The sequence below is a fragment of the Sphingobacterium sp. IITKGP-BTPF85 genome, assembly GCF_001006065.1.
GTDB lineage: Bacteria > Bacteroidota > Bacteroidia > Sphingobacteriales > Sphingobacteriaceae > Sphingobacterium > Sphingobacterium anhuiense.
In genome coordinates this window covers 1-47,639 of the sequence record NZ_ASZT02000029.1, presented here as the reverse complement: position 1 = coordinate 47,639, position 47,639 = coordinate 1, and the positions used below count along the sequence as shown (strand labels likewise).

47 protein-coding genes and 5 pseudogenes are annotated in these 47,639 nt (G+C 36.1%); 21 read left to right on the top strand and 31 right to left on the bottom strand.

The window, feature by feature from the left end; translation table 11 throughout:
• A pseudogene (locus L950_RS08205) lies at nt 1–387 on the top strand (hydroxymethylglutaryl-CoA lyase); the annotation flags it as partial.
• Between the two features lie 12 nt (nt 388–399).
• Nucleotides 400–1,194: an enoyl-CoA hydratase/isomerase family protein gene (locus L950_RS08200; protein ID WP_231576986.1), complete on the top strand. Its 795-nt coding sequence runs from the start codon at nt 400–402 to the stop codon at nt 1,192–1,194.
• Between the two features lie 109 nt (nt 1,195–1,303).
• Here L950_RS08200 and L950_RS08195 read toward each other — a convergent pair whose 3' ends face one another.
• The 11 genes and pseudogenes from L950_RS08195 to L950_RS08160 all read right to left on the bottom strand — a co-directional run bounded on the left by L950_RS08195 (nt 1,304) and on the right by L950_RS08160 (nt 9,261).
• Nucleotides 1,304–1,546: a hypothetical protein gene (locus L950_RS08195; protein ID WP_156169604.1), complete on the bottom strand. Its 243-nt coding sequence runs from the start codon at nt 1,544–1,546 to the stop codon at nt 1,304–1,306.
• Between the two features lie 117 nt (nt 1,547–1,663).
• Nucleotides 1,664–2,206: pseudogene (locus tag L950_RS36355) on the bottom strand (CocE/NonD family hydrolase); the annotation flags it as partial.
• Nucleotides 2,207–2,271: 65 nt separating this feature from the next.
• The gene (locus L950_RS36350) at nt 2,272–2,802 is read right to left on the bottom strand and encodes a CocE/NonD family hydrolase (protein ID WP_316930575.1); all 531 of its coding nucleotides are present in this window, start codon (nt 2,800–2,802) and stop codon (nt 2,272–2,274) included.
• Nucleotides 2,799–3,521 carry a CocE/NonD family hydrolase gene (locus L950_RS36345; protein ID WP_316930574.1) on the bottom strand — a complete coding sequence of 241 codons (723 nt, stop codon included), beginning with the start codon at nt 3,519–3,521 and terminating at the stop codon, nt 2,799–2,801. Before L950_RS36345 ends, L950_RS36350 begins: the two co-directional genes overlap by 4 nt.
• Nucleotides 3,522–3,662: 141 nt before the next feature.
• Nucleotides 3,663–4,010 carry a DbpA RNA binding domain-containing protein gene (locus tag L950_RS32455; protein ID WP_231576985.1) on the bottom strand — a complete coding sequence of 116 codons (348 nt, stop codon included), beginning with the start codon at nt 4,008–4,010 and terminating at the stop codon, nt 3,663–3,665.
• Nucleotides 3,977–4,966 carry a DEAD/DEAH box helicase gene (locus tag L950_RS08185; protein WP_231576984.1) on the bottom strand — a complete coding sequence of 330 codons (990 nt, stop codon included), beginning with the start codon at nt 4,964–4,966 and terminating at the stop codon, nt 3,977–3,979. The genes L950_RS32455 and L950_RS08185 overlap by 34 nt, the downstream gene beginning before the upstream one ends.
• 71 nt (nt 4,967–5,037) lie before the next feature.
• On the bottom strand, nt 5,038–6,045 hold the full coding sequence (gene asnA, locus L950_RS08180) for an aspartate--ammonia ligase (RefSeq protein ID WP_021189142.1): 1,008 nt from the start codon (nt 6,043–6,045) through the stop codon (nt 5,038–5,040).
• 282 nt (nt 6,046–6,327) lie between these two features.
• Nucleotides 6,328–6,654, bottom strand: coding sequence for a HesB/IscA family protein (locus L950_RS08175; RefSeq protein WP_021189141.1), 327 nt, complete (start codon nt 6,652–6,654; stop codon nt 6,328–6,330).
• A 90-nt stretch (nt 6,655–6,744) separates the two neighbouring features.
• Nucleotides 6,745–7,929, bottom strand: a complete 1,185-nt coding sequence (locus L950_RS08170) for a cysteine desulfurase family protein (RefSeq protein WP_021189140.1) — start codon at nt 7,927–7,929, stop codon at nt 6,745–6,747.
• A 25-nt stretch (nt 7,930–7,954) separates the two neighbouring features.
• Nucleotides 7,955–8,389: a DUF983 domain-containing protein gene (locus L950_RS08165; RefSeq protein ID WP_021189139.1), complete on the bottom strand. Its 435-nt coding sequence runs from the start codon at nt 8,387–8,389 to the stop codon at nt 7,955–7,957.
• 2 nt (nt 8,390–8,391) lie between these two features.
• Nucleotides 8,392–9,261, bottom strand: coding sequence for an AraC family transcriptional regulator (locus L950_RS08160; RefSeq protein WP_021189138.1), 870 nt, complete (start codon nt 9,259–9,261; stop codon nt 8,392–8,394).
• A 136-nt stretch (nt 9,262–9,397) separates the two neighbouring features.
• Here L950_RS08160 and L950_RS08155 point away from each other — a divergent pair, with 136 nt between their 5' ends.
• Nucleotides 9,398–10,249, top strand: coding sequence for a mechanosensitive ion channel family protein (locus L950_RS08155; RefSeq protein ID WP_021189137.1), 852 nt, complete (start codon nt 9,398–9,400; stop codon nt 10,247–10,249).
• Between the two features lie 123 nt (nt 10,250–10,372).
• Here L950_RS08155 and L950_RS08150 read toward each other — a convergent pair whose 3' ends face one another.
• From L950_RS08150 to L950_RS37185, 7 genes and pseudogenes are all read right to left on the bottom strand, one after another.
• Nucleotides 10,373–11,185, bottom strand: a complete 813-nt coding sequence (locus tag L950_RS08150) for a 2-hydroxyacid dehydrogenase (protein ID WP_021189135.1) — start codon at nt 11,183–11,185, stop codon at nt 10,373–10,375.
• Nucleotides 11,154–11,354 carry a hypothetical protein gene (locus tag L950_RS32450; RefSeq protein ID WP_021189134.1) on the bottom strand — a complete coding sequence of 67 codons (201 nt, stop codon included), beginning with the start codon at nt 11,352–11,354 and terminating at the stop codon, nt 11,154–11,156. The genes L950_RS08150 and L950_RS32450 overlap by 32 nt, the downstream gene beginning before the upstream one ends.
• Nucleotides 11,355–11,533: 179 nt before the next feature.
• Nucleotides 11,534–12,964 (bottom strand): serine hydrolase, encoded by a 1,431-nt coding sequence (locus tag L950_RS08145; protein WP_021189133.1) that lies wholly within the window; start codon nt 12,962–12,964, stop codon nt 11,534–11,536.
• Nucleotides 12,965–13,000: 36 nt separating this feature from the next.
• On the bottom strand, nt 13,001–13,741 hold the full coding sequence (locus L950_RS08140) for a LytR/AlgR family response regulator transcription factor (RefSeq protein ID WP_021189132.1): 741 nt from the start codon (nt 13,739–13,741) through the stop codon (nt 13,001–13,003).
• Nucleotides 13,734–14,777: a sensor histidine kinase gene (locus L950_RS08135; protein ID WP_021189131.1), complete on the bottom strand. Its 1,044-nt coding sequence runs from the start codon at nt 14,775–14,777 to the stop codon at nt 13,734–13,736. The genes L950_RS08140 and L950_RS08135 overlap by 8 nt, the downstream gene beginning before the upstream one ends.
• A 2-nt stretch (nt 14,778–14,779) precedes the next feature.
• The gene (locus tag L950_RS32445) at nt 14,780–15,070 is read right to left on the bottom strand and encodes a LiaF domain-containing protein (RefSeq protein WP_410528110.1); all 291 of its coding nucleotides are present in this window, start codon (nt 15,068–15,070) and stop codon (nt 14,780–14,782) included.
• A 221-nt stretch (nt 15,071–15,291) separates the two neighbouring features.
• Nucleotides 15,292–15,680: pseudogene (locus tag L950_RS37185) on the bottom strand (LiaF transmembrane domain-containing protein).
• A gap of 284 nt (nt 15,681–15,964) precedes the next feature.
• On the opposite strand from L950_RS37185, the pseudogene L950_RS08125 reads away from it, so the two are divergent.
• Nucleotides 15,965–16,292: pseudogene (locus L950_RS08125) on the top strand (DUF3276 family protein).
• Nucleotides 16,293–16,344: 52 nt separating this feature from the next.
• Here the strand turns inward: L950_RS08125 and L950_RS08120 are convergent.
• Both L950_RS08120 and L950_RS08115 read right to left on the bottom strand, forming a co-directional pair.
• On the bottom strand, nt 16,345–17,205 hold the full coding sequence (locus L950_RS08120) for a DMT family transporter (protein ID WP_262507024.1): 861 nt from the start codon (nt 17,203–17,205) through the stop codon (nt 16,345–16,347).
• A 217-nt stretch (nt 17,206–17,422) separates the two neighbouring features.
• On the bottom strand, nt 17,423–18,154 hold the full coding sequence (locus L950_RS08115) for a FadR/GntR family transcriptional regulator (protein WP_021189128.1): 732 nt from the start codon (nt 18,152–18,154) through the stop codon (nt 17,423–17,425).
• A 138-nt stretch (nt 18,155–18,292) separates the two neighbouring features.
• On the opposite strand from L950_RS08115, the gene L950_RS29700 reads away from it, so the two are divergent.
• The 4 genes from L950_RS29700 (at nt 18,293) to L950_RS08100 (ending at nt 24,136) form a co-directional block, all read left to right on the top strand.
• Nucleotides 18,293–18,658 carry a carboxypeptidase-like regulatory domain-containing protein gene (locus L950_RS29700; RefSeq protein ID WP_021189127.1) on the top strand — a complete coding sequence of 122 codons (366 nt, stop codon included), beginning with the start codon at nt 18,293–18,295 and terminating at the stop codon, nt 18,656–18,658.
• Nucleotides 18,655–21,579, top strand: a complete 2,925-nt coding sequence (locus L950_RS08110) for a SusC/RagA family TonB-linked outer membrane protein (protein ID WP_197086311.1) — start codon at nt 18,655–18,657, stop codon at nt 21,577–21,579. Before L950_RS29700 ends, L950_RS08110 begins: the two co-directional genes overlap by 4 nt.
• A 69-nt stretch (nt 21,580–21,648) precedes the next feature.
• Complete coding sequence (locus L950_RS08105; RefSeq protein WP_021189125.1) at nt 21,649–23,154, top strand: RagB/SusD family nutrient uptake outer membrane protein; 1,506 nt, start codon at nt 21,649–21,651, stop codon at nt 23,152–23,154.
• Between the two features lie 52 nt (nt 23,155–23,206).
• Nucleotides 23,207–24,136 (top strand): dihydrodipicolinate synthase family protein, encoded by a 930-nt coding sequence (locus L950_RS08100; protein WP_316930576.1) that lies wholly within the window; start codon nt 23,207–23,209, stop codon nt 24,134–24,136.
• A gap of 137 nt (nt 24,137–24,273) precedes the next feature.
• Here L950_RS08100 and L950_RS35160 read toward each other — a convergent pair whose 3' ends face one another.
• The 3 genes and pseudogenes from L950_RS35160 to L950_RS08085 all read right to left on the bottom strand — a co-directional run bounded on the left by L950_RS35160 (nt 24,274) and on the right by L950_RS08085 (nt 27,166).
• On the bottom strand, nt 24,274–25,323 hold the full coding sequence (locus L950_RS35160) for an alpha-L-fucosidase (protein WP_410528109.1): 1,050 nt from the start codon (nt 25,321–25,323) through the stop codon (nt 24,274–24,276).
• 17 nt (nt 25,324–25,340) lie between these two features.
• A pseudogene (locus tag L950_RS35155) lies at nt 25,341–25,972 on the bottom strand (alpha-L-fucosidase).
• A 285-nt stretch (nt 25,973–26,257) separates the two neighbouring features.
• Nucleotides 26,258–27,166: an AraC family transcriptional regulator gene (locus tag L950_RS08085; protein WP_021189121.1), complete on the bottom strand. Its 909-nt coding sequence runs from the start codon at nt 27,164–27,166 to the stop codon at nt 26,258–26,260.
• A gap of 584 nt (nt 27,167–27,750) precedes the next feature.
• Between L950_RS08085 and L950_RS08080 the strand changes: the two genes are divergently transcribed.
• From L950_RS08080 to L950_RS08065, 5 genes are read left to right on the top strand one after another with little or no spacing between them, the layout of a single operon-like run.
• A complete protein-coding gene (locus L950_RS08080) occupies nt 27,751–30,507 on the top strand; it encodes a DUF1553 domain-containing protein (RefSeq protein WP_021189119.1) in 2,757 nt (918 codons plus the stop codon).
• A gap of 5 nt (nt 30,508–30,512) precedes the next feature.
• A complete protein-coding gene (locus L950_RS08075) occupies nt 30,513–32,006 on the top strand; it encodes a DUF1501 domain-containing protein (protein ID WP_021189118.1) in 1,494 nt (497 codons plus the stop codon).
• A gap of 12 nt (nt 32,007–32,018) precedes the next feature.
• Nucleotides 32,019–32,900: a sugar phosphate isomerase/epimerase family protein gene (locus L950_RS08070; RefSeq protein WP_031287740.1), complete on the top strand. Its 882-nt coding sequence runs from the start codon at nt 32,019–32,021 to the stop codon at nt 32,898–32,900.
• Nucleotides 32,897–33,268: a DUF2231 domain-containing protein gene (locus L950_RS32430; protein ID WP_231576990.1), complete on the top strand. Its 372-nt coding sequence runs from the start codon at nt 32,897–32,899 to the stop codon at nt 33,266–33,268. The genes L950_RS08070 and L950_RS32430 overlap by 4 nt, the downstream gene beginning before the upstream one ends.
• Nucleotides 33,268–34,329 carry a c-type cytochrome domain-containing protein gene (locus tag L950_RS08065; protein WP_231576988.1) on the top strand — a complete coding sequence of 354 codons (1,062 nt, stop codon included), beginning with the start codon at nt 33,268–33,270 and terminating at the stop codon, nt 34,327–34,329. Before L950_RS32430 ends, L950_RS08065 begins: the two co-directional genes overlap by 1 nt.
• Nucleotides 34,330–34,498: 169 nt before the next feature.
• Here L950_RS08065 and L950_RS08060 read toward each other — a convergent pair whose 3' ends face one another.
• The 7 genes from L950_RS08060 to L950_RS37180 all read right to left on the bottom strand — a co-directional run bounded on the left by L950_RS08060 (nt 34,499) and on the right by L950_RS37180 (nt 41,937).
• On the bottom strand, nt 34,499–35,659 hold the full coding sequence (locus L950_RS08060) for an efflux RND transporter periplasmic adaptor subunit (RefSeq protein ID WP_021189116.1): 1,161 nt from the start codon (nt 35,657–35,659) through the stop codon (nt 34,499–34,501).
• Nucleotides 35,660–35,667: 8 nt separating this feature from the next.
• Nucleotides 35,668–36,525, bottom strand: a complete 858-nt coding sequence (locus tag L950_RS32425) for a TolC family protein (RefSeq protein ID WP_231576983.1) — start codon at nt 36,523–36,525, stop codon at nt 35,668–35,670.
• Complete coding sequence (locus L950_RS08055; RefSeq protein WP_231576982.1) at nt 36,503–39,979, bottom strand: efflux RND transporter permease subunit; 3,477 nt, start codon at nt 39,977–39,979, stop codon at nt 36,503–36,505. Before L950_RS08055 ends, L950_RS32425 begins: the two co-directional genes overlap by 23 nt.
• A gap of 258 nt (nt 39,980–40,237) precedes the next feature.
• Nucleotides 40,238–40,420 (bottom strand): hypothetical protein, encoded by a 183-nt coding sequence (locus tag L950_RS08050; RefSeq protein WP_021189115.1) that lies wholly within the window; start codon nt 40,418–40,420, stop codon nt 40,238–40,240.
• A gap of 191 nt (nt 40,421–40,611) precedes the next feature.
• Entirely contained in the window at nt 40,612–41,103 is a 492-nt protein-coding gene (locus tag L950_RS08045; RefSeq protein WP_021189114.1) for a GNAT family N-acetyltransferase, read from the bottom strand.
• A gap of 69 nt (nt 41,104–41,172) precedes the next feature.
• Nucleotides 41,173–41,295, bottom strand: coding sequence for a hypothetical protein (locus L950_RS35150; RefSeq protein WP_262507022.1), 123 nt, complete (start codon nt 41,293–41,295; stop codon nt 41,173–41,175).
• A 366-nt stretch (nt 41,296–41,661) separates the two neighbouring features.
• Nucleotides 41,662–41,937 carry a DUF2809 domain-containing protein gene (locus L950_RS37180; RefSeq protein WP_410528108.1) on the bottom strand — a complete coding sequence of 92 codons (276 nt, stop codon included), beginning with the start codon at nt 41,935–41,937 and terminating at the stop codon, nt 41,662–41,664.
• Here L950_RS37180 and L950_RS32420 point away from each other — a divergent pair.
• The 5 genes from L950_RS32420 (at nt 41,852) to L950_RS08020 (ending at nt 44,600) form a co-directional block, all read left to right on the top strand.
• Nucleotides 41,852–42,034: a hypothetical protein gene (locus tag L950_RS32420; protein ID WP_231576981.1), complete on the top strand. Its 183-nt coding sequence runs from the start codon at nt 41,852–41,854 to the stop codon at nt 42,032–42,034. The two genes, L950_RS37180 and L950_RS32420, sit on opposite strands and share 86 nt — an antisense overlap.
• A gap of 239 nt (nt 42,035–42,273) precedes the next feature.
• Nucleotides 42,274–42,846, top strand: coding sequence for a Crp/Fnr family transcriptional regulator (locus tag L950_RS08030; RefSeq protein ID WP_021189111.1), 573 nt, complete (start codon nt 42,274–42,276; stop codon nt 42,844–42,846).
• A 159-nt stretch (nt 42,847–43,005) separates the two neighbouring features.
• Nucleotides 43,006–43,734, top strand: coding sequence for an alpha/beta hydrolase (locus L950_RS08025; RefSeq protein WP_021189110.1), 729 nt, complete (start codon nt 43,006–43,008; stop codon nt 43,732–43,734).
• Nucleotides 43,721–43,882 carry a hypothetical protein gene (locus L950_RS28520; protein ID WP_021189109.1) on the top strand — a complete coding sequence of 54 codons (162 nt, stop codon included), beginning with the start codon at nt 43,721–43,723 and terminating at the stop codon, nt 43,880–43,882. Before L950_RS08025 ends, L950_RS28520 begins: the two co-directional genes overlap by 14 nt.
• Nucleotides 43,836–44,600 (top strand): DMT family transporter, encoded by a 765-nt coding sequence (locus L950_RS08020; protein WP_197086308.1) that lies wholly within the window; start codon nt 43,836–43,838, stop codon nt 44,598–44,600. The genes L950_RS28520 and L950_RS08020 overlap by 47 nt, the downstream gene beginning before the upstream one ends.
• A gap of 68 nt (nt 44,601–44,668) precedes the next feature.
• Here L950_RS08020 and L950_RS08015 read toward each other — a convergent pair whose 3' ends face one another.
• Complete coding sequence (locus tag L950_RS08015; RefSeq protein ID WP_021189107.1) at nt 44,669–45,145, bottom strand: hypothetical protein; 477 nt, start codon at nt 45,143–45,145, stop codon at nt 44,669–44,671.
• A gap of 164 nt (nt 45,146–45,309) precedes the next feature.
• Between L950_RS08015 and L950_RS08010 the strand changes: the two genes are divergently transcribed.
• The 3 genes from L950_RS08010 to L950_RS08005 all read left to right on the top strand — a co-directional run.
• Complete coding sequence (locus tag L950_RS08010; protein WP_197086307.1) at nt 45,310–47,052, top strand: histidine kinase; 1,743 nt, start codon at nt 45,310–45,312, stop codon at nt 47,050–47,052.
• The gene (locus L950_RS29695; protein WP_197086313.1) at nt 47,049–47,285 is read left to right on the top strand and encodes a sensor histidine kinase; all 237 of its coding nucleotides are present in this window, start codon (nt 47,049–47,051) and stop codon (nt 47,283–47,285) included. Before L950_RS08010 ends, L950_RS29695 begins: the two co-directional genes overlap by 4 nt.
• Nucleotides 47,278–47,639, top strand: a 362-nt coding sequence (locus L950_RS08005; protein ID WP_021189106.1) for a response regulator transcription factor, incomplete at its 3' end; no start/stop codon positions are given. The genes L950_RS29695 and L950_RS08005, both read left to right, overlap by 8 nt.

Below are 47,639 nucleotides of genomic sequence, written 5' to 3'. Positions count from 1 at the left end.
TTTTGGAGTAATGAGCTCGTGCTTGATTGGATGGACAAGATTGCTGCCCTAGGGGTGGTGGAATTCTCTTTGGCAGACACAACCTCTGAGGCAACATTGCCACAGATAACACAACTTTTTGAACAGGCATTACAACGGTTTCCAACCTTAAATATCGGTGCACATTTTCATTCTCCTAAGGCAAGTAGTCTAGATAAAATCAATGCCGCTTACCTTGCTGGATGTCGAAAATTTGATGGTGCTATTTTAGGATATGGAGGCTGTCCGTTTGCCGAAGATGAGTTGGTAGGGAATATTCCAACGGAAGATTTAATATATTATTTTGAGCGAAAAGGGCAGGATAAAATATTGACCTTTGGTGGTGAATTTATTAATTTAATAGCATAAAGTCAGAAGTTTATGAGTGGTCATTTGAATTATAAGTTTATTAAGGTGAAACAGGCCGATCATGTTTTTTATTTGACCTTGGCCCGTCCTGAAAAACGAAATGCTTTTACACCGTTGATGATCGATGAGATCTATCATGCCATACAAATCGCAGATTCAGATCCGGATGTTAGGGTGCTTATTCTCGACGCGGAAGGTCCTGTATTTTGTGCTGGTATGGATTTGAAAGCTTTTGAAAATCCAGATGTTTCCGAGCTGGCAAAGACGGTTCCACATGTTGATTTGTCTTTGGGAGAAGTCATGTCACAATTGAATAAACCTTCGATCGCAGTGCTCGAAGGAAATGTGATTGCGGGAGGTTTTTTAATGATTCTTGAATGCACCTATGTTATTGCGAAGTCGACAGTTCAGTTCTCTTTACCAGAGGTGCAACTTGGATTGTTTCCTTTTCAGGTTTTGGCGGGTCTGCTGAAGCATTTGCCCCATAACAAAGCAATGGATCTATGCATTCGTCCAGAGGTGATTTCAGCTCAAGAAATGAAAAATATGGGTTTAGTTTTTGAACTGATGGATCAGAAACCCGATATGTTGCCAGATTTGATCAATAAGCTGACGTCTATTGCGCCATTAGCGGTTAAGATGGGCTTTGAGTCAGCGAAACAATTAGAAGGGCTTAGAAAGGCTGATCAGTATGCTTTTCTTCTTGAGCAGTTGCAAAGGCTGAGAACAAGCATGATTTTAAAGAGGGAATGGCCGCGCGTATGGAAAAAAGACCTCCAAATTGGAAAGGCGAGTAATTGTTATTAAAACATTCTGAAGCTAGGTCTACTCGTTAAAGGTGAAAATTCCCACGGGATAGAGGTGAAGATAATGCATATAGCCCAAGCAGTGTAGATAAATATCGTTTTGAATTTAGCTACACTGCTTTGTTTTTACGGGCCTTTATATATCCAATGGTAAACACTAAAATGCCAATAGTCATCATGGTGATGTGTTCCATTCCAAAAAAACGTACCTGACGCAGTTTGATGGCTTCATTAAAATTTTTGATAAAATAATGTACGATCGGACTTTCAAAATAGAGTGTTAATCCTACTATAAACTGTATGTAAAGTAAGATTAACGTTACTATCTGTAGTATATAATCATACGGTTTCATGTGATACTTTTTTTCCAGCCCATATAGGCACGTACTAATAATGCGATAAGACAAACGACGATCATCCATCTGCTAGCCGAATGTAGGGCAAGAAAGAAATGGTAAAGCATGCTTTTTCTATTTTAAGATCGAAAATTCAATATATGACGAATTGTTGTGATCATGAAAAATACGATGTGTTGCTTTCCTGTAGTCACTCGATTTGGCTTCATAACCTTCAAAAAACTGCTGTGGATTACGTTCTGCAATTGGAAACCACGTATTTTGTACCTGAATCATGATGCGGTGTCCTTTTTTGAACGTATGCGCTACATCAGGCATGCTGTAGTTAACCGCAGTAACAAAATCCGGTTGCATAGGTTCTGCCTTCTCAAATCCATTCCGATATTTTCCAGCCATAATTTCACCGCGAACCAGCATTTGGTAGCCATCCATTACTTTATTGTTGGAGGATGGGCTGTTTGCAGGGTAGACATCAATAAGTTTTACGACATAATCTGCGTCTGTTCCAGAGGTTGATACTTTTAGGAAGTTTTTAATGGGGCCAACTATTGTGATATCTTCGTTTAAAGGTTCTGTTTGATAAACCATAACATCGGGTCTAGATGAGGCGAAACGCTGGTCGTCGATCATGTACTCACGTGTCCTGCTCTCCATAACACCACCTTGATAAGGTACAGGTTTGTTAGGATCACTAACATATTCATCCCAAGAATCTGTACGTCCTACTTTTCAAACCCTAGTTTGCCTTGAGGTTGTAGGTAGAGTTTTTTGTCCTCTACATCTTTTGGAGGCCATTTATCAAATGATTTCCATTGGTTGCTTCCTGTTACAAAGATATTCGCTTCTGCCCCCTTAAAATCACCCTTCCCTTTCAGATAATAATTGAAAAAGGGTAGTTCAAATTTTTCCTGATACGTCACACTTGTTTTCTGGTCAAATTGAATAACACCAAAAGAGCTACCGTCACCACGTACCCAGCCTCCGTGAAACCAGGGGCCAGCCACGAGGATCGAATTATTCTTTGGGTTTTGTTTTTCGATTGCTTTGTAAGTTTCAAATGTTCCGTAGGCATCTTCGGCATCAAAAAAGCCTCCAACTACCATAACGGCTGGTTTAACATCGGTTAAGTGCGGTAATATCTCTCTATCTTTCCAAAACTGATCATAATGTGGGTGGTCAAAGACATCATTCCAAAATTTGATAGAATCGGCAAAGTAGTTGTCTTTCAGGTCTTTCGCTGTCCCGGCATTCATGTAGACTGATAAACATCTTTTGAAGGATATTGAAAAGTCTTGGGTGCCTGATCTGGCGTAATGGGTTTAGGTCTAGGAATACCGAAGCTGGACATGAATTTAAATGCATCTCCTGTGAAAAGTACGCCATTATGATGAAAGTCATCGCCCAGGTACCAGTTTGTTACGGGAGCTTGAGGTGATACTGCTTTTAATGATGGATGTGTTTTCGTAAGACTTACTGTGGAGTAAAATCCTGGATAAGAAATGCCGTACATGCCTGCTTTACCATTGTAGTTCTTTAGGTTTTTGCTGAGCCATTCTAGTAAGTCATAGGTATCCGTACTTTCATCAATATCTTTTTTTCCTTTTTTTAAGTTTGTCGGTCTTATATCTTCAAAGGTTCCTTCGCTCATCCATTTGCCACGTACATCTTGGTAAACAAAGATGTAACCTTCTAAAGTCATTGCCGGGAAATTCCCTAATGTCTCTTTGTATTTATCTTCACCATAAGGGCCTACGGTATAAGGGGTGCGGTTTAATAAAACAGGATATTGCTGACTTTTGTCTTTTGGTGTGTAGATGGTGGTAAATAATTTGACCCCATCACGCATCGGAACTGAAATTTCCTTTTTATCATAATTCTTTTTAACATAGTCTGTTTCGAGGATTGACTGAGCCTTTACTTGAAATGAAAAGGTTGTTGCAAGCACTGAAAAAGCTAAAAATACTTTGTTCATGGTATTAGATTAATTTTACGATAGGACAAGATAAGAAAAATGAATAAAGACTGGATTAAAAAAAAGCCAGATTAAATATCATGATTTAATTTGGCCTTTTTTAATAACAGTTATCTGTTTTTGGGAGAGGATAGGAATAGCCTAGCTTCTCAATATTCTAATCTTTTTGCCTTTAATCTTACCGAGGTTAGAATGTTTAAGTATGGTGCTAACTAAAGAGCGTTTGACAGCAACGAAAGATTCCCTGTCTTTAACTTCAATAATACCGACATCGCTTTTTTCTATTCCCTCGAGGTTAAGTAAGAAGCCAACGAGATCAATTTTGTTGACTTTATCTTTTTTACCTGCAGAAAAGTATAGGGTAGCGAAATCAGAGTTTTCAGGTAGCTTATATTCACCATCGACTTCTTCGATTTCGATATCATCCGCCACATATGGATAATCTTCGTCAGGTTTTAAGATGATAAAGACTTTTCCTTTTGCTTGCATACGTGCTGTTCTACCATTCTATGTGTGAAATCATCTTCACGGTAAGGTAACTGATAATGGATAATGGCATCGATTTCAGGGATATCAAGTCCTCGGGCAGCAAGGTCGGTCGTAATCAAGATATGATTGCTATTGTTTCTAAATTTCAATAGTGCCAGCTCGCGATCACTTTGTTCCAGTCCGCCGTGGAATACATCATGTATGATATCACGGTTTTGTAGCAATTCGCTGATGTGGTCAACAGCATCGCGATGATTACAAAAGATAAGTACTTTTTGATTACCTATTTTGCATAGCAATTGAAATAGCGCTTCTAATTTTTTATGGATTGGAGCAACAATCTTTTTTATCGTTAACGCTGGTGCACTTTGTATGTGACTTAGAAAATTAACCTCCGTTGCAGCAGAAATGCCTGTGAAATCAGGTATTTCTTTCATTGCGGTAGCCGACGTTAAGATGCGTGTTTTTAAGTTAGTTAAGTAGTCAATTATAAAAGACATCTGATCCTGAAAACCTAATTCCAATGATTTATCAAATTCATCCAAAACCAGCGTCTTGATTTGTGTCGGATCAAAGTGGTTTCCTTCAAGATGATAAACAATACGACCTGGTGTACCAATGAGGATAGCAGGAGGATTCTTTAAATTGTTTCTTTCAGTCTTGGTATCATGACCGCCATAGCAACAGGTGATTTTAAAACCGGTAGCAACTCTTTTTAATACGGATTCAATCTGCAAAGCCAATTCGCGGGTGGGTACAAGGATCAAAGATTGGACGTCAGCTACATCTTTGTTTAATGTTTTCATCAAAGCAAGTGCAAAAGCTAATGTTTTACCTGAACCGGTTGGTGAAAGTAAGATGAGATTTTCTTTTTCTTTGAATTTATCCATGACCTCATTCTGCATGTCATTCAGCGAAGAGATATGGAGTTTTTGTAATATGGCGTCTATTTGCATGTTGCAAAAGTACACAAAGTATTACATAAAGTCTGCCGTAAGCAGACCTTTTTTTATGTTTATGGATTCAATTATAATAAATGAATTCCTTTATCTTGTAGTGATTGTTTTTCCTGTTCATCCCATATACTGACCTGAACTTCACCAATATGTGCTTTTTTAAGCATAAACATGCATACACGTGATTGTCCGATTCCACCACCGATGGCTTCTGGCAACTCATCATTTAACAACATTTTGTGGAATGATAATGCTGCACGTTCAGCATTATTTCTAATTTTAAGCTGTCGCTCTAACGCAGTTTTGTCTACACGTACGCCCATAGAAGATAGTTCAAATGCAGTGTTTAAAATAGGATTCCAAACTAAGATATCCCCATTTAATCCATTTGTTCCACTTCCATTTTCAGTACTCCAGTCATCGTAATCTGCTGCACGTCCATCATGAGCTTCGCCATTCGATAAAATTCCACCTATACCATAGATAAATACAGCGCCATGCTCTTTTGCAATGGCATTTTCACGCTCTTTAGGTGTGAATGTTGGATATTTTTGCAACAATTCTTCTGAAGAAATAAAGGTAATCTCTTCAGGTAAAACAGATTTAATATCTGGGTATTGACGTTCTACTTGCTTTTCAGTGAAACGTAAAGCATCATATATTTTTAGAACGGTATCTTGTAGAAAAGAAAATGTTCTCTGTTCTGCGGAGATTGTTTTTTCCCAATCCCATTGATCTACATAGATAGAGTGAATCGGCGTATAGTCCTCATCAGGACGTAATGCGCGCATATCTGTCAATATGCCCTCTCCAACCTCAAGTTCAAGCTCTTTTAATCTTAAGCGCTTCCATTTTGCTAGTGAGTGAACAACAACAGCCTTACGTTCTTGTAGCGCTTTGATAGGGAAGGCTACTGGTCTTTCGATGCCATTTAAATCATCATTTATACCTGTACCATCAAGTACAACCAAAGGTGATGAGATAGGAATCAATCCTAAATTATTTCTAAGTTGTTGTGCAAAAGTATCCTTTACAAAACTAATAGCAACTTCAGTTTTTAATAACTTTCTTTTATCCATGAAATGTATATATATCAAAAAATAGCCTCTTGGTTATCTATTTTTTATTTGTACCTGTTAAGAATCTGTATCGAGTAATGCTCAAGACAAATTCTGTTTCCCTCAATTTTCCTCAAAAATAACAATATTTCAGACATAACAAGGTATTGTTGGTAAATTTATTTCCATAATGATATATTTTTGATGCGATCGCAAGAAATTGCCTGAATTGATGAGATCTTAAAAAATAAGGAGGTCGCATGTTGACATGGCGACCTCCTATATTTTTATATGTTAGTTTTTTTAAACGGAGAAACTTTCACCGCAAGCACAAGTTCTTGTGGCGTTCGGATTATGGAATTCAAATCCTTTACCATCTAATCCATCAGAATAGTCAAGTTCTGTTCCAGCTAGATATAAGAATGACTTAATATCTAAACATACTTTAACACCTTTATCTTCGCAAAACTGATCACCTTTTTTTTCTTCGTTATCGAAGTGCAATTTATAGCTTAGGCCTGAACAACCTCCGCTTTCAACAGCAACACGCACAAAATAACTGCTGTCATATTTTTCAGTACTCATTATCTCTTCAATTCGAGATTTTGCTTTGTCTGTAACGGTTACCATATCGCTGAATAATTATATTAATATTGAATAGTACAAATTACGCTAACTTCTTTTTTATTTCCAATACAAATCTGACCCTAAATGTAATAATTAAGTAATAAGACCGGCTTGGAAGAGTTGCCAGATAGGAGAGTTTTGTCTAATTTTTGTTACGGCTTCTTTAATGAGCCTAGTGGTGGTGTCTACTTCTTCTTTTGTTGTCAATCTGCTTATACTGAATCGTACTGTTGCTAACGCATCTTCTTTTGAAACCCCCATAGCAAGTAGTACGTGAGACGGGTCTCTGGTGCCACTAACACATGCAGAACCGGATGATAATGCTAATTGTGGACAATGGGTCATGAGCTCGCTCGCAAGTAAATGCTTGAAACAGATCGACGTGGTATTAGGTAAACGTGAAGCTGTCTTTGCATGAATATAAGTTGCAGGGATTTTACTTAATACATTTTCTAAATATTCCCTCAATTGAATCGTATGCTCAAAATCTCTTTCATGATGCTGTATGTGGGTTATTGCTGATCCGAGACCAACAATATTGGGGACATTGTATGTACCTGCCCGAAAACCATTTTCTTGCCCTCCTCCTGTAATCAGTGCACTGATTTGGATGGGTTTGGACTTCCGACGGATGAATAATGCGCCAATGCCTTTTGGTCCATGCAGTTTGTGAGCACTTAAACATAGTATGTCAATGGGGATGTGAGCAAGGTTAAGTGGGATTTTGCCAATGTATTGTGTAGCATCACAAAAATATAAACAGTCTTTATCTTTGCATAACGTCGCAATTTCCTGAATAGGGTGGATATATCCGGTTTCATTATTTGCTGCCATTATACAGACTAATATGGTCTGTGCCGTAATATGCTCTTCTAGAACACTTAAATCTATTTTTCCAGTGTGATCAACATCAAGATAGGTAACTAAAGCCCCCTCTTTTTCTAATTGTAGCAGGGTTTCTAAAACAGCTTTGTGCTCTGTTTTGACTGTAATGATGTGATTGCCTTTGGATTTATAATTTTTATAAATTCCTTTTAGTACTGTGTTAATGGATTCGGTTGCACCTGAATTGAAAAAGATCTCTTTAGGTTGACAGTTAAGAGATTGAGCAACCTGTAGACGGGCTTTTTCTATTGCTCCGTTGGCTTCACGCCCCATACTGTGATACACACTGGATGCATTTGCATAATTATGGATGAAATAGGGTACCATGGTATCCCATACTTCATCCATGATTTTAGTTGTTGCATTATTGTCGAGATAAATTAACTCCTTCATTGTATAAAGGTAAATATTATCTTGTTTATAAAGTCCTTGATGTGGGGTTGATTTCTTTTTGCTTGATATTCGGATTGTAATTCAATCCTGGACTCAACCAGTACATCAGTACCACTCTGGAATAACGGTAATTGAAAGGGCTCAATACAAAAACGGTTACAAGTGCCACAATGGAGTAAAGCCAAAAAGAACTGTCATTGCCAGTTATAATATACGTAGCTAGACAAGCTGTGATCATTTCAGCAACTGTAAATGCATAACTCACAAACATAGACACGTAGAAATATCCCGGTTCACGTTCGTAGCGTAAACCACAATAATCACAATGTGTGTTCATTTTTTGTGTTTTAAAGCCATAAGTATTCCCTGTGAATATTTTTCCTTTACGACAGCGTGGACATAGTGCCTTGCTGGCGGCTTTAAATTCTGATAATTCGTAAGTAGTTTCCTTCTCTTTCATATCTAACTGTTGTTTTTTCTGAATTCATCGGGTGTTAATCCAGTAGCTTTTTTAAAAAATTTAGTAAAATAAGAGTTGTCATTAAAATTCAACTCGATAGCGATCTCATTAATATTAAGATTTTTATTGACTAATAATCGCTTTGCTTCAAGTAATACGCGTTCTCGTATTATTTCTCCTGCTGCACTTCCGATATAGGATTTACAGATGGCATTTAAATGATTGGGAGTAATAAATAACTGTTCCGCATATGCTTTAGGTAATCTAATCTCTTTAAAATTCTTTTCCACTAAACGCTGGTAATTGTGGAATATGGTATAATTATAGGGATTACTCGCCTTTTCTGTTTTTGTACCATGCCAAGATTCAATCCAGAGCAATAGCTGAAGTAAGCTCACCCGTATTAAATCGCTAGCAGTCGGATTTTTACTTGTCTGGTAAAATGCCTCAAATATTTTTACAGCGTCTTGTCTATTCGACTCGGGAATTGTAAATACAATCTGATCATTCTGACCGCTTAAAAACGAGAAACGGTTTAAATAATCCGTTCGTAATAAGAAAGATTGAAAGTATTCCGGATCAAAGTTTACAACAAAACCTTCTTCATCACCGTTGAAATTCCAAGTGTGAACTTGCCCCGGGGCCATAAAGTAGATTTGATATGCTTCTATTTCGTGTTTCTCAAAATCGATCAGGTGATTGCCGGAACCATTTGTAAAGAGCACAAAATGGTAGAAATTGTGTTTATGCGGAAATACCATATTGTGATGCATAGCGATGTAATCAGCAAGATGATCGACAAATAAGAGGCTGCTCGAATCGTTATTGATGGAGCAGTTATCTAATACGGGTATGGTACTTTTCTTTATCACATTACAAATTTACTTCAAAAATCACATTTGCAACTGATTTAATTATCGATTTTATGGTGTTTTTCAACGATTGATAATTTTATTGCCAATTCGTGACTCAATTGTTATATTTATGAGAAACAAAAACAGATAACAAATGAATAGATTAGAAAGCAGTCTGGATACGTTACTAGAAGTTGTACTTTTAAAGACACCAAGTATTATTACAGGGATTATTATATTAATCGTTGGAAGCTACATTGTCAAATTTTTACTTGGCCTGATCAGTAGGAGATTTGAAAAACGTAATGTAGACTTATCAATACGGGGATTTGCGATGAGTATCTTGCGTGTTGTATTTTACGCCCTATTATTCCTAACAGTAGCGAGTACCATGGGAATTGAAACAACTTCCTTTATTGCCGCTTTATCAGCGTTTGGTCTGGCCGCAGGTTTAGCATTGCAGGGCAGTTTAAGTAATTTTGCAGGCGGGGTACTGATTCTTTTATTTAGACCTTTCGAAGTTGGAGACTATGTGAGCAGCAGTAACGGTACATCGGGCACTGTGGAAAGGATTGATATTTTATATACGACGTTAATTGCTGGAGATGGCGTTCGTGTATTTAGTCCAAATGGTCCCTTAGCAAATTCTGTTATTCAAAATTTTACCAAAATTACCAATCGCCGTTTTGAGTATACGGTCGGTATTTCATATGATGCCAATATTAAGGAAGCGCGTGAGATTATTATGGACGTACTTCATAATGATTCACGTATTCTGAAAACTCCTCCAGTTGAGGTTTTTGTGAAAGGGTTGGGAGATAGTTCCGTTAATCTCACCATTCGTGCATGGACAAAAAAGGAAGATTTTTGGCCAGCGAACAATGAAAATCAAGAAGCTATTAAAAATGCTTTGGATAAACATAACATCAGTATTCCTTATCCACAGACCGAGATGCGTATTATTTCGGATCTAAATGGAGGGCAGGACCGTATTATGAAATCTTAATCGAGTGATCGGACCAAAATAAAGTACCGATAAGCTAATATAGCTTGTTGGTACTTTTTTAGTTTTGTTGGATCTTTCTTTGCATATCGAGGTAAAATCAGTTTATTGATTTTATTGATCAATTTATATATTATTTTCATAAATCTCTTTATTTAAAATTTGAGGCATTTTGATGTGCTTATTAGCGGCGATCAAGTTTTGAGCTGCCATTAGCGCCATATTATCCCTAGCTTCTGTTGTAGCAGATCCGATATGGGGCAATACTGCTACGTTAGGCAAGCTAAGTAGTGGATTGTCAAATGCCATAGGCTCAGGGTTAGTGACATCTAGACCAGCCCCCCACAGTTCTCCGCTTGTTAATGCCGTGTATAAATCTTCTTCTTGATGTAATCCCCCACGTGCTGTATTGATAAAAATAGCTGTGTTTTTCATTCTTGTGAAAGCTTCTTTATTAAATTTTCCTTTCGTTTCTGCTGTCAGATTTGCATGAACCGACAGCACATCACTTCGGGTTAATAATTCATCATAATTTACGTAAGTAGCATCCAAAAGTCGTTTTGCATTACTGTTTGGATGTCTATTGTAATAAATGATATCCATATTATAAGCAGCTTTGGCTTTCCTTGCGAGTTCAAAACCAATACGGCCTAATCCAAAAATTCCTAAAGTCTTCCCATCAAGCTCCACACCGAGATGTTCCGTTAATTCAAAATCTTTCCATTCGTTATTTATGATTTTGCGATTCATGAAAAAAGCTTTTCTCGACACTGCCAGCATTAATAGAAAAGCGATATCAGCAGTTGCGTTGGATAACACATCAGGTGTATTGCTTACAGGAATACCGTATTTGGTTGCGGCTTCAAGGTCAACACTGTCATATCCGGCACTCATCAATGCTATTCCCTTAAGATGACGACATGTTTCGAAAATTTTCATCTAGCAGATTATGTCCGGCGGCAAATAAATAATCTACCTGTTGACAGGCTTTAATTAAATCTGATTGTATAATATTTCCGGGTTCTGTGCGGTAGGTGATGTCAAAACCAGCTTGCTGTAAACTATCAATCGCTTTTTGAGGAATTGTTCTGCAGATAAAAACTTTCATACGCTTAAAATCAATTTTCTATTACCAAACTTAGCTAAATTTGTTTTATTTATGATGTAATTATATATGTAAAACAAATCGATATCTCATTGGTTCATCATTATTTTATGGAGGCGATTAAAAAAATAGGGGACATATTATTCAATATGTCCCCTAAGTATTTGAATGTTTGCTTTATCTTATTTTTGAGAAAGAAGAAAATGGAAGATCGATAATCCAGTTGTCTCGATAGATTCGGCAGCATTGGAAAGTAAAACTACCGCTGTTTTTTTATCTGGTGCAATAGCTATGAATGAACTGCTGCCACCTGTACCACCTGTGTGATAACAGTAAGTAATATCATCCAATAAATCCATGTGCCAAGCCAGGCCAATGTCTGTGCTAGGAGGAAGGAAATATGTGAACTGACGTGTCAGTGCCATAGCGTTCTCCAATTGTGTTTCCGGCATTTTGAACTGTGTCTGCGCAAAGGTCATTAAATCGGTAACAGTCGATTTTAAACCTCCAGCCGCACTAAAAATTTGAAAATCCCATGCTTTCGTTTCTTCTCCTTTTATGTTATAGACTTTTGGCAGATATTGTGTTTTAGGATTTAGAACATCCGTAGTCGATGTTAAGCCTAAAGGCTTTGCGATAATTTCCTGAATTTCCGTGTTGTAACTTTTTTTATGGAGTGATGTTAATATATCTCCTAATAATGCATACCCAAGATTACTATATTCATATTTTTCTCCGCTTTCATTTTCGGCTTTGAAAGTTGCCAAATATTGGTGTAAATATTTCCTATCATAATTTTTGTACGGGTTGTTGGGGTCAAAACCTTTTGTTTTCTCAAGATTATCTGGTAATCGGGGCAAACCGGAAGTATGATTTGCTAAGGTTTTAAACGTTATCTTTTGTAAGCTAGGATTTATTTTTAATGAATCAGGTAAAAAATCAACGATATGCTGTTCTAAACTTAATGTTCCACTTTGAACGAAATCCGCTAATAATGTAGCCGTGAAGATTTTTGACAGTGAACCTATTTCATAAAGGGTACTGCTTGTGGGTAGAATTTTATTTCCTTTTTCAGTCTCACCATAAAAGTAGGTGTTTAACTGACCATTTTTTATGACACCAATTGCTAAAGATTGTGTATTCCCCTTTTTGGTATAAATATTGGCAGCAGAATCAATGAAAAAATCAACTTTATTTTCGACAACGGTATTTGTTAATACGGGTGCCTGTTTCTCTGCAACAGGTTTTGTAACGGGTTGAAAACCTAAAGTGTGGTAATGCAACGTGCTATCCACACCGAAAGGAACCTGAAAGGATTTATCTGTGAAATCTACACGATATTGACTTACTCCATTACTGTAGTTTATTTTTTCAGCATGTTTGATCCTACCTAACGGATAAATCTCATTTTCCAGTAAGTTTTTTAAAGAAGAATATGGTACTGCTCTCTTAAAATTTTCATTCGCCAGTTTATAAATGGAATCTGTCTGTTGTGAATTGATAAAAAATTCTATTTTATTATAGAACGTGTGATTAATTTGTTCTTGATTAGAATTTTGAGCAACAGCAGTCAATGAGCTACTGAGTAAAAGTGCAGCAATAAAATTTTTCATAATGATTATACTGCTACAAATTTACATAAACTTTATTTATATGCCAATCATTTGTTTTAATCTGGCATATCCAGATTTACTGATGTTAAGCTTTTCACCGGTTATTAAAATAGCGACAAAGCTATCTTTTTCCCAAGGTTCAATGCGTGCCAGCTGATCGATCTTGATGATATAAGAACGGTGTATTCTAACGAATGTCTGTTCATCGAGATGCTTTTCAAAGAAAGCCATTGTTTTATTTTTCAGATAGAGACCATCTGCTGTATGAATTTTCACATAGTCATCATAAGCTTCCAGATATTTAATCTGTGGAACGGGTATTATTTTAATCTGTGTTCCTGTTTTTACAACGATGCGGTCTAGTTTTGACTCCTCTTGATGAATGACTGCTTCATAATTAGGTGCCGGTTCTGCATTTGGTCTTGAAAAACTTAATTTAAACTTCTCGAATGCTTGCTTAAATCTGTTCGGTGAAATTGGTTTCATCAGATAGTCAATCGCATTTTTTTCAAAAGCTTTGAGTGCATAGTCATCAAATGCTGTTGTAAAGATTACTGCGGGTGGGTTTTCGACTAATTCCAACATTTCGAAGCCTGTTAATTTAGGCATTTGAACATCTAGAAAGAGTAGGTCTGGTTGGTGTTGCTGTATTGCTTTTACTCCTTCAAATCCATCTCCACACTCTGCAACAATAGAAACTAACGGATCTTTGCTCAGGTACTCTACTAAGATAGAACGCGCTAGAGGTTCATCATCTATAAGGATAACTTTAATCATATTGCGGGATTTTGATACTGCTTGTAAATATATTTTGTTCGGTTTGTGTCGTTAGTAGGTCATTTCTTCCAAAAAGAAGAAATAAGCGCCTTTGGATACTGGTAAGCCCAAAGCCTGTTCCTTTAGATTGCACGGATTCACCTGGCTCAAAGGGATTTTCTATCGAAACATGTAATGTTTTATTATCTAAGAAACATTTAATGCTGATGGTTACATTTTCTGTTACATTGTATAGGCCATGTTTAATAGCGTTTTCAACTAGCGGTTGCAAAATCATCGCCGGTATTTTGGTCGATAAAACATCTTGGTCATGATCAATGTGGATATTAAGCCGGTGACCGAATCTTACTTTTTCAATATCTAAGTATAGTTCGAGATGGTTTAATTCCTCTTGAAGTACGATCAACTGGTTATTTTCCTTTCGGAGTGTACCCCTTAAAAAATCGGACAATTGAAAGGTCATATTGCGGGCCTGATCTGGCTTACTACCTATTAAAGCAATAATGGAATTGAGACTGTTAAAGAGGAAATGAGGCTGTAATTGCTGTCTTAGGTTGTACAGTTCTGCTTCACGCAGTTGATTCTCCGAATCTTGCTTTCTTTTGATGTTAGAAATATATTCTTCCTGTATATTCCATACAATAATGAAAATAGCTACTGATGTTAAGATTAAAAAATTAACAATATAGCGATAAGGAATAATGAGGTCATAGATTTTTAAATGCTCCTTCGGAAGATAATATTGAACGACCAGTCGGCTTCCAAGAATGCTTATGCCGCTCATAATGAAGCCTATAATAAGCACCTTCCAGATTTGGTTAGGTTTAGGTATATAGTAATTGAGCGTGGTGGAAATTGCATAGCAACAGAGCATCATCATTAAACTGTTGATGATGGAGTCCTTTATTGTTATTTCGCTTGGAAACCCGGACCTATACATTAAAGCATATTGCATGACAAAGTAGCCAAGCAATATGCTTAAACAAATGATTAAAATCAGTTTATTTTTATTCTGCAATAAAAGTTTATCCTTCATGTCTAGGCATTTCTAATGGTTAAATTTCCAAAAAGACAAGTACCTGTGATATATAATTTTTTAGCTGGATCTCTTGTTAGACCTACATTGAAACGTCGGTCATCAACATCACCGAACACGGATGAAACATTAGAATAAACGGTCCAATTCGCAGGAACAATAATTTTAGCACTTCCGAACATTTGGAAAGCATCAATTACGGCTATGTCGGTTATATCCGCCTGTGTCAGATCAATGGATACGCTACCGAACATACAAGCTATGTTACCACCTCTAAAATTTTTAGATAGAATAAATTTTTTGAGGCTTGCAAAGATGGAATTGACATTTAAAACATCTTCAAAGCTATTTTCTGTCTGTGCATAATATGGAGTGGCAAAGGCCTGCTCATTAGGCAGACCTTGATTGCTATTTGTATTGCTGTTGGCGTTTCCGCTTGTCTCGTCATTTTCAGCTACTGTTTGTTGATCATTTTCAGTTGCCGGATCGATAACACGCTTATCCCAGTCAAAGTCTACGGGAGGCTTTGGAGGACCACTCGGTTGATAGGCATGGGAGGCATAGGAGGTAAACCTTTTTTTCTTCCCATGATAAAATATGCTCCTAATCCAATAATCAAGATCGGGAATATAATTCCTCCAAAATCGGTGTGCATGATTCTTCTAGCTAGAAATGCTAGACCAACCGCAATTAAGATGATAGAAGATTTTTTTGAAAATTAGAATTGACACCTATTACAAGACCGATAATAATCAAAATCATATACCAGCCAAATATCCATGAAGGGAAGAAGAAGTCTAAATCTAAATTTTTTAATAGTAATAGAATACCGATGAGTATGATGATACCACCTATGATATTTTTACTGTTGTTGCTTTTTGGTACGAATGGCTCTTTTTCCATGACTTTTAAAATTTATACTTCAAAGGTATAGTTGTTATATAACCCGAAGTAATTGAAATAGGTAATCGATCAATAATATTCGGTAAATGTAATAAAATCCTCGGTGAAAAAATATCGTTGAGGAGCGATAGGTGACATTTATCGGCTAAATATAAAAATCAAGTTCGTTAAAAGAGCTTATCATAGATTCAAAATTTATTTTTTTTGAATAATATTTGGAAGTTACATGCTAAATATTATATATTTATCAAAGATTAAGATAACTTAAACTTAAATAATAACCAATGGGAGATTTTGAAAACAAAGAGCGAGAAGAGGTTTTTCAAAAAAGTGAGAGCGGGTAAGCGTACCTATTTTTTTGATGTAAAGGCTACACGGTCTAACGATTACTACATTACCATCACTGAAAGCAAGAAACGTTTTGAAGACGGCCAGTTTATTAAACACAAAATATTCTTGTATAAAGAAGACTTTGAGAAATTTGCAGAGGGTTTGACAGATGTTGTTGAATACATTAAATCGAATCAGGAAGTTCTTGAAAAACGCTACGAGCCTAATTTTGATGATCCAGCATATGTAAGTGAATCATCTAAAGATGATTTTTCTTTCTAAGATTTTATAAATTATTTAAAGGCTGTAATCTTACAGCCTTTTTATTTTTTACTTAATATGAAGACCGTAGCGATAATGCAGAAGTTCCTATCCAATCCCACAAGGAAAAGGGAACGTGAAGCCAAGATACGGCCAAAAGTGTGGCAGAAAGAGGCTCAGCTGATGCTAACAGACTCGCTTTCTGTCCACCGATTAATTTTACGGAAGTCAGATAGAAGTAAAATGGAAAAACAGTTCCGAAAAGAATAATGAGTGCCGTAAATAAATAAGTTTTAGTATCCCAAACGCCCTGAATATCCCAAGGTGATTTCATGAAACTGAAGGCAATACCACCACAAAGGAGAGACCAGCCAATCACTACAGAGGATTTGTGTTTTGATAGTAATGTTATCGGCATTAAAGTGTAGATCGCTAATGCGACCGCAGAGGCTAAGCCAAAAAACAGCGCGGTATTGGATATGACGAGGGTATTGATGTTACCATTTGTGACTAATAGAAAAGTTCCAATTATTGCCAGAATAATAGCAAATAATTCTAAAAGGCTGGGTAATCTTTTATGCTTAAACGCTAAATAGATGGCGATTATGATTGGACCAGCATATTGTAGCACAGTAGCGGTAGCGGCATTCGAATGCTTAATGGCCGCAAAATAAGTATATTGTACAGCCAGCATACCAAAAATGCTAAAGGCAAGTAGTTGTAAACGGTCATTTTTAGTTTTCCAAATTTTAAATATAGGCGCTCTTTCGCTAGTTTTTGCAAAGCTTAGTAAGCAGATGCCAGATAGTAACATACGAACTGTAATCAACCATTCAACATTTATTTCCCTTTTTTGAAATAGAAATTGTGCTAATGTCCCAGATACTCCCCATAGTATAGCCGCTGCAATTGCTAAAGAAAAGCCTTTATAAATCGTACTTTTTTTGTGGGCATAAAGGTAAATAGAAGTGAGCTATAAAATTAGAATAAATATAGATGTTGTTCGAATGAAGTCCGCTACGGGAGCGCTACATATTCATTATACTTAACATTTAAGTAGCAAGTTGATAGGTATGAGATACACTGCTTTCATACTTCTGGTATGAAAGCAGTTGCTGTATAGTAATAAGTTATGATGAAATATTGAATCTTTAATCAATAGGTTTGTTATCGTATTGTTGTATACGCTGAAAGTGATTATCTAAGTGCTGGCGCATCGCATTTCTGAAAACTTCAGGAGTTCCTACCTTTAATATGTCCACCAAGCCACGGTGAGATATAAAATTCTTTGAATTTGACTTTTCAATCAGCATGCCACTCGAATGTACAAATTTAAAGACTGGTAAAAGAAGATTTTGAAAATCTTTAAGCATGATATTCCCACTGATCTCATATAATTTACCATGGAATGCAACTTCTGTTTCGATATCAAATATGCTGTTGTCATTATCATTTGATTCTTTAGCAACAATTACTTCTAATTCTTGAATATCTGCAGGAGTAATTCTTTGATAAAGTAAATCTGCCATTCCAAGTTCCAATATCAATCTCATTTCAAATAAATCACGCAGTGTCTTATCATCCATGATCGTTGGGTAAAGCGATTTTTTCATCGGACTGATCAGATCCGGACTGGTTAATACAGCACCTCTATGTTTTTTAGATTCTACTAAGCCTACTAGTCTTAAACGTAACATTGCTTCTCGGATCACCGTGCGGCTTACTCCTAAAGTTTCCGCTAATTCTAATTCCTTGGGAAGTGCATCGCCTATTTTTAATCCCTGACTAATGAATAAATTGATGATTTCTTTCTCCACTTTATCAACGAGTGAAGAGGTATCAATGGTGTTAACAAAATTGATCAATGTTGGATTTGTACTCATAAAAGTGCATTTATACGCCTAAAAACAAATATACATATAAATTTTTACAAGTATGTTGTACATAATGTTAATTTAATGTTGTTTTTTACAAATTAAATTATATAAATTTGCTTTATGTAATACTTAATAATAACCAATATGTATTCAAACCGAAAATTAAAACATTTATTACTCTGGTCTATGCTAGCAGGAAATCTAGCTGTAATCCATGCGCAGGATCGAAATATTCAAGGTAAAGTCAGAGATGCCGTTACAGGAGAAGTTTTGGGAAATGTAACTATTAACGTGAAGGGAAGTAAGCAATCTTTACAAACAAAAGCTGATGGTTCCTTTATTTTACCGACAAATCCGAATGCGATCCTGGTCATTACTTCTACAGGATACAAACCTCAGGAAGTAAAAGTTGGACAGGCAGAATCCTTGGAAATTAAATTAGAATCTTCCAATCAGCAAATTGATGAGGTTGTTGTTGTGGGCTATGGAAAGATGAAAAATCCAATTTGACGGGCTCCGTAAGTCGATTGGATAAGAAAGTTTTAGAAACGGGTGTTCGATCCAATCCAGCTTCTGCATTAGCGGGAACAATTCCAGGTATTAGAGTACAGCAAACTTCAGGTAGGCCTGGTGCGGTGCCATCAGTAACGCTAAGAGGGGGGACTACATATGCTGGCGGTGGGAATCCATTAGTAATTGTTGATGGTTTAATTCGAAGCGGATTTAATGATATTAATCAAAATGATATTGAATCTATTGATGTTCTAAAAGATGCATCAGCTACAGCTATTTACGGAGCAAGAGCGGCAAATGGGGTGGTATTAATCACTACTAAAAAAGGAAAAGAAGGCGTATCTAATGTTACACTTCAATCTAAAGTTGGTATTAATACTTTAAACTCTCCATTTAAGTTTTTAAATGCACGAGATTATATAAATTGGAGTCGAAAAGGAGTTCAATTGTCAGGGCAGTATCAACCTAGCCAATTAGATCAATTAACGAAAGTTCTCCCATTTGGTACTGGTAATTTGTATAAAGATGCAAATGGAAACATTTTAGATGGAAATGTAACAAGTAATGCAGTTTGGAGCACAATGTTCTTAGATGATACAAATAGAGAGCTATTGCAGCAAGGCTGGCAGACAATGATTGATCCAGTTACGGGTAAAGAATTAATTTTTAAAGATTTCGATTACGCGGATTATGCATTACGTGATTTCAGCTTAACTCAAGACTATAATATTGCCGTTCAAGGTGGGAATGATAAGGGGAAGTATTATGGAAGTGTTGGCAAATATAATGAAAAGGGAATGCCAATCAGTAGTTTTTATGATCGGACAACCTTTGTATTAAATGGTGATTATAAAATTAAGCCTTGGTTACAGTCCTTTTCAGGAGTCAATTTTGCTTATACAAAATGGCGTGATGCTATTAATGGTGAAGGTAATTACATGACCCGTGCATTAGGAGCGCCTCCAACTATGCGCGGTGTTAATGCCAATGGAGAATTGCTTGTTGGAAAAGATTGGCAAGATGGTAATCCAGTTGTAAATGATGATAAGTTTATTCGGAAAAATATTAATCAAAAGCTTACATTATCACAGGCGTTTACGGTCAATTTTTTAGAAAATTTAAGCTTAAGAGTTAGTGGTAATTGGTTTTTTAATCAGTCAACAGCAGAATCATTTAATAAGGATTATTTAGCAAGTCCGGGAAATTATGTACGCACACGTAATTCATCTGCTTCCTATGATAAGATCTATAACCAAACTTATAATGCCGTATTAAACTACAATACGAACATTCGTGAAGATCATCATATTGATGCGATGATCGGTTGGGAATTTTTTGATGCATATAATAATGGTTTTTCCGCTTCAGGAACAGGAGCGCCAACAGATGATTTTATGGATTTGGGTTTAACAAGCCCAGAAGCAAATAAGAGAGCGATTGACTCGTATCATGATCGCCAACGTATAACTTCCTATTTTGGACGTGTCAATTATGATTATAAGGAAAAATATCTGATGACTTTGACAGCAAGACGCGATGGTTATTCTACTCTCCTTAATAATCGATGGGGAACTTTTCCTGGAATATCACTAGGCTGGGCTTTACATAAAGAAGATTTTTTAAAGGATTATTTAGGTGCTGATCATACTGTGAATTCATTAAAACTGCGTGCAAGTTATGGTGCAAACGGAAATGTTAGTGGAATAGGTTCATATACCTTACAAGGTTCTTATGGAACTAGTAAATATGATGGTCAGGTAGGATACACGATGTCAACTTTATCTATCCCTAACTTGAAATGGGAAAGTTTAATGACTAAAGAAGTTGGTTTAGAAACTAGACTATTCAATAAATTAGATCTTACGGTCGCTTATTATCATCGTACGACAAAAGATAAAATAGCTAACCTAACATTACCTGCTTCTGCTGGATTCACAACTATTACAACCAACAATGGTGATATGCAAAACCAAGGAGTGGAAGTTGATTTAAATTATCAATTACTCCGAAAGTCTAATTGGGATGTAAATGTTAGTTGGAACACCGCTTATAATAAAAACAAAATATTAAAATTACCATATAATGGTGTTGAAAATAATAGACAGGGCGGTTTGCAGGTGTATGATTCAAAAACTAAGGAATTGATCTGGGTTGGTGGTTTTCAAGAAGGACAAGATCCAAATGTCGCATATGCTTATGAAGCTACAGGTATTATTCGTACCCAGCAGGATCTAGATAATTATGCTTTACAACTAAAGGATTTGATCGGAGCAAGAACACTTGTTCATCCAGATGTATTTAATGCGCTACCAGCCGATCAGAAAGGACTATATTACCCATTAGCTCTAGGTGATGTTATGTGGAAAGATGTAAATGGTGATGGTATTATTAATTCTTATGATCGTGTTTATATGGGAAATACAGTTCCTAAATGGACTGGAGGTTTCGGGCTTTCTGTACGCTGGAAAGATCTTAGTTTAAATAGCCGTTTTGATTATGCCTTAGGTTATGTTGCCTATGATGGACCAAGGGCTTGGTTTCTAGGAATGATGCAAGGAACATTTAATACGACAACAGACGTATTTAATACTTGGACTCCGGAAAATCCCAATGCTCAGTACCCTTCTTATTACTGGGCAGATCAATTATTTAAAAATAATACAAGTCGGGAAAGTAGCATGTTTTACAATAAGGGAAACTATCTGGCATTTCGCGAATTAACCCTTGGATATAGATTACCTAAAACCTTAGCAAATAAGATAAAAATGGAAGATTTAAATGTTTCTTTAACAGGACAAAACCTTCATTACTGGACAAAAAACACTTTATTTTCAGCAGAAAGCGGTAGTGTCGGACAGGGAGGCGGAGGATATCCATTACCCCGAACATTTATATTAGGTTTACAATTAACATTTTAATGCAAAGCGATGAAAAATATATTTATTTACTTACTAATAACATCCTCATTTCTTTCCTCTTGTAAAGAAATGGAATTAGATCTGGCCCCAGAAGATTATTTTGCTAGTGGATCATTTTGGAAAAATAACGATCAAGTTGCTGGGGCAATGCTGGGCCTTCATGGACAGTTGAGGGGACAACAACAAACGTTATGGAGTTTAGGTGAACTTCGTGGTGGAACTTTGAGAAATGGTACTGCAGATATTGGTACCTCTTCATTAAATTCTGCTAATATAATAATTCAGGACATTCGTGAAAGTTCGCCTGGATTTAGTGCTTGGGCTGGTCTTTATGGACCTTTATTTCAAGTTAATAATTTCATTTACCAGATAGAAAAAGCCGATTATCTTACTGAAGCACAAAAAGGCTACTATTTGGGACAGGCATATGGACTTAGAGCTTTCTATTATTTTTACTTATTCAGAACTTACGGACGTGTGCCACTGGTTACTGAACCTCAAGCAGCAGTTAATACACCTAGTTCAGCGGAAGAAGCGTACAAAGCTCGAACAGAAACAGAGCTAGAAACAATGGCTTTTATTAAATCAGAAATTGATAAATCTGAAAAATCATTTGGAATTGTTTATGATACAAAAAATCAAAAAGCACAGTGGTCTTTAGCTGCCACTAAAATGTTGAAAACAGAGGTGTACTTATGGACAGCTAAAGTTGATTTAGATGGTAAGGCTCCTCAGAATGTTAAAGCCGATCTCGATATTGCTAAAAGTGCAGTTGAAGATGTAATACCGCGATATTCTTTACAGAATAATTTTTCAAACGTATTTCAATCTGCTAGTATTCCGGCTATGAAAGGTAATTCTGAAATTATTTTTACGCTACGTTACATGAATCAGGAAGCTACCAATTTCTTTAATAATTTTATATATGCAGCTTCTGATGACATTTCAGGATATGTTGACGAAAATGGCATGGCTATACCGAAAGATCCACTACAGGCAGGCTCTACTGGTATCATCCGTTATCAATATAAAATTGATCTGTATAAATTATTTGAGAAAAATGATACTAGGGCAAATGCTACGTTTATAAATTTTAATAAAGGTAATACCTCTGCAACATTCTTGCGAAAATTTTTAGGGACCTTAATTGACGGGGTACGTAATTATTCAGATGATTATCCTATTTATAGACTTGCGGACGCTTATTTACTTTTAGCTGAAATAAAAAATAAATTAGGTCAAGATCCAACTGATGAAATTATGAAAGTAAGAAATCGTGCATATAATGGAAAAGCGCCATTATTTGTAAATGGAACTTTTGAAAGTAATGAACTTGCCATTTATTACGAGCGTACTAAAGAATTTGTTTCGGAAGGACATCAATGGTTTGATTTGCGTCGCATGCAAGATGCTAGTGGCAAGCCTCTTGTGTTTCGCCGTGATTTGCCTTTAGTTGGTGTTTTGGATAATACTGAAAGTCAGAAACATAAACTTTTATGGCCTATAGATTTAGGGACGTTATCAGCAGATCCGAAATTAACTGGACAACAAAATCCTGGTTATTCCGGAACCTAACCACAAAAATTCTACTCCATAACGGAGTAGAATTTCACTTTAGAAAAATCTAATTATTATATATGATCACAAAAAAATAGATGGCTTAATTGCCGCCCCTTTCACACCATTTGACGAGAATGGAGCATTAAATTTAGCACAAATACCAAATTACTACCAGTCTTTAAAAAATAATAAGGTTACGGGAGGCTTTATCTGTGGATCAACAGGTGAAGGAGTCTCATTAACTTTTCAAGAAAAAGTCGATGTCTTAAAAGCATGGACCAAGTTAACAAAAAGCGATCCTGATTTTAGTTTAATGATTCTCTTAGGAGGTTCAAACATTAAAGAATGCCGAGAGTTGGCCACAATTGCTGAAGCAGAAGGCGTAGACGCTATTTCATTTACATCACCATTTTATTTCAAGCCTTCAAATGTGGATCAGCTAGCTAAATGTTGTGCCGCTGTTGCTGAAGCAGCTCCCAATACGGCATTCTATTATTATCATATTCCGGTGTTGACAGGTGGTAATTTTCCAATGATTGATTTACTGAAAGCAGTAGATGGCAAAATTCCGAATTTTGCAGGAATTAAGTACACACATGAAGACTTTATGGATTTTCTATCGTGTATGAACTATGCGGATCGAAAGTATGATATGCTGTGGGGCAGAGATGAGAATATGCTATCTGCTCTAGTATTAGGAGCAAGGGGAGCGGTTGGGAGTACTTACAATTATGCCGCACCATTATATTATGACCTGATCAAAGCATTTGATGATGGTGATTTCGACAGGGCAAATGATCTTCAGCAACAATCTATTGATATGATTACCCTTCTTGGAAAATATGGCGGTATTTCAGTAGGTAAGGCATATATGAAACAGGTTGGATTAGACTGTGGAGAGTTTCGACTACCAGTCAAAAATATGACTGCAGAGCAATATAAATCATTCGAATCTGATGTTAAAAAATTGAATTTTAATTCTTTCTGTTCAAAATAGTTTAACGGCAATTAATTGAAAACAAAAAATATTTTTCATTTTTTGTGAAACTCGACATCAAATTTAAATGAAAAGAGCCCGTTTCCATTTGCTTTTTAAAGATGGAAACAGGCTCTTAGCTGTCTATTTATTTCAGTTTATTTGACAGGAACGAGACTGATTGAACTAATCTCAGGTAGTGAATTTCCCGTAATTTCAAGCGCTTTTAGTTCCGCTTTTAAAGCGGTGTCTCCAAGTGCCTGTTGTGAAATTTCAAATGTTCCTGTTTCAACATCTACAAATTGGCTACCTTTGGTTGCCTTGAGTTGATAAGATAAGTTGTTCGTTCCGAGACTTAGCGAAATAGTTCCTGATTTTTGCTCGTGCGGAAGATAATTAACGACTATCTTATAGGTGCCAGGACGCTGTATTTTTACATCCCACGCCACTTGATCGGATTTTTTAGACCAGTCGCCAATTGCATTTGGACGATTCGGATCATGAGTCGTTGCGCCAATAAGTTTAATTCCGCCAGTACCGATTAATTTAGCATTGTTAGCCGTTAAGATTATTCTACCATCTTTTTGAGTTAATATCTGTTGCTGTATTACTTGAGGAGTTCCTTTGATTTCTGCAACGATAACCATTGGCATCTGACCTTTAAAGTCCGCAGGTAATTGGATTGTTTTTCCCGAAGCAGATTTTGATATCTTTAATGATTTTTTAGAACTTCCTAATAAATAGGCTTTATGAATAGCGCTAGCTAATGGTACTTCTATATTGCCATTTGATGGAATATCGAATACATGGAAATATAGTTTACCATCTTTTTGAGTACAGTAGCCCCAATCTAATCCTTGAAACGGACTAGCTGTAGTTCCATATATGGATTCATTATTTACTTTCATCCATTGACCGATGTCTTTCAGTAATTTGACTGCTTTCTCTGGAATAGCACCTTCTCCATCGGGACCTACATTGAGTAAGAAATTTCCGCCTTTGCTCACTGTTTCGATAAATAAACGCATTGTTTTATCAAATGATTTCCAATTCTGGTCATGTGCACTATAACCATAGCTTTCATTCATCGTGTGGCTCACTTCCCAGTCCATACCCGGAAGACCTGTAGGTGGTATATATTTTTCGGGAGTTCCAATATCACCATTTTTATTTTCGAGACCATCCCAGAAACGGTTATTGACTATAATTTGAGGTTGCCATTTAATTAAGTCTGTAAGAATACGTTTTGTTCCCCAGCTCTCTCTCTGATGATTTTACTACTAAAGTCAAGCCATAGGACATCCAGACCTCCGTAATTATTCGCAAGCTCTTTCACTTGGCCATATAAGTAATCTTTATAGACTTCATGATTGGGCTTATAACCAGTAGGGTTGGGGTTCAAATAGGAAAGACCTTCATAAGAGTCCGGATGTTGCCAATCTAATAACGAATAGTAAGCACCCGCTTTTAAGCCTTTAGCACGAAATGCTTTAACGACTTCTCCATAAAGATCACGTCCTTTAGGTGAAATATTAGTACCTCCTGTGATGTCATTTTTTAATGAATAAGGTTGCTGACTATTAAAAATTGAGAATCCTTCGTGGTGTCGTGAGGTTATAATGACATACTTCATACCTGCTTCTTCTGCAAGCGATGCCCAGGCAGAGGCATCAAATTTTGAAGCTGTGAATTTTGGTTTAAAACTTCGGCATACGGCTTGCTCGGTAATTTTGCCCATGCTTGAATCCATTCGGCGTAATGTTGTGGATATTGTTTTCCTTCCCAGCTACCTCCAGCGGCACTATAAAGTCCCCAATGGATGAAAAGTCCAAATCGAGCTTCTCTGAACCACTCCATCCGACTGTCTTTTGTTTCCTCCCATCCGGTCACTCCTTCGTATGGAAGAGATTGCGCATTACTCGATAATACTGCTGTCGATAATAATCCCAAAAGCGCAATTTTCTTAATTATTTTCATTTAATTTTTATGGTTTATGTTGATATCATATATATACTCTATAATACCCTTTAACGATTATTCTTTTTCAGTTCCAAAGAAAGCGAATTATTTTTTATTTGTAAACTTTGGAATATGAATGTTACCCTAATTATTTGGGGACACATTATTCGTAATGCATATTACTTAAACATTGGAAGAAATAGATTTAATTGGTGCGCTAAATCTACCAACTTCCATTTCTTTTCTATAGGCTCTCGGATTTTTGTTCATAATTTCTTTAAAAAACTTATTGAAGTTTGTTAAATTTTGATAACCACTAGCATAACATACCTCGGAAATATTCAGATTCTTATCTTCCAGCAATTTGCAGGCATGTCCTATGCGTGTTTCATTCACGAATTTAGAAAACGATTTTTGGGTATGTTTTTTGAAGAACCTGCAGAAAGCATTTGAGTTCATATTTAAGAGGGTGGCCGCCTCCTGCAGCGAAACGGTATCTCTAAAGTTTTGCATTACGTATACATAAATGATGTTTATCCGTTTATTATCCTTTTCGCTGTAAACAGGTTTATATGTTCCTGAGGATAAATGATCATATTCGGTGCTTTGATGCAGCAATGCTATAAGATTTAGAAAACCGGTTATTTTGGAAAAAGAATCTTTATGGACTAAATCCCGCATGAGAGTCATTGCATTTTTTAGTGTATTCCCATAAAATCGTAAACCATCTTTAGTCTTATCAATAAATTTTTGCATGGCTTGAATAGTCGATTGATCATCGGTCAATTGAATAAGAAAGTCAGCTGGAAAGTAAATAACAAGAGCTTTAGCACGCTCATGGTAGTCTGGCTTTAAAAAAGCATCATCATTATGCCAAATATGTGGAATGTTAGGCCCGATTAATACCATATCTCCTGCACTAAATGAGTCAATATGATTACCAACAATACGTTTGCCGTAACTTTCTTCGATAAGGACTAGTTCGCATAGTTCATGAAAGTGCAAAGGATTACTAAAAAAAGCTTCGTCCACATGTTTGATATGTATTGTTTTCTTCGGAAGTGGACTGATTTCTATTAATTTAGCTTTCATTCGTCTAGATAATTGGCTTGTAACCTACGAATATATAAATTTCGGTATAATAAAACAATTTTTGATCTTTTGTGATCTTCGATCGCTTTTTAGGGATATATAGTTGTAAAAGATGAACTGCTGATGTTGATTTATGCTAATAAGCATTAGAACAATGTGATGGATGAGCGACTCCCCATAAGCGAGGTGATCAAATCTTGAATCGTAAAATTTTTGATATTGTAAATGGTCGCTAGTTTTAAAGGGAAAAAGTCTCCATGATAGCCATAGCATTTCAAGTTATAAAGAGCATCATAAATTAAACATAGGTTTACTATGACGCTGAAAGAAACAAATAAATTACACAAAAAAGGTATTAACGTCAATATACTGTCATTATTTGTTAATGAGGTTGTATTTTATGAGGTTGAAGATCCTTAATTTTATTTTTTATAAATGAAGAAGAACTGCTGTTAGCAAGATACATTATAAAACCTTTGTATTATTTTATAAACCTAATAAGCGAATACAACTAATTTGCTTTGTTTAAAATCGCTGTACTGCGATTTAAAATAAAAGCTTAGAAGTTATAAATCGTATTAAACATGAAAAAGAAAGTCGTCGTCGTATCCCTCTTATTGAGTGCCATTGTGGTCGTCGGATTGTTTACCTTTAAGAAGGAAGATCCTGTTGATTTTAGTGCTGAAGTGAAACCTATCCTTAATAAGCATTGCATTACTTGCCATGGTGGCGTAAAGAAAAATGGAGGTTTTAGTTTGCTTTTCGAAAATGAGGCATTTGCTAAGGCAGAGTCTGGTAAGCCGGCTATAATCGCAGGCGATGCAGATCATAGTGAATTTATTAAACGGTTGACCATTGATGATCCCGAGTTAAGAATGCCATACAATGCACCACGATTGAGTGATGATGAAATCGACATCTTGAAAAGATGGATCAACGAAGGGGCGAAATGGGGCAAGCACTGGGCTTATACGTTACCTGAAAAAGTTGAAGTACCTAAACCATTTTCTTTTGCTGGTTTATTTGGAATGAATCCATCGGGTATATCCAATAATATCGATTATTTCGTTCAGGATAAAATGAAAGAGAAAGACCTGTCTTTTTCAAAGGAGGCAGATAAGGAGACCTTATTGAGACGATTGTATCTAGATGTGGTCGGTATTCCACCAAGTTTAACCGAATTGCAATCATTTGTAAATGATACGAGGGGAAATGCTTACGAGTTAAGAGTTGATAGTTTACTAGCTTCACAACAGTATGGTGAAAAATGGGCTAGTTGGTGGCTGGACTTAGCCCGATATGCGGATACTAAAGGTTATGAAAAGGATGGGTCAAGACAAATATGGCCTTATCGCGATTGGCTCATTAAAGCTTTTAATAAGGATATGCCTTTCGACGAATTTACGGTACAGCAATTAGCGGGTGACTTATTACCTGATCCAACTAAAGATCAACTTATTGCAACTGCTTTTCACAGAAATACAATGAATAATGATGAAGGGGGGACCGACAGCGAAGAGTTTCGTGTGGCCTCTGTTCTAGATCGGGTCAATACAACTTACCAGGTTTGGTTAAGTACAACTTTTGAGTGTGTACAGTGTCACAGCCATACTTACGATCCATTTAAATTTGAAGAGTATTATAAATCTGTTGCTTTTTTTAATAATACACGAGATGAAGATACCCAAGGTGATCATCCAAGGTTGCGGTTCTATAAGGCCGAAGATGAAAGCAGAGTGGATAGTATCAAATCTTGGTTGACCCAGAAAGGGAATCAAAAGCTGATTCGTTCTACAGACTTATTCTTGCATACATTGGAACCAAAAATTCATGCACATTATAGTGATCAGGTTGAAAATGGCGCTTTGTATGATACTAAATGGCTCGGAATACGTTCAGGAGGAAGTGCTCGATTGAAACACATCACCTTGCAGGGTAAAAAGCAATTTTATATTAATTATTGGACATCATTAAATGGAGGTGCCATAGAAGTCAGAAAGGGTAGTAAAACAGGCCCGTTACTGACGACAGTCCAATTGCCTAGTACTTCAGGAAGACAAGTTATTCAAGCAGATCTGAAGGAAGATACCGGAGTTCATGACCTTTATTTAATATTTAAGAATGCAACAGCAGCAAAAGATCAGCCGATTTGTATGATTGAGTGGTTCGGATTGCGCGAAGGGTTTCCAGTATCTGCAGACCCGGAGTCCCAGCGTATGCAAAATAACTTTATGCAACTGATTAATACAAATCCTGAAAGTGTACCTGTGATGATTGAAAATCCTGCAGAAATGCATCGTAAAACACATGTTTTTGAGCGAGGAAATAGATTAGCGTTAGGTAAAGAGGTTCAACCTGCGGTTCCTGAAACGTTAAATCCTTTCCCAAAGGGAGCTCCTAACAATAGATTGGGATTTGCTAAATGGATTGTAAGTAAAGATAATCCTTTGACAGCACGTACTTTGGTAAATCGAATTTGGGCGCAATTATTTGGACGCGGGTTGGTGGAACCACTAGGAGATATGGGGACGCAGAGTACACCATCTATGCATATTGATTTATTGGATTACTTAGCGCTAGATCTCATGCAAAATAAAAAGTGGAGTATGAAAGCGCTTATTAAGGATATTGTCATGTCTTCCACCTATAAGCAATCATCGAGTTTAAATCAAGGAGATGCGGAGAAAGATCCGGCCAATATATTTTTAGCTAGAGGACCACGATTCAGACTTTCTGCAGAGCAGATTCGGGATCAGACATTAGCCGTAAGTGGTCTCCTAAGTTCGAAAATGTATGGACCTTCGGTTATGCCCTATCAGCCGGATGGTGTATGGATGACCGTTTATAGTGGTGAATCTTGGGCAACAAGTGCCGGTGAAGACCAATTTAGAAGGGGGCTTTATACATTTTTGAAACGGACAAGTCCTTATCCTTCATTTATCTCTTTTGATGCATCTAGTAGAGAAGTTTGTTTGGTTGATCGGATCAGAACAAATACACCATTGCAAGCACTAACCACGTTAAATGATCCTGTTTATCTGGAGGCAGCTAAACATCTTTCGACACTCATGCAGAAAGAAGGAGCAGGAGATTCTAAAAAAATAATTTCTTATGGTTATAAGAAACTGATGTTAAAAAATCCGAGTGCAGAAAAAGTGGTTGCACTGGAAAAATTATATAAAGAAGCATTACAAAATTTTAATAAAAAACCTGCAGAGGCGGCTAAATTCATGGCTGTTAATGCGAGTGATTTAAAAGATCCATCTTTAACATCAAAGGCTGCCTACATGGTGGTAGCCAATGCTTTATTAAATCTGGATGAATTTCTTACAAAATCTTAAACGACATGAAAGATCTCGATAAATTATTTCGTGAATTGCAACAGCAGAAATTGCAGGCGGTAACGCGTAGACATTTTTTGAAAGATTGTGTGGCAGGTGTTGGAAGCATAGCATTAGCAAGTTTTTTGGCAAGTTGTGGAGGGAACTCCAGTGGATCTGGAGCTATAGATTTAAATGCATTAAATCCACTTGTACCAAAATCACCTCATTTTCCTGGAAAAGCAAAAAGTGTCATTTACTTGCATATGGCAGGAGCTCCTTCACAATTGGAACTTTTTGACTATAAGCCAGTGTTGCAGACATTACATAATCAACCCTGTCCTGAGTCACTATTAGCAGGTAAAACTTTTGCATTTATCAGAGGTACTCCTAAAATGCTAGGTCCTCAAGCGACTTTCAAACAGTATGGGCAAAGTGGAGCTTGGGTTTCCGATCATCTACCGCATTTTAGTAAAGTTGTGGACGATGTCAGCTTTTTAAAGGCTGTACATACAGACCAGTTTAATCATGGTCCTGCACAGATGTTTATGCAAACTGGTAGTGCAAGATTGGGTAGGCCTAGTATCGGATCTTGGGTAACTTATGGTTTAGGATCAGAAAATAGCAACTTGCCAGGTTTCGTAGTATTGACTTCAGGTGGAAAGACTCCCGATGCCGGAAAAAGTGTTTGGGGATCAGGATTCTTACCTTCAGTATATCAGGGTGTGCAATGCCGTTCGAAAGGTGATCCTGTTCTATATCTTGCCGATCCGGAAGGCATGAGCAGAGACTTAAAGAGACATGCTATCGATGCGATTAATGAAGTCAACAAGGACGAATATAATACCTATAAGGATCCTGAAACATTATCTCGAATAGCCCAATATGAGATGGCTTACAAAATGCAGGTCGCGGTTCCAGAGGTTATGGACATCAGTCAAGAACCGGCGCATATTCATGAATTATATGGTACAGAACCGGGTAAAGAGTCTTTTGCGAATAATTGTTTATTAGCACGAAAACTGGTTGAACAAGGAGTCCGTTATGTACAGTTGTTTGATTGGGGATGGGATAGCCACGGAACAAATGCTTCCGATTCTATCGATTATGGATTCCGTAACAAATGTAGGGAAATCGACAGACCTATGACCGCATTGATTATGGATCTTAAGCAACGTGGATTGCTGGACGAAACGCTTGTAGTGTGGGGAGGAGAATTTGGACGAACTCCAATGCAGGAAAATAGAGATAACAGCGATATGCCCTTTTTAGGACGTGATCATCATACTGATGCCTATACGATCTGGATGGCAGGAGGCGGTGTCAAGAAAGGGGTGACCTATGGAGAGACTGATGAAATCGGGTTTACGGGTGTAAGCGGAAGATCGTCCGTTCATGATGTACATGCGACAATGCTTCATTTGCTCGGTTTCAATCATGAAAAATTTACTTATGAATTTCAGGGCCGACCATTCCGCTTAACGGATGTTGAAGGTAACCTGATTAGTGCAGTTGTTTAATAAATAATTGGAATGAAATATATATACAGCATTATGCTTTTTATTTTATGGGCTCTACCAAATCAAGCTCAAGTGAATAATAATTTAAAAATAAAGTTCTATTGTACCAATTGGGGTATGTCAGAGTCATGGGACAGCTACTGTGCTCGAGTAAGTCAGGCTGGATTTGATGGTTTAGAGACCTGGCTTCCAGCGGCAGGGGAAGAGCGTACAGCTATGTTTAATGCTTTAAAAAAACATAACCTTTCTTTGGGTTTATTAAGTGGAGGTGGCGGTGCCAATTTTGATCAGTATCTTGCTTCTTTTATAAAAAATGTTGAGGATGCCGCGCAACAAAAACCAGATTATATTAATTGTCATACTGGAAAAGAGTATTATACGTTTGAACAAAATAAAGCTTTGATTGATGCAGCAGAAGCCATTTCTAAAAAAATGGGTATCCCAGTTAGACATGAAACACACCGCGGCCGATTTAGCTTTGCCGCACATATTACAAAAAAATATTTGGAAGAGATTCCGCATTTGCGTTTAACATTAGATATATCACATTGGTGTAATGTTCATGAGTCTATGTTATCAGATCAGAAAGAAGCCGTTCAATTGGCGCTTTTAAAAACAGGACATATACACGCTCGTGTTGGCCATCCGCAAGGACCACAGGTTAACGATCCTGCAGCCCCAGAATGGAAATCTATTTTGGATCAGCATTTGGCCTGGTGGGGTGAAATTGTACGTATTCACAAAGAAAGTAACGCAAAAGTTCTAACCATAACAACTGAATTTGGCCCCGCTGGATATTTGCCGACTTTACCTTATACACAACAGCCTGTAGCTGATCAATGGAGTATCAATGTCTTTATGTTAAATCTTTTAAAGGCACGCTATAAATCATGATGTTGTTTTTTGAAGAGTTAATGAATTTTACAGGAAGATGGCACCCCGTTTTGGTACATTTTCCTATTGGAATGTTAGTTGTTGCCTGTGTATTGGCACTTTTTTCAAGAAAGGAAAGTTATAAGAATATAGGTCCAGCGATATCATTATCCTTATTGTTTGGTAGTGTGGCTGCTATACTCGCTTGTTTTACAGGGTATCTGTTGTCTTTACAAGGTGGTTACGAGCAAGATACTTTAAATTTTCATCAATGGTTAGGACTTGCAGTTGCTGCTATTAGTTTTTTTTATATTTTTTATATAAGGACGGTGTTCGAAATTCATTCATTGAAAAGTTTAAATCTAAGCGTGTTGCAATATTGTTTTTGATGTTTATTCTTATCGGTATTACTGGTCACTTTGGAGGTACTTTGACACATGGGAAGGGATATTTTAAGGACGCACTTCCTACAGCGATTAAAACAGCTGTAGGGATAGAGGATGCATCTGAAGAGCCTGTTTTACTGACTAATGTGCAACAAGCGCAGGTATATTCCGGAATTATTCAGCCCATTCTTAAACAGCGGTGTCAAAGTTGTCACGGCGAGAAAAAGCAAGAAGGTGGTTTTGCTCTTCACGATCAAGCACATTTATTGAAAGGTGGTGATGGCGGTACAGTACTTGTTGGAAATAATTTAGAAAAAAGTGAATTATATGCGCGATTGATATTGCCAGAGGGGCATAAGAAAAGAATGCCTCCAAAAGGACGTAAGCCAATTACTGCAGAACAAATTAAGTTGATCGGATGGTGGGTAAAAGAAGGTGCTGATTTTGGTAAAAAATCGAGTGACTTGGCGCAGACAGCGGAAATTAAAGAGATTCTAGGGAAATTGGAAAAAGGTAGTGAACCTACTTCTCCATTTGAAGAATTACCGGAGGCAAAAAAGCTACCAGCTGATTTTGTACAGCAGTTACAAGCAAAAGGAATTAAGGTTTTGCCTATTGCAAGTACTAATGAATATGTAACCATCAACGCAATTAACTATCCTGAATTTAAGGATCAAGATTTAAAAGATCTTTTAAAGATTAAAGATAACATTGTACAGTTGAAATTAGGAAATACCGCTATAACTGATCAAGGGCTTAAAATGATGTCGGAATTCCCTAATTTGATGAAGTTGCATTTAGAAAACACAAAAATTACAGATTTAGGACTTGCACATCTTAATGGACATCCAACTTTATCCTACATTAATTTATTTGCAGTACCTGTTACAGACAAAGGATTAGAAAAGCTCAACAAAATGCCCAAATTGAAACAGATCTATGCCTATCAGACAAAAGCGACATTAGTAAGTGTTGAAAATTTGAGGAAGATATCAAAACAAGTTCTGATCGACACAGGATCTTATCAGTTACCATTTCTAGCTTCTGATACCGTTCGTTACTAACAACGATAGATCATTTATGCATCTAAAAAAATAATCAGCTGTTTATAATGGTAAATGTTTTGTATTAGAAATGTTTAACGAAAAATCATCGTAAAAAAGGAGTAGAAAATTTTTGTTTTCTACTCCTTTTTTAATTGTTTTTACACTTTCGAAGATTGTTTTTCTTTAACTATTCTTCTGCCTTATTCTTTAGTGCCATCAATAGATCGTACGCTCCTTTTTCGACAAACGATTTTCCTTGAAGATCTACAGAAGAACTAACTTCTGTGAAATTGTTATATTGTGTTCCTATTTTTACGGGGATCAGTTTAAATTGCCCTTTTTCTAATTTTTCCCAAAGGTATTCTTCATTTTCAAAAGAAACGACACAGGAACTAGGTAGAACTTGAGTTGGCTGTTTTTGAATGCTAATCATTCCGTTGATGAATAGGCCAGAAATAAGCTCCGAATCCAAACCTTTTATGCTTGCTAAAATATCAGTAGATCCGTCCTCAGATACTTGTGGATTTATCGTAATTACTTTTGCTTCATATTGTTTATTCGGTGAAGCATTGGTGCTTATTCTTATTTGTTGTCCTATCTGAATATGAGTAAGATCACTTTCAAATACTTTAAAATTTGCTAATAAACCATTTGGATCTAGCAATTCAAATAATTTATCTGTTGAAGAAACATATTGACCTTTATTTACTAGGACTTCACGAACTCGTCCATTGAAAGGAGCCACGATATTAATTTGACTTTTTATTTGCTCGACTTGTAAGATATTGGGATTGATACCGATTAGTTTTATTTTTTCTGCTAAGGACTTATTGGATATATTTAGTTTTTTATATTCTAAAGCTGCTGCTTCAAAAATTTTATCACTGGCAACTTTGGTCTTATTTAATTCCAATTGTCTTTGATAGTTAAGTTTGGCAGTCTGTAACAAGGCTACATTACTTAAATAATCCTCTTGCAACTGTATAAATTGAGGATCTTCTAATGTTGCTAATATTTGACCTTTTTTAAATGACATACCAGGCATAGCTTGGATGTTTTTTATATGACCACCATATAAGCTGGAGATGCTATGGAGAAAATTGGGTGATACGATCATTTTTCCATTTAGTTTTATAGTCTTATCCATTATCTGCTCTGATATTGAAGAGAGGGAAATGGATAAGTTCTGTTCTTGATCTGGTGTTAGCTTTACTATTTCTGTACTAATATTTTCTACTGGTTTTGGGATTTTATTTTCTTCTTTCGCTTCTCCATTTGAACAGGAGAATGAAATTAACCCAATTGATACAAGTATAAGGCTCGTTGTAATATAATTTTTAATTTTCATTATTTTGCTTAATTAATAGATAGATAATCCAATTCGATAGTGCTTTCGTTCAACTTTTCTATCGCATTTAAGTATTGACTTTTAATTCCTAAAGATTGATTTATGAGGATTACCCAATCTAAATAGTTGATTTCTCCAGCATTATATTGTTGCATCGCTGTATTCAATAATGCTGTCGCTTTATTCAATTGATTTTGTTCAAAACGTTGCACTACTTCTTGTCTGCTGGCAAATTGTTGTTGCCATTGTTTTTTCTTATTGCTATTCTCTTTTAGTTTTAGCTCAAAATTTCCTTGAGCTACGATCTCTTGTACTTTAGCAGCTTTTACTAAGTTTCTCTGACCTTTTGTGAATATAGGTAGCCCAATGCCTAACTGAACGACGTTAAATCGGTTGCCACTTATTTCTTTCATGGACTGGTTGTACCAGCCTGCATTGAGGGTTGGGAGTAATTTACTAGACTCTAATTTTGTTTCAGCCTGCTTCGTTTCTATTTGTTGTGCTAAAACTTGTAATTCAGGATGCTGCTCCAGCGTCGATTGTTGATCTTGTTGCAGTTGAAATTTAATAGATTCTTTCTGAGGGAGAACAGGGTCTTTTGTTTGTAAAATAAACTGAAATTGTAAAATTACTCGTTCTAATTCCATCTTTAATTCTTTACGTTGCAAAGTGATCTGCTCTCGTTGCAGATCTGCAACAGTGGTCTCCATAATATTGGCATCACCTAATTGAAATTTTAAATTTGCTTTATCTACAAAGCTCACATATAAACTATCTGAATAGGCCAAGATGGCATCTTTTTCTTGTAAGAGTAATATGGCATAGTAAAGTTCTTTAACAGATTTATTCACCAAGGCTTGGTCCAAAGTTGATAACTTCTTGTTGTTTATAGGATGCATCTAACACGTGTTTTTTACGGCTATAGACAGTAGGGAAGTCAAATCGCTGTATAAGTCCAACTTTATTGTCCATTTTTGAACTTTGAAGCTGTCCCCACTCGGTCGAAATCTCTATTTGCGGGATATCTAAAGCAGTATTTTTCATTTTAGAGCGATAATCAAGCTCTAATTCCTGTTGTCTTATTTCCAAATTATTGCTCGTTGCCATTTTAATAGCATCCTCCAGGTTGATGCTATTTTGTGAATTAGCGTATCCGTATGGCAATAGCAGGAATAGGATGATGGTATATTTCCGTTTCATTTTTGGAATTTTTACGCGGTCGATAAGTACATATAAAATTGGTAAAACAAAGAGTGTTAAGGCTGTTGCTAATAATAAACCTCCAATCACTACTGTTGCTAATGGTCGCTGAACTTCAGCTCCAGCTCCGCTGCTAAGTGCCATTGGCAGAAAACCCAGCGATGCTACAAAAGCCGTCATGAGTACTGGTCTTAGTCTAACACGTGAACCCATCATCACGATACGGGTGTTGTTTTGTATTCCATGTTGTTTCAGACGGTTAAACTCGGCAATCAATACGATTCCGTTCAAAACAGCCACACCAAAGAGAGCAATAAATCCTACTCCCGCACTGATACTAAACGGCATTCCACGTAGTACTAAGAAATAAATACCGCCAATGGCAGATAGTGGTATCGCTGTGTAGATCAATAAACTTTGTTTAAATGATCGAAATGCAAAGTATAATAAAAGGAAGATCAAGAGTAAAGAAACCGGAACTGCTACCCCTAGTTTGGCTTTAGCTTTATTTAGATTTTCAAATGTTCCACCATATGCAATGGTATAACCAGTCTCCATTTTCATTTCCTGCCCGACCTTTGTCTGAAGTTCTTCCACTATTGTCTGTACATCTCTTCCTCTGATATTGAATCCCACGATAATTCGTCGCTTCGTGTCTTCTCTTTGTATCTGATTTGGGCTACTTTTGAGTTCGACATTTGCTAATTGATGTAACGGGATTTGTTGATCCGTTCCTGTTGGAATCAATAAATTTCGAATATCTTCTAAATTTTGTCGTTTATCATCCCTAAGTTTTACCACCATATCAAAACGTTTCTCTCCTTCGTAGATCAAACCAGCTTGCTGACCTGCAAATGAGGCATTTAAAATACGGTTGGCAGTTTCGATTTGAATTCCATATCGAGCAAATGCATCGCGGTCATACGCGACAACAACCTGAGGAGCACCAACTACAGGTTCAATATATAGATCTTGCGCACCTTCGACTTTATTTATAATAGCTCCAAGTGCATTCGCGTAACGAGCCAGTGAATCTAAGTCTTCTCCAAATATTTTACAAACGACATCCTGTCTTGCTCCAGTCATCAATTCGTTAAAGCGCATCTGTACAGGAAATTGAAATCCAGTTGTTAAGCCAGGTATTTGTTTTAATTCGGCACTCATTTTCGCGGACAATTCGGGAAATGATGTAGCAGATGTCCACAACTTTTTGGGCTTTAAAACAATGATCATATCGCCAGCATCCATCGGCATAGGTTCTGTAGGGATCTCAGCACTACCAATTTTTGTTACTATTTTTTCTATTTCAGGAAATTTAGTTTTAAGAATATGGGCTGCTTTTGTTGTTACTTCTACGGTTTTATCGATACTGCTTCCTTGAAGAATACGCATTTCTACTGCAAAATCTCCTTCTTCCAAAGAAGGGACAAATTCTCCTCCCATGCGTGTTAGCATAAAGACCGCCGAGGTGAATAATAATAATACAACCGCAATGATAAGCTTATTCCATTTTAACGCTTTAATGAGCAATTTTTGATGGCCTAACTCTAGTTTTTCCATTACTCTATCCGAGAAGTTTTTCGATGTCGGCTTCTTCTTGCTGATCACCAGTGAAGTCATCATAGGGATATAAGTTAACGATAGAATAAAAGCTCCAACCAAAGCAAATGCTACTGTTTGTGCCATTGGTTTAAACATTTTACCTTCTATACCTTCCAGTGAAAATATGGGGAGATAAACTATTAAAATGATTATCTGACCAAAAACAGCGCTATTTACCATTTTAGACGAAGAGCTTGTAACTTGAAGGTCCATTTCATTTTGGCGTAACATAGAACCTGGCAAACGTTTATTGTGTATTAATTGATGCAGCACTGCTTCCACAATAATAACAGCACCATCTACAATAAGGCCAAAATCTAGCGCTCCCAAGCTCATCAAGTTTCCGCCAACACCAAATAGATTCATCATGATGATGGCAAATAGCATGGAAAGGGGAATTACAGATGCCACTAATAATCCAGCTCGTATATTGCCTAGAAATATCACTAAAATAAAGACGACTATTAATGCCCCTTCAACCAGATTAGTTTTAACTGTACTGATGGTATTGGTAACCATTTTGGCTCGATCCAAGAAAGGCTCTATTTCAATTCCTTCAGGCAGTGATTTTTCAATTTCAGATAGTCTTGTTTTAATATTTTTAACGACTTCATTAGCATTTTCACCTTTAAGCATTAAGATAATTGCTCCAGACACTTCTCCTTGATCGTTGAAGGTCATTGCACCATAACGTATCGCATGACCGATACGAATTGTAGCAACATCTTTTAATAAGATGGGAGTATTGTCTTTTGTTTTTGAAACCGCAATTCTTTCAATATCCTTTTCGTCTTCAATGAGACCTTCGCTACGTATAAATAGAACGGTTTCTTTTTTCTCAATGTATGCTCCACCCGTATTTTGATTATTCTTATCCAAGGCATCAAAAACATCCTGAATAGAAAGTTTTAAGGATTTTAAGCGACTAGGATCTAAAGCAATTTCATATTGTTTCAGTTTACCTCCAAAACTACTGACTTCGGCAACGCCTTTGGTTCCCAATAATTGTCTGCGAATAGTCCAGTCTTGTATAGTACGCAATTCAGTAGCGGTATATTTGTTCTCGTAACCTGGTTTTGGTTTGATTACATATTGAAATATTTCTCCTAATCCAGTTGAGATAGGACCTAATTCAGGTGTTCCAATACCATCCGGAATCATTTCCTTGACAGAGCTCAGTCGTTCAGAAACCTGTTGTCTAGCCCAGTATACATCGGTATCATCGTTAAAAACGATCGTTACCAGTGAAAGCCCAAACCTAGAGAAACTTCTTATTTCTGTTATTCCGCTGATATTACTGGTTGATTGTTCGATTGGGAAAGTTACCAGTCGTTCGATATCAGCAGCACCATACGAAGGGGCAACAGTAATGACTTGTACTTGATTGTTTGTTATATCTGGTTGAGCATCGATAGGTAGCTTACGCAGTTCAAAGATACCCAAAACCAGTAGCCCTAATGTAAACAGGGCAATGATGAGTTTATTCCGTACGGAAAACTCAATGATTTTATTTAGCATGATAAATTGTTAAAAGATTTGGTATATAGAAAATTACCGTTCAACAGTTGTGAACAGCAAAACATAATATATTAATCAATTAACAAAAACGGGGAGGCTGGAATATTTCTGATAGGTAGTTGGAGCAGAGATGCGGTGCAAATCTGCGAATAGGAGTGATGGTATACTCCGATGAAAAAAGAACATTTTCAGAGGCAATTAAGTCAGGAATGACAGAAGCTGCAAACATAATATCTGAAGATTGCATAAAAGGCAATTTCATATCTGTTTCCCAGTCTTCATCTTTTCATGACCACCATAATGATGCACAATGAAATCAACAAAATTACCTTTATAAGAAGCAAAATGTTCGACGAGAATAGGCAATTTAATGACCTCCACGAGTTGCGTAGTTGTAAACATGTAGATCATCAGAAAAATTATACCTATGCTTTTTTTCATTTATGCTTCAAAAGTAACTAGAATACTTATTCTTAAAAGAAGATTATTATATAAATCAGCTTATACATGCCCTTCGTTTCAAAGTTCGTATTGATTTATATGTTTTTACTTATTAAAGTATTAATAATTCCATATGGTTAATGAGACTATGTAATTCGATTAAAAAATAAAAATTGCAGTTTAATCTTGCTTTATTTGTTTAGCATCAGCTTTTCAATTGTAGCACCATCTTCTTTTCCTTCAAAGTAGGTTTTAAAGCCAAACTTTTCGAGCAATTTCCTTGAAGCAATATTTTGTGGGTGAATGATAGCAATTATATCGTTTTTTTTATCGATTGTCGACGCTAATGATAACAAATATTTACAAATTTTAGTTCCAAGACCTTTTTGCCAATGCTCTTTTCGTACTAAATAACCGATTTCAAAAATATGCGAATCTTTTTTGTAAAAGACCAATTTACAATCTCCAATTATTTGACCACTAGATGAGTCTATTACTTGAAAATAGCCAAGAGAATGATGCTGTTGGCCTAAATCTAATATAAATGCAAATCTTTTCCGTGCATCTGTTTCAGAGAGACCCTTTCCGGTAATGTATTGCATCACGTCATCTTCTTTAACAAGATTATAATAATCCGGAAAGTCTGCTGCAGTATATTTTTTAAAAGTTAATTGGGTGATCATATGATGTGAAAATATCAATAAATAGGAATGCTATTAAATATGAAGTTATTTGTTTTTAATGCTTTTCCACTACTTTAACCAATCAGCATAGCTTAGTACACCTTGCTCAGGTTGCCCTTTTCCATCCAGCATACTGATAAATTCCAAACTATTGCCATCAGGATCATCAAAATAGATTGCAAGAGCTGGCATCCATGCAAAACCATAGGTTTTATCGAATCGTCTTTCAAGAAATTGTAAGGTTTTAGATCATTTTTTTCTAACCAAGATACTGCATTGTCACGGACAAACTCGACATCGCATTGAAATGCGAAGTGTCTTTTTTGTATCGGTGCACCTTTTCCCATAGACCTAACATCGCTTTTTTTCGGCAGTCAGCATAAGAATGCAATTCGACGAGGTTGGTCAATGTAGGCTAATTCCAAATTCATTTTTTTAGAATAAAATGTGATTGCATTTTCCAAATTACTCACTTCAATATGAGTTTCAAATAATCCTTTAATCATAATTTTCTTTTTTATTATAAATAAATATCTATCTATGACAGCTATTATCGTACTATTCTAATGTTGGCTTTTCTTTATAAGTAGTGTTTCTAAGAGTTCTGTCCAATAGATAGGCAATACCCGCACCGGCGAAATAACCGAATAGATCTGACCAGAGAAAACCTTGTCCAAAAACAAGACGAAGAACTGGGTTGTTTCTGACATAAATAAAGAAGGGAGTTTGTATTAATTGCATGCATTCGATGGAAAAACAGAAAACAAGAGCTAGTATAAATGAAATTAAGAATGGACGAGCAAAAAACAGAAAACGACAGAACCAATATACCATTATGGCGTATAGTATGTCGCCTGTTATTGCAGGAACAAAATCAATTCTTCGAGAAATCAGACCAAGTATTATCGTGATGGCTACTAAACCAACGTAGGTTATTCTTTTATTTTTACTGTTTGTTATCATGTATTAGCAACATTTCAAAATTCCTTAAAACACTTTTAAAATATATTCTTTTAAAGCTGATGTTTTATCAATAGCGCTTTAGCGAAAATAACTAAATATTTCGGGAAGCTGGTGGTAATTTATGCCAAGTGATTATTAATGCATGTCGAATATAGTCTAATATTTATTTTTCATTACCTAATTTAGCGGATAGTAATTCAACTCGACATGGATGATTTTTTGAAACAGATAAATGCCTATTATTCACTATCTGAAGAAACAGCAGATGCTCTGAAGGCAATCTGCAAAATACACTCTTTTAAAAAGAATGATTTAATTTTAAGAGCGGGAGATATGGCACGTTATTATTATTATGTTCGTAAAGGATTGCTGGGTTACTATACTATTAATGAGAGTGGTAATACAATTTTCAAACTTTTCTTTGAAGAGAATAGCTTTGTTGCGTCCACAGCAGCAATCATTGAAAATAAGCCAAGTTTATTTAACATCATCGCCTTAGAAGATTGTGAAGTAATCATGTACCCAGCACTTTTATTTCGTGAATTGTTGGTCAGATATCATGATCTTGCGTTGTTTCATATTCATTATTTAGAGAAAAACTGGGTTGTAAAGAAAGAACCTTTGGAAATCGATTTAAAATGGGATACAGCTAAAATACGCTACATTAAGCTTTATGAAAATCAGAAATTGTTTAAAAGACTTAAGCAACATCATATTGCCTCGTATCTGGGTATTACGCCAACACAACTCAGTCGAATACGAAAAGAATTAAATTTTTAATGCCTCAACATATGTAAACGTTTTTCATCTTTTGAAACTTGACTTTTGTCTTGAATTAAAACAATAAGAAGATGAAATTGCAATGATGTGCTTTATTTTTACATTAATACTCCCTGTTTTGGGCAACGCATAGTCCATGAACATGTTTATAGTGCGAAAATGAATAAGAAAATTCCAGTGGTGATTATCACACCTGATATAATAGCGGGAAAAAGCTATAAATCTGTTTATATTTTGCACGGTTATAGTGGCAATTCCGAAAGAACTCATCAGCAAGATATTCCAGATCTTGTCGCAAAGTCGGAAATTTACCAAACTATTTATATTTTACCTGATGCTCATTTTAACAGCTGGTATGTCGATAGTCCCATTGACACAGGATCACAATATCAAACTTTTATAGGAGAAGAATTAATAAGCTTTGTAGACGCTCATTATCCAGTCCTTGCTCATAGAGAAAGTAGAGGGATTCTCGGTTGGAGTATGGGTGGTTATGGCGCTATAAATATTGGTGTTACTTATTCAAAATCATTCTCATTAGTAGGCAGTTCATGTGGAGCATTGGATTTTACTCGATTTGGAGAAGCTTATCATGAATACCAAGTTGATCAAGTATTAGGTCAATACGAACAGTTAGATCGAGCATTTCTGACATCTAGTAAGATCGCAAAAATGCAAACTGCAGATCAGTTTTATATTTTGGACTGTGGTATTCAGGACAAGCAGATGATCGGTATGAATCGTGACTTTCATGATCAGCTGATAAAGGCAAATGTGGATCATATTTACCAGGAATCAAATGGTCGTCACGATACCGCTTATTGGTGCAGATCGCTTTCCAATCAATTGGCTTTATTTAATAACTACTTTTACTATGAAAAACTTTAAAGCAGTTATTTATGTACTTGCAGGTGCCATTAGCTACGGATTATTGGCGACTATCGTTAAATATGCGAATGGTTTGGGTATAGGGACAAGTGCCTTACATTTTGGCAGTTTTTTATTGGATTTATATTTCTATTATTCCTCGACCTGATCTGGAAAAAAGAAGAGAGGAGAAGAAGGTTATTGTATCTTTCAGATCAAAGTCAAGATTGGTGCTTTGGGGAACATCACTTGGACTTACAACCACGTTATACTACCTTTCGATTCAGTATGTTCCTGTTTCGGTAGGAATTATTCTTCTCATGCAGTCCATCTGGATTAGCCTCATTGTGGAGATTATCGTTCATAAAAAACGACCAACTACAGCTAAAATAATCGGTGTGATCATTGTTTTAATTGGTACAGTGCTTGCAACAAATATTTTTGATACTGAATTCAATCTCAGTTTAAAAGGACTTTTATTGGGGTTAGGAGCAGGAGCTTCGTATACCTTATCGCTCTTTGCATCAAGTTCTGTTGCTTTAGATGTACCCAGTCATATACGCAGTAAGTATCTTGTCTTTGGTGGATTAATCTTAGTTGTTTTGTTCTGGAATATTCATATTGTCGAACAAATGAGCTTCGTGAGTTTATATTGGGGAATTGTGATTGCGATCTTTGGAACTATTCTATCACCACTTCTTTTCACCAAAGGTATTCCGCAAGTTGGAATTTCGCTAGGTAATATTTTTGCCAGCTTGGAGATTCCTGTATCGATATTATCGGCAGTAATCATATTAAATGAGTCGGTTCAGACAATACAGTGGGGTGGAATTATATTGATTCTGTTTGCTATTGTAACAATTAATAAACAAGAAAAGCCCCGATAGAGGCTTTTCTTGTTATATCACAAGATTCAAAATAAAATCTATTGTAATATTATAAAACGGTAAGACGTTTAGAACGAATATTGTTTCGTTAAGTTCGCACCATCTCCTGTAAGTGTAGGATTTTCAGTAACTTTAACCTTACCATCTACTTCTATTTTATAGTCTACAGATAAAGGTGCGCCATAATTGATTATTTGTACACCGCCTGAAAATGCTCGAATCGGTTCTGTCGTTTCAATAACGTATGTTTTAGTAGCACCAGTGAAATCAGTATCGCCTAATCCAATAGCCGATTCACCTGTTTTCACGACACCATTAACTTTCCAGACATCTGTTTTTCCGCCTGGATTTCCTCCTGCCACAGCAATCGAAACAAAATCCTGGTCAGCATTTACATTGTTAAGGGTTACTGTGATTTTATAGTGACTTCCCTTTTGTTCTGGTATTGTATTATCATCATCTTTACTACAGCCTATCGTCAACATGCTAAATGTCAGCGCTGACAAAATCCCTAAAAGTGCTATTTTTACATTTACTTTTTTCATAATTACTAATTTTATTTATTTTGTGATAGCAAATTTCCATAGATTGGGTTATTTGAACAATCATCTTAAACCATGATTTAATTTCTAATGGTTTACCATGATTTTTTTGCAAATAAAAGATCAACTCTTTTTATGCAGATATTTGTCATTTAATTACTAAACCCATGTTAAAGCGATATTTTTTATCAATCATATTTTCGATTTTTATTTTTGCATATTATGCGAAAGCACAACAGCTTATCCCGTTGGATGAAGAGGCTTATGTAAGGCAAATTAATGATCAGATCAATCGTGGTAATAGCGATAGTACACGCCTCTACAATTATTTACTGCTTTCAGAATATTGGGCGCCAACAGACGCTTTAAAAAGCAAGCAGGCATTGGATGCAGTATTACACGCTAAGAATAAAAATATTTTAAGCTCCGGACTTTTAAATTATTACCAGGCAGTGTATGAAACAAGTCAAGGTGATAAAACTAAGGCTAAACAATTGTACAATGATGCGATATCTATACTTGAAAAAGAATCAAAGAATAAAGGTACCTTGATCAAATCTTGGTATAACTACGCATACATGCAAATGGAGGACAAAGGTTATGATTTTTTGGTCAAGACTTTGACTGAGAAATGTATACCCTTGAGTGAAAAAAGTGGAAATACAGAACTTTTAGCTTATTGCTATACCCAATTAGGCTTAACTTTTATGTCTGTTGGACAGCTTAATACTGCTGAAGAATATCAAAAAAAGGCATTGGAGCAACTCCTTAGTATACCTGAACAAAATACAGCTCATCTTATTACTTATCTCAATCTTGTTAGTAATTATTGTTATAAACCTGACAGCAAAACTGCAAAAATCTATCTGGACAAGGCAACAGCACTTATTAAAAAATATCCCAATACACAGCATGCGGCTAATTATTATTATCAGGTAGCCATGTATCATACAACAAAACTGGAATTTACTCCAGCTTTGGAAAATCTAAGTAAGGGTATTGCATTGGCAAAAATAAAAAAGCAAGGAAAGATGTTGCAGATGTTAAAATTTAGGATGTATAATGTTTATCTGATGCAAAAAGATTATACGAAAGCTAAAGCCTTAATGGAGGGGATTTTAGATGAGGATATCTTGACAAAAGAAGGTATCAATCGTAAGATAATAATAACCCAATTGGCTACGGTTAATGAATTAATGGGCGACTATAAACAAGCTTATCAATGGTTAAAAAAGTCAAGCGCATTAAGCGATAGCCTGCAACAAAAAAAATTACTGGAGAAAATGAACGCGTTGGAAATCTCACATCAAACTTCAGTAAAGCAACAAACCATAAATCGTTTAGAACAGGAAAAAAAGGAAAATGAACTCTTAGCTAGAAATAAGAATCTGCGTACTATATTATTGGGCATTGCGCTTGGTTTGAGTTTGGTTATTGCATTCTTAGCCTATCTCAATTATTCGAAACAGAGGAAATTGAATGAACAAATCAGCTTGAGTCATCAGCAACAGTTGTTACGTATTGAGAACAAAAGGAAATATGATGCAACACACGCTCTTTTACAAGGAGAAGAGCAGGAACGTCAGCGTATTGCCCAGGATCTACATGATAGTATGGGAGGAATGCTGGCCAACATCAGAATGTCCATTTCAAAGGATGGGATAGGAAATATTAATGAAACAAATGATATCGTCCAAAAGCTAGATAGGTCTATTTCGGAAATGCGTCGTATTTCTAGAAATTTGATGCCTGAGACCTTAAAAAATCTAGGTCTTGAAACTGCATTATCAGAGCTTTGTGAATCCATGAGTTATAAAAAATTACGCATTCAATTCGAAGCTTTTGATTTATCAGAAAATATTCCTTTTGAAACTCAGCTTGCTCTTTATCGCATTACCCAAGAAGTATAAGCAATGTCATCAAGTATGCACAGGCAAATAATGTAATTGTTCAGATCAGTCAGAATGACAATCTTTTGAATCTTACCATTGAAGACGATGGCGTTGGATTTGATAAAAATCAAATTACAAAAGGATTAGGATTAAAGAACATTGAAAACCGTGTACAATTGATTAATGGAACGGTAGATATTACTTCTGCAAAAGGGGAAGGGACTACAATAAATGTCGAATGTTATGTCTAGTAAAAATACGTTAAATCTGGCAATAGTTGATGATCACCCGATGATTGTGGAGGGACTAAGATCTTTACTTCAAAATGAACATAAATTTCAAGTGTTTTCATTTACAAAAGGTGCCGCTATATTGGATTTTATTCAGGAAAATACAGTCGATATTGTATTATTGGATATTATTTTAAGTGATGGTAATGGATTGGATTTTTGTAAAAATATTAAACAAAAATCACCACATTCCATTGTACTTGGTATAAGCAATCAGGCTGAGCGCAGTATTATTTTCCGGTTTTTAGAAAATGGTGGTAATGGTTATATCTTAAAAAATGCTGATTCAGAAGAAATCGTTGCGTGCATCGAAAA

Excerpts from the sequence above, each read along its gene's own strand:
- L950_RS08145 (WP_021189133.1), bottom strand. The coding sequence starts at position 12,964 with ATGAAAAATTTTATTGCTGCACTTTTACTCAGTAGCTCATTGACTGCT.
- L950_RS08060 (WP_021189116.1), bottom strand. The coding sequence starts at position 35,659 with ATGAAAATTAAAAATTATATTACAACGAGCCTTATACTTGTATCAATT.
- L950_RS08075 (WP_021189118.1), top strand. The coding sequence starts at position 30,513 with ATGAAAGATCTCGATAAATTATTTCGTGAATTGCAACAGCAGAAATTG.
- asnA (WP_021189142.1), bottom strand. The coding sequence starts at position 6,045 with ATGGATAAAAGAAAGTTATTAAAAACTGAAGTTGCTATTAGTTTTGTA.
- L950_RS37180 (WP_410528108.1), bottom strand. The coding sequence starts at position 41,937 with ATGGTATATTGGTTCTGTCGTTTTCTGTTTTTTGCTCGTCCATTCTTA.
- L950_RS08150 (WP_021189135.1), bottom strand. The coding sequence starts at position 11,185 with ATGAAAATTTTCGAAACATGTCGTCATCTTAAGGGAATAGCATTGATG.
- L950_RS08200 (WP_231576986.1), top strand. The coding sequence starts at position 400 with ATGAGTGGTCATTTGAATTATAAGTTTATTAAGGTGAAACAGGCCGAT.
- L950_RS36345 (WP_316930574.1), bottom strand. The coding sequence starts at position 3,521 with ATGAACAAAGTATTTTTAGCTTTTTCAGTGCTTGCAACAACCTTTTCA.
- L950_RS08080 (WP_021189119.1), top strand. The coding sequence starts at position 27,751 with ATGAAAAAGAAAGTCGTCGTCGTATCCCTCTTATTGAGTGCCATTGTG.
- L950_RS28520 (WP_021189109.1), top strand. The coding sequence starts at position 43,721 with ATGAAAAACTTTAAAGCAGTTATTTATGTACTTGCAGGTGCCATTAGC.
- L950_RS32420 (WP_231576981.1), top strand. The coding sequence starts at position 41,852 with ATGGAAAAACAGAAAACAAGAGCTAGTATAAATGAAATTAAGAATGGA.
- L950_RS08140 (WP_021189132.1), bottom strand. The coding sequence starts at position 13,741 with ATGATTAAAGTTATCCTTATAGATGATGAACCTCTAGCGCGTTCTATC.
- L950_RS36350 (WP_316930575.1), bottom strand. The coding sequence starts at position 2,802 with ATGAATGCCGGGACAGCGAAAGACCTGAAAGACAACTACTTTGCCGAT.
- L950_RS32430 (WP_231576990.1), top strand. The coding sequence starts at position 32,897 with ATGATGTTGTTTTTTGAAGAGTTAATGAATTTTACAGGAAGATGGCAC.
- L950_RS29700 (WP_021189127.1), top strand. The coding sequence starts at position 18,293 with ATGTATTCAAACCGAAAATTAAAACATTTATTACTCTGGTCTATGCTA.
- L950_RS08010 (WP_197086307.1), top strand. The coding sequence starts at position 45,310 with ATGTTAAAGCGATATTTTTTATCAATCATATTTTCGATTTTTATTTTT.
- L950_RS08050 (WP_021189115.1), bottom strand. The coding sequence starts at position 40,420 with ATGAAAAAAAGCATAGGTATAATTTTTCTGATGATCTACATGTTTACA.
- L950_RS08195 (WP_156169604.1), bottom strand. The coding sequence starts at position 1,546 with ATGAAACCGTATGATTATATACTACAGATAGTAACGTTAATCTTACTT.
- L950_RS08070 (WP_031287740.1), top strand. The coding sequence starts at position 32,019 with ATGAAATATATATACAGCATTATGCTTTTTATTTTATGGGCTCTACCA.
- L950_RS08030 (WP_021189111.1), top strand. The coding sequence starts at position 42,274 with ATGGATGATTTTTTGAAACAGATAAATGCCTATTATTCACTATCTGAA.
- L950_RS08185 (WP_231576984.1), bottom strand. The coding sequence starts at position 4,966 with ATGCAAATAGACGCCATATTACAAAAACTCCATATCTCTTCGCTGAAT.
- L950_RS08135 (WP_021189131.1), bottom strand. The coding sequence starts at position 14,777 with ATGAAGGATAAACTTTTATTGCAGAATAAAAATAAACTGATTTTAATC.
- L950_RS08025 (WP_021189110.1), top strand. The coding sequence starts at position 43,006 with ATGAATAAGAAAATTCCAGTGGTGATTATCACACCTGATATAATAGCG.
- L950_RS08015 (WP_021189107.1), bottom strand. The coding sequence starts at position 45,145 with ATGAAAAAAGTAAATGTAAAAATAGCACTTTTAGGGATTTTGTCAGCG.
- L950_RS08175 (WP_021189141.1), bottom strand. The coding sequence starts at position 6,654 with ATGGTAACCGTTACAGACAAAGCAAAATCTCGAATTGAAGAGATAATG.
- L950_RS08170 (WP_021189140.1), bottom strand. The coding sequence starts at position 7,929 with ATGAAGGAGTTAATTTATCTCGACAATAATGCAACAACTAAAATCATG.
- L950_RS35150 (WP_262507022.1), bottom strand. The coding sequence starts at position 41,295 with ATGCCAGCTCTTGCAATCTATTTTGATGATCCTGATGGCAATAGTTTG.
- L950_RS08045 (WP_021189114.1), bottom strand. The coding sequence starts at position 41,103 with ATGATCACCCAATTAACTTTTAAAAAATATACTGCAGCAGACTTTCCG.
- L950_RS32455 (WP_231576985.1), bottom strand. The coding sequence starts at position 4,010 with ATGCAAGCAAAAGGAAAAGTCTTTATCATCTTAAAACCTGACGAAGAT.
- L950_RS08155 (WP_021189137.1), top strand. The coding sequence starts at position 9,398 with ATGAATAGATTAGAAAGCAGTCTGGATACGTTACTAGAAGTTGTACTT.
- L950_RS08065 (WP_231576988.1), top strand. The coding sequence starts at position 33,268 with ATGTTTATTCTTATCGGTATTACTGGTCACTTTGGAGGTACTTTGACA.
- L950_RS08055 (WP_231576982.1), bottom strand. The coding sequence starts at position 39,979 with ATGCTAAATAAAATCATTGAGTTTTCCGTACGGAATAAACTCATCATT.
- L950_RS08115 (WP_021189128.1), bottom strand. The coding sequence starts at position 18,154 with ATGAGTACAAATCCAACATTGATCAATTTTGTTAACACCATTGATACC.
- L950_RS32450 (WP_021189134.1), bottom strand. The coding sequence starts at position 11,354 with ATGAAAGTTTTTATCTGCAGAACAATTCCTCAAAAAGCGATTGATAGT.
- L950_RS08165 (WP_021189139.1), bottom strand. The coding sequence starts at position 8,389 with ATGAAAGAGAAGGAAACTACTTACGAATTATCAGAATTTAAAGCCGCC.
- L950_RS08085 (WP_021189121.1), bottom strand. The coding sequence starts at position 27,166 with ATGAAAGCTAAATTAATAGAAATCAGTCCACTTCCGAAGAAAACAATA.
- L950_RS08105 (WP_021189125.1), top strand. The coding sequence starts at position 21,649 with ATGGAATTAGATCTGGCCCCAGAAGATTATTTTGCTAGTGGATCATTT.